At 59.9% G+C, this 56599-nt stretch carries 54 protein-coding genes and 1 riboswitch (1 of these 55 cut by a window edge); of the genes, 25 read left to right on the top strand and 29 right to left on the bottom strand.

The features are described from left to right. The 4 genes in view from BMY98_RS07440 to glyA are tightly spaced (at most 15 nt apart) and all read right to left on the bottom strand, a layout consistent with a single transcriptional unit that may run on beyond the window. Positions 1-86, bottom strand: partial view of a sarcosine oxidase subunit alpha gene (locus BMY98_RS07440; protein WP_074886788.1) — the beginning only. The gene continues 2935 nt to the left of window position 1, outside the view; the window shows 86 of its 3021 coding nt (coding positions 1-86); its start codon is at positions 84-86; the stop codon falls past the left edge of the window. Further along, complete coding sequence (locus tag BMY98_RS07435) at positions 83-397, bottom strand: sarcosine oxidase subunit delta (protein ID WP_074886785.1); 315 nt, start codon at positions 395-397, stop codon at positions 83-85. Before BMY98_RS07435 ends, BMY98_RS07440 begins: the two co-directional genes overlap by 4 nt. 14 nt (positions 398-411) lie before the next feature. Beyond that, complete coding sequence (locus BMY98_RS07430; RefSeq protein WP_065991270.1) at positions 412-1662, bottom strand: sarcosine oxidase subunit beta family protein; 1251 nt, start codon at positions 1660-1662, stop codon at positions 412-414. A 15-nt stretch (positions 1663-1677) separates the two neighbouring features. Then, a complete protein-coding gene (gene glyA, locus BMY98_RS07425; protein WP_074886782.1) occupies positions 1678-2931 on the bottom strand; it encodes a serine hydroxymethyltransferase in 1254 nt (417 codons plus the stop codon). Between the two features lie 237 nt (positions 2932-3168). On the opposite strand from glyA, the gene BMY98_RS07420 reads away from it, so the two are divergent. Next, on the top strand, positions 3169-3999 hold the full coding sequence (locus BMY98_RS07420) for a hypothetical protein (RefSeq protein WP_139214449.1): 831 nt from the start codon (positions 3169-3171) through the stop codon (positions 3997-3999). Between the two features lie 10 nt (positions 4000-4009). On the opposite strand, the gene alaC is transcribed toward BMY98_RS07420, so the two are convergent. Both alaC and BMY98_RS07405 read right to left on the bottom strand, forming a co-directional pair. After that, complete coding sequence (alaC, locus tag BMY98_RS07415) at positions 4010-5224, bottom strand: alanine transaminase (protein WP_074886776.1); 1215 nt, start codon at positions 5222-5224, stop codon at positions 4010-4012. A gap of 369 nt (positions 5225-5593) precedes the next feature. Continuing rightward, a complete protein-coding gene (locus BMY98_RS07405; protein WP_074886773.1) occupies positions 5594-6337 on the bottom strand; it encodes a TraX family protein in 744 nt (247 codons plus the stop codon). A gap of 99 nt (positions 6338-6436) precedes the next feature. On the opposite strand from BMY98_RS07405, the gene BMY98_RS07400 reads away from it, so the two are divergent. Beyond that, complete coding sequence (locus tag BMY98_RS07400) at positions 6437-7477, top strand: threonine aldolase family protein (protein WP_074886770.1); 1041 nt, start codon at positions 6437-6439, stop codon at positions 7475-7477. Between the two features lie 64 nt (positions 7478-7541). Here the strand turns inward: BMY98_RS07400 and BMY98_RS07395 are convergent, their stop codons facing one another. Continuing rightward, positions 7542-7844, bottom strand: coding sequence for a cell division protein ZapA (locus BMY98_RS07395; protein ID WP_074886767.1), 303 nt, complete (start codon positions 7842-7844; stop codon positions 7542-7544). Next, positions 7841-8074, bottom strand: a complete 234-nt coding sequence (locus BMY98_RS07390; RefSeq protein ID WP_074886764.1) for a hypothetical protein — start codon at positions 8072-8074, stop codon at positions 7841-7843. Before BMY98_RS07390 ends, BMY98_RS07395 begins: the two co-directional genes overlap by 4 nt. Positions 8075-8391: 317 nt before the next feature. Here BMY98_RS07390 and BMY98_RS07385 point away from each other — a divergent pair, with 317 nt between their 5' ends. Further along, complete coding sequence (locus BMY98_RS07385; protein ID WP_074886760.1) at positions 8392-10017, top strand: methyl-accepting chemotaxis protein; 1626 nt, start codon at positions 8392-8394, stop codon at positions 10015-10017. Positions 10018-10131: 114 nt separating this feature from the next. Here BMY98_RS07385 and gbcB read toward each other — a convergent pair whose 3' ends face one another. Beyond that, entirely contained in the window at positions 10132-11232 is a 1101-nt protein-coding gene (gene gbcB / locus BMY98_RS07380) for a glycine-betaine demethylase subunit GbcB (RefSeq protein ID WP_065991259.1), read from the bottom strand. A 329-nt stretch (positions 11233-11561) separates the two neighbouring features. Here gbcB and gbcA point away from each other — a divergent pair, with 329 nt between their 5' ends. Further along, positions 11562-12860, top strand: coding sequence for a glycine-betaine demethylase subunit GbcA (gene gbcA, locus BMY98_RS07370; protein WP_074886756.1), 1299 nt, complete (start codon positions 11562-11564; stop codon positions 12858-12860). 1051 nt (positions 12861-13911) lie between these two features. Here gbcA and etfB read toward each other — a convergent pair. The 10 genes from etfB to BMY98_RS07315 form a co-directional block, all read right to left on the bottom strand. Beyond that, positions 13912-14715 carry an electron transfer flavoprotein subunit beta gene (gene etfB, locus BMY98_RS07360; protein ID WP_074886750.1) on the bottom strand — a complete coding sequence of 268 codons (804 nt, stop codon included), beginning with the start codon at positions 14713-14715 and terminating at the stop codon, positions 13912-13914. Further along, entirely contained in the window at positions 14705-15925 is a 1221-nt protein-coding gene (gene etfA / locus BMY98_RS07355) for an electron transfer flavoprotein subunit alpha (protein ID WP_074886747.1), read from the bottom strand. The genes etfB and etfA overlap by 11 nt, the downstream gene beginning before the upstream one ends. Beyond that, the gene (gene dgcB, locus BMY98_RS07350; protein WP_074886745.1) at positions 15925-17886 is read right to left on the bottom strand and encodes a dimethylglycine demethylation protein DgcB; all 1962 of its coding nucleotides are present in this window, start codon (positions 17884-17886) and stop codon (positions 15925-15927) included. Before dgcB ends, etfA begins: the two co-directional genes overlap by 1 nt. A gap of 158 nt (positions 17887-18044) precedes the next feature. Next, positions 18045-20105 carry a dimethylglycine demethylation protein DgcA gene (dgcA, locus tag BMY98_RS07345; RefSeq protein WP_074886742.1) on the bottom strand — a complete coding sequence of 687 codons (2061 nt, stop codon included), beginning with the start codon at positions 20103-20105 and terminating at the stop codon, positions 18045-18047. 15 nt (positions 20106-20120) lie between these two features. Then, positions 20121-20651, bottom strand: coding sequence for a 4-vinyl reductase (locus BMY98_RS07340; RefSeq protein ID WP_065991251.1), 531 nt, complete (start codon positions 20649-20651; stop codon positions 20121-20123). Positions 20652-20739: 88 nt separating this feature from the next. Beyond that, positions 20740-21717 (bottom strand): dipeptidase, encoded by a 978-nt coding sequence (locus BMY98_RS07335; RefSeq protein WP_074886739.1) that lies wholly within the window; start codon positions 21715-21717, stop codon positions 20740-20742. Positions 21718-21927: 210 nt separating this feature from the next. Then, positions 21928-22425, bottom strand: a complete 498-nt coding sequence (locus BMY98_RS07330; protein ID WP_074886735.1) for a hypothetical protein — start codon at positions 22423-22425, stop codon at positions 21928-21930. A 99-nt stretch (positions 22426-22524) separates the two neighbouring features. After that, the gene (locus BMY98_RS07325; protein WP_074886731.1) at positions 22525-22902 is read right to left on the bottom strand and encodes a hypothetical protein; all 378 of its coding nucleotides are present in this window, start codon (positions 22900-22902) and stop codon (positions 22525-22527) included. Continuing rightward, positions 22899-23858 (bottom strand): hypothetical protein, encoded by a 960-nt coding sequence (locus BMY98_RS07320; RefSeq protein ID WP_074886729.1) that lies wholly within the window; start codon positions 23856-23858, stop codon positions 22899-22901. Before BMY98_RS07320 ends, BMY98_RS07325 begins: the two co-directional genes overlap by 4 nt. 9 nt (positions 23859-23867) lie before the next feature. Next, positions 23868-24356 (bottom strand): Hcp family type VI secretion system effector, encoded by a 489-nt coding sequence (locus tag BMY98_RS07315; RefSeq protein WP_074886727.1) that lies wholly within the window; start codon positions 24354-24356, stop codon positions 23868-23870. 329 nt (positions 24357-24685) lie between these two features. Here BMY98_RS07315 and BMY98_RS07310 point away from each other — a divergent pair, with 329 nt between their 5' ends. Further along, positions 24686-25090: a lysozyme inhibitor LprI family protein gene (locus tag BMY98_RS07310; RefSeq protein WP_074886725.1), complete on the top strand. Its 405-nt coding sequence runs from the start codon at positions 24686-24688 to the stop codon at positions 25088-25090. Positions 25091-25137: 47 nt separating this feature from the next. Then, a complete protein-coding gene (locus BMY98_RS07305) occupies positions 25138-25557 on the top strand; it encodes a DUF3010 family protein (protein ID WP_074886722.1) in 420 nt (139 codons plus the stop codon). Positions 25558-25798: 241 nt separating this feature from the next. On the opposite strand, the gene BMY98_RS07300 is transcribed toward BMY98_RS07305, so the two are convergent. Further along, a complete protein-coding gene (locus tag BMY98_RS07300) occupies positions 25799-26755 on the bottom strand; it encodes a GlxA family transcriptional regulator (RefSeq protein WP_074886719.1) in 957 nt (318 codons plus the stop codon). 252 nt (positions 26756-27007) lie between these two features. On the opposite strand from BMY98_RS07300, the gene cdhC reads away from it, so the two are divergent. The 3 genes from cdhC (at position 27008) to BMY98_RS07285 (ending at position 29622) form a co-directional block, all read left to right on the top strand. Continuing rightward, the gene (cdhC, locus tag BMY98_RS07295) at positions 27008-27895 is read left to right on the top strand and encodes a 3-dehydrocarnitine:acetyl-CoA trimethylamine transferase CdhC (RefSeq protein WP_074886717.1); all 888 of its coding nucleotides are present in this window, start codon (positions 27008-27010) and stop codon (positions 27893-27895) included. A 137-nt stretch (positions 27896-28032) separates the two neighbouring features. Further along, positions 28033-28998: an L-carnitine dehydrogenase gene (locus tag BMY98_RS07290; protein WP_074886714.1), complete on the top strand. Its 966-nt coding sequence runs from the start codon at positions 28033-28035 to the stop codon at positions 28996-28998. 135 nt (positions 28999-29133) lie between these two features. Beyond that, complete coding sequence (locus BMY98_RS07285; RefSeq protein ID WP_074886711.1) at positions 29134-29622, top strand: thioesterase family protein; 489 nt, start codon at positions 29134-29136, stop codon at positions 29620-29622. A gap of 75 nt (positions 29623-29697) precedes the next feature. Here the strand turns inward: BMY98_RS07285 and fba are convergent, their stop codons facing one another. The 6 genes from fba to tkt form a co-directional block, all read right to left on the bottom strand. Then, positions 29698-30762 (bottom strand): class II fructose-bisphosphate aldolase, encoded by a 1065-nt coding sequence (fba, locus tag BMY98_RS07280; protein ID WP_065991242.1) that lies wholly within the window; start codon positions 30760-30762, stop codon positions 29698-29700. A gap of 120 nt (positions 30763-30882) precedes the next feature. Further along, positions 30883-31206, bottom strand: a complete 324-nt coding sequence (locus tag BMY98_RS07275; protein WP_065991241.1) for an MliC family protein — start codon at positions 31204-31206, stop codon at positions 30883-30885. Positions 31207-31298: 92 nt separating this feature from the next. Next, a complete protein-coding gene (locus tag BMY98_RS07270; protein ID WP_065991240.1) occupies positions 31299-31526 on the bottom strand; it encodes a putative periplasmic lipoprotein in 228 nt (75 codons plus the stop codon). A 24-nt stretch (positions 31527-31550) separates the two neighbouring features. After that, positions 31551-32714, bottom strand: a complete 1164-nt coding sequence (locus BMY98_RS07265; protein ID WP_074886707.1) for a phosphoglycerate kinase — start codon at positions 32712-32714, stop codon at positions 31551-31553. Positions 32715-32733: 19 nt separating this feature from the next. After that, positions 32734-33780, bottom strand: coding sequence for an erythrose-4-phosphate dehydrogenase (epd, locus tag BMY98_RS07260; RefSeq protein ID WP_074887079.1), 1047 nt, complete (start codon positions 33778-33780; stop codon positions 32734-32736). Between the two features lie 135 nt (positions 33781-33915). Continuing rightward, positions 33916-35913, bottom strand: coding sequence for a transketolase (tkt, locus tag BMY98_RS07255; RefSeq protein ID WP_074886704.1), 1998 nt, complete (start codon positions 35911-35913; stop codon positions 33916-33918). Between the two features lie 258 nt (positions 35914-36171). Between tkt and BMY98_RS07250 the strand changes: the two genes are divergently transcribed. Then, a complete protein-coding gene (locus tag BMY98_RS07250; protein WP_074886701.1) occupies positions 36172-37170 on the top strand; it encodes an ArsR/SmtB family transcription factor in 999 nt (332 codons plus the stop codon). Between the two features lie 17 nt (positions 37171-37187). Beyond that, entirely contained in the window at positions 37188-38378 is a 1191-nt protein-coding gene (gene metK, locus BMY98_RS07245; protein WP_065991235.1) for a methionine adenosyltransferase, read from the top strand. A gap of 100 nt (positions 38379-38478) precedes the next feature. Here the strand turns inward: metK and BMY98_RS07240 are convergent, their stop codons facing one another. After that, a complete protein-coding gene (locus BMY98_RS07240) occupies positions 38479-39099 on the bottom strand; it encodes a LysE family translocator (protein WP_074886698.1) in 621 nt (206 codons plus the stop codon). 190 nt (positions 39100-39289) lie between these two features. Here BMY98_RS07240 and ligB point away from each other — a divergent pair, with 190 nt between their 5' ends. Together ligB and BMY98_RS07230 are read left to right on the top strand one after the other, a co-directional pair. After that, the gene (ligB, locus tag BMY98_RS07235) at positions 39290-40975 is read left to right on the top strand and encodes an NAD-dependent DNA ligase LigB (RefSeq protein ID WP_074886696.1); all 1686 of its coding nucleotides are present in this window, start codon (positions 39290-39292) and stop codon (positions 40973-40975) included. Positions 40976-41032: 57 nt separating this feature from the next. After that, a complete protein-coding gene (locus BMY98_RS07230) occupies positions 41033-41452 on the top strand; it encodes a DUF1090 domain-containing protein (protein ID WP_074886694.1) in 420 nt (139 codons plus the stop codon). A gap of 184 nt (positions 41453-41636) precedes the next feature. On the opposite strand, the gene BMY98_RS07225 is transcribed toward BMY98_RS07230, so the two are convergent. Continuing rightward, positions 41637-42023: an MAPEG family protein gene (locus BMY98_RS07225; RefSeq protein ID WP_074886691.1), complete on the bottom strand. Its 387-nt coding sequence runs from the start codon at positions 42021-42023 to the stop codon at positions 41637-41639. Positions 42024-42389: 366 nt separating this feature from the next. Between BMY98_RS07225 and BMY98_RS07220 the strand changes: the two genes are divergently transcribed. The 7 genes from BMY98_RS07220 to BMY98_RS07190 all read left to right on the top strand — a co-directional run bounded on the left by BMY98_RS07220 (position 42390) and on the right by BMY98_RS07190 (position 49843). Next, positions 42390-43211: a DeoR/GlpR family DNA-binding transcription regulator gene (locus BMY98_RS07220; protein ID WP_074886689.1), complete on the top strand. Its 822-nt coding sequence runs from the start codon at positions 42390-42392 to the stop codon at positions 43209-43211. A gap of 176 nt (positions 43212-43387) precedes the next feature. Continuing rightward, on the top strand, positions 43388-44410 hold the full coding sequence (ltnD, locus tag BMY98_RS07215) for an L-threonate dehydrogenase (protein ID WP_281248159.1): 1023 nt from the start codon (positions 43388-43390) through the stop codon (positions 44408-44410). Positions 44411-44420: 10 nt separating this feature from the next. Further along, complete coding sequence (otnK, locus tag BMY98_RS07210) at positions 44421-45713, top strand: 3-oxo-tetronate kinase (RefSeq protein ID WP_074887077.1); 1293 nt, start codon at positions 44421-44423, stop codon at positions 45711-45713. Further along, the gene (otnC, locus tag BMY98_RS07205; protein ID WP_074886684.1) at positions 45710-46372 is read left to right on the top strand and encodes a 3-oxo-tetronate 4-phosphate decarboxylase; all 663 of its coding nucleotides are present in this window, start codon (positions 45710-45712) and stop codon (positions 46370-46372) included. Before otnK ends, otnC begins: the two co-directional genes overlap by 4 nt. An 84-nt stretch (positions 46373-46456) precedes the next feature. Next, positions 46457-47914, top strand: a complete 1458-nt coding sequence (locus tag BMY98_RS07200; RefSeq protein WP_074886681.1) for a GntT/GntP/DsdX family permease — start codon at positions 46457-46459, stop codon at positions 47912-47914. Between the two features lie 22 nt (positions 47915-47936). Further along, on the top strand, positions 47937-48725 hold the full coding sequence (gene otnI, locus BMY98_RS07195) for a 2-oxo-tetronate isomerase (protein WP_074886678.1): 789 nt from the start codon (positions 47937-47939) through the stop codon (positions 48723-48725). Positions 48726-48781: 56 nt separating this feature from the next. Then, positions 48782-49843 carry an alpha/beta fold hydrolase gene (locus BMY98_RS07190; RefSeq protein WP_074886675.1) on the top strand — a complete coding sequence of 354 codons (1062 nt, stop codon included), beginning with the start codon at positions 48782-48784 and terminating at the stop codon, positions 49841-49843. A 54-nt stretch (positions 49844-49897) separates the two neighbouring features. On the opposite strand, the gene BMY98_RS07185 is transcribed toward BMY98_RS07190, so the two are convergent. Continuing rightward, positions 49898-50302 (bottom strand): acyl-CoA thioesterase, encoded by a 405-nt coding sequence (locus BMY98_RS07185; RefSeq protein WP_032625250.1) that lies wholly within the window; start codon positions 50300-50302, stop codon positions 49898-49900. A 196-nt stretch (positions 50303-50498) separates the two neighbouring features. Next, positions 50499-50606, top strand: a riboswitch (S-adenosyl-L-homocysteine riboswitch). Between the two features lie 21 nt (positions 50607-50627). On the opposite strand from BMY98_RS07185, the gene ahcY reads away from it, so the two are divergent. The 5 genes from ahcY to BMY98_RS07160 all read left to right on the top strand — a co-directional run. Then, positions 50628-52037, top strand: coding sequence for an adenosylhomocysteinase (gene ahcY / locus BMY98_RS07180; protein ID WP_074886672.1), 1410 nt, complete (start codon positions 50628-50630; stop codon positions 52035-52037). 180 nt (positions 52038-52217) lie between these two features. After that, entirely contained in the window at positions 52218-53063 is an 846-nt protein-coding gene (gene metF / locus BMY98_RS07175; RefSeq protein WP_074886669.1) for a methylenetetrahydrofolate reductase [NAD(P)H], read from the top strand. Between the two features lie 156 nt (positions 53064-53219). Next, complete coding sequence (locus tag BMY98_RS07170) at positions 53220-54029, top strand: substrate-binding periplasmic protein (RefSeq protein ID WP_074886666.1); 810 nt, start codon at positions 53220-53222, stop codon at positions 54027-54029. 276 nt (positions 54030-54305) lie between these two features. Further along, complete coding sequence (gene rhlE2, locus BMY98_RS07165; RefSeq protein WP_083398740.1) at positions 54306-56225, top strand: RNA helicase RhlE2; 1920 nt, start codon at positions 54306-54308, stop codon at positions 56223-56225. A gap of 222 nt (positions 56226-56447) precedes the next feature. After that, the coding region (locus BMY98_RS07160) for a transposase (protein ID WP_342742104.1) at positions 56448-56599 on the top strand (152 nt) is incomplete at its 3' end.

Here is a 56599-nt window from a genome sequence, read left to right as displayed (position 1 = left end):
TGATAGGTCTGGCCATTGAAATTGAAATTCAGGACCTTGCTGCGATCGATGCGGCCGCCGTTGGGCAGGCGATTGGACTGGCTCATACCTGATCCCCCTTTCTGATCGCAGGCGCAGGATTGACGAACTGAGGCTGCGTGCCGATCGGATAGGTTTCTAGAATTTCGTAGGTCACGGTGTCACGCGTGGTGTTGAAGTACTGCCGGCAACCCGCCGCGTGAATCCACAACTCGTGGTGCAAACCGCGCGGGTTGTCGCGGAAAAACATGTAGTCGCCCCACTCTTCGTCGGTGCAGGCCGCCGGGTCCAGCGGACGCGGGATATGGGCCTGACCGGAGACATGGAATTCCTCTTCGGAGCGCAGTTCGCCACAGTGAGGACAGAAGATATGCAACATGGGAAAGTCCTCTGCTAGTGGGCTACGGCTGCAGCGCCGTGTTCATCGATCAATGCGCCGTTGTGGAACCGGTCGATTGAGAAGGGTTTGGCCAGCGGGTGCATTTCGCCTTTCGCCAGGCTTGCAGCAAACACGTTGCCCGAGCCCGGCGTCGCCTTGAAGCCACCGGTGCCCCAACCGCAGTTGAAGAACATGTTCGGCACCGGCGTCTTGGAAATGATCGGGCAGGCGTCCGGCGTGGTGTCGACGATGCCGCCCCACTGGCGGTTCATGCGCACCCGCGACAGCACCGGGAACATTTCGACGATTGCTTGAATGGTGTGCTCGATCACCGGGTACGAGCCGCGCTGGCCATAGCCGATCCAGCTGTCGATGCCGGCACCAATCACCAGATCGCCTTTGTCGGACTGGCTGATGTAACCGTGAACGGCATTGGACATGATCACGCTGTCGATGATGGGCTTGATCGGCTCCGATACGAGCGCTTGCAACGGATGAGATTCGACCGGCAGACGGAACCCTGCGAGCTTGGCCATGTGGCCGGAGTTACCGGCAGTCACTACACCGACGCGCTTGGCACCGATAAAGCCCTTGTTGGTTTCGACGCCGATGCACACACCGTTTTCCTTGCGAAAGCCGGTCACTTCGGTCTGTTGGATCAGGTCCACGCCCAACGCATCGGCGGCGCGGGCATAGCCCCAGGCCACGGCGTCGTGACGCGCCACACCGCCGCGACGTTGCACGGTGGCGCCAATGATCGGGTAACGGGTATTTTTCGAGCAGTCGAGGTACGGAATTTCTTCAGCCACTTGCTTGCCGTTGAGCAGCTCGCCGTCGACGCCGTTGAGACGGTTGGCGCTGACGCGGCGCTCGGAGTCACGCATGTCCTGCAGGGTGTGGCACAGGTTGTACACGCCGCGCTGGGAGAACATGACGTTGTAGTTGATGTCCTGGGACAGGCCTTCCCACAGTTTCATCGCGTGTTCGTACAAGTGCGCAGACTCGTCCCACAGGTAATTGGAACGCACGATGGTGGTGTTGCGCGCGGTGTTGCCGCCGCCCAGCCAGCCTTTTTCGACCACGGCCACGTTAGTGATGCCGTGCTCTTTTGCGAGGTAGTAGGCCGTCGCCAGACCGTGTCCGCCGCCGCCCACAATCACGACGTCATAGACCTTTTTCGGGGTCGGCGTGCGCCACATGCGCTGCCAGTTTTCGTGGTGGCTGAGGGAGTGTTTGAAGAGGCCGAAGCCCGAGTAATGCTGCATGGTGCGACTCCTGACTCAGCGGTAAACCGGGAAATCGGCGCACAGCGCGGAGACCTGCCCGGCAACATTGGCCTCGACATCGGCGTCGCCGAGGTTGTCGAGAATGTCGCAGATCCAGCCTGCCAGCGTGGTGCACTGGGTAACTTTGAAACCGCGCGTGGTCACGGCGGGGGTCCCGATGCGCAGGCCCGACGTCACGAACGGCGACTGCGGATCGTTCGGCACGGCGTTCTTGTTGACGGTGATGTGCGAGCGACCGAGGGCCGCATCGGCATCTTTCCCGGTCAGGCCCTGACGAATCAGGCTGACGAGGAACAGATGGTTATCGGTCCCGCCCGACACTACGTCGTAGCCGCGATCGATGAACACTTGCGCCATGGCCTGAGCGTTATCGATCACTTGCTGTTGATAGGCCTTAAAACCGGGTTCCATGGCTTCCTTGAAGCACACGGCCTTGCCGGCAATCACGTGCATCAATGGGCCACCCTGGGCACCCGGAAACACAGCGGAATTGAGCTTCTTTTCGATCTCTTCGTTGGCTTTGGCCAGGATCAAACCGCCACGCGGACCGCGCAGGGTTTTGTGGGTGGTGGTGGTAACCACATCGGCGTACGGGAGCGGGTTCGGGTACAGACCGGCGGCGACCAGACCGGCCACGTGGGCCATGTCGACGAACAGCAGCGCGCCCACTTTGTCGGCGATCTCGCGGAAGCGCGGGAAATCCAGGGTTTTGGAGTAGGCCGAGAAACCGGCAACGATCATCTTCGGCTTGTGCTCGACGGCCAGTCGCTCGACTTCGTCGTAATCGATCAGGCCGGTGGCAACGTCGATGCCGTATTGAACGGCGTTGTACAGCTTGCCCGAGGACGACACTTTGGCGCCGTGGGTCAGGTGACCGCCGTGGGCCAGGCTCATGCCCAGCAACGTGTCGCCGGCTTGCAGTAGCGCCAGATAAACCGCGCTGTTGGCCGACGAACCGGAATGCGGCTGGACGTTGGCGTAGTCGGCGCCAAACAGCAGCTTGGCGCGATCGATCGCCAGTTGCTCAACCTTGTCGACGTGCTCGCAGCCGCCGTAGTAACGCTTGCCGGGATAACCCTCGGCGTATTTGTTGGTCAGGCCGCAGCCCTGGGCCTGCATCACACGCTGGCTGGTGTAGTTCTCCGAGGCGATCAGCTCGATGTGGTCTTCCTGACGCTGCTCCTCGGCATTGATCGCAGCCATCAGTGCATCGTCATAACCCTGGATCTGGTCTTGCTTGCTGAACATCGCGGTTCTCCCAGCGGCGGCGCGGCGCCTGAATGATCGACAGGGCCTAGAGCTGCCCTTTGGCCACGATGGTATGGCTGACGCTGACAGCCCAGATGCCTACGCACGCCACACAAAGGCGCGTTTACGACATGGGATGATGGGGGGCAGGATTTGCTCGATTCTGCGGGCAGCAGACCGTCGGTCCCGAGCGCCCCGCGAATCATCGGCACACCGCAACGCCCCAGACCAGCGGGCATGACCACTGTCAACAATGACAGTATTCAAATAGCAGTGACGGGTTTACTTTTGGGCCAACGGAATACCAGTTACTCAATCAAGGGAATGATCATGGGCACAATCGCAAGGTCGCATACCCTCACTCCTCAGCTATGGAAAACTCTGAGGGCTAAATCCGTCAGGCGGCAGGGGCCCGCTACGGAGCCGCTGCTCTTTCTGACTCAGGGCGTGTTTCATACGGTGGATATTGAAGGCTCGGTCAAGCTGAGGATTATTCGAGAACTGAACACGCTTGAGGCGCTGATTGCCGTATACGCCGAGGATTCGGACGAAATTCTTTCCACCACCGTTTCAGTGGGCGACGCCAGGCTTTATGCGACCTCCCAAGACATCGTTCATCAGGAGGGCGGTTTCTATTCGGTCATCCTCAAGATCATTTCCTATCCGGACGCAGAGGTGGTCGCCGATATCTATCTGTGGGAAATACCACCCATCGCGGCACCGCAGGCCGTCGAGTCCGACTTGGCGCTGTCTCTTCCCAAAGGCTCGACTTTCTATGTAAGTCCCTCTGAAGAAGACATCGTGATGGACAGAACTTTCAGAGTGTCTGAAGACCGCCAAGTGTCGGTCAACATCCGCACGGTTGAAGGGCGTAGCTACTCAAAAACGGTCACGGAACCCGAAGCCATTCGATGTGCCGCGCCCGGTGATTACTATGTAGCGAGCGGTTCCAACGAGCTGTCGGTCGTATATGGCATCACCACTCATCCCGAATTGCCGTCATCACCGATCTTCAAGCATATGCCGCTGCCGGATGTGCCGAGGTCCCGTCATGACCTCGGCAAATGAGTGACGACATTCAGGTTTTTTGCGTAATCAATCCGTCAGCCCGGAACATGCTGCGAATACCCCGCACGGCCTGACGAATCCGGTCCTGGTTCTCGATCAGGGCAAAGCGCACGTGGTCGTCGCCGTATTCACCAAAACCGACACCAGGCGACACGCAGACTTTGGCTTCGGCCAGCAGTTTCTTCGCGAATTCCAGCGAACCCAGGTGCGCGTAAGCCTCGGGAATCTTGGCCCAGACATACATCGAGGCTTTCGGGTTTTCGACCATCCAGCCCAGTTCGTGCAGGCCTTTAACCAGCACGTTACGGCGCTGGCGATACTGTTCGGCGATGTCGAGCACACACTGTTGATCACCTTCCAGCGCTGCGATGGCCGCTACTTGCAACGGCGTGAACGTGCCGTAGTCGTGGTAGCTCTTGATCCGCGCCAGGGCGTTGACCAGCTCTGGGTTGCCGACCATGAAGCCGATCCGCCAGCCTGCCATGTTGTAGCTCTTGGAAAGAGTGAAAAACTCCACCGCGATGTCCTTGGCGCCGGGGACCTGCATGATCGACGGGGCTTTCCAGCCGTCGTACACGATATCGGCGTAGGCCAGGTCGTGAACCACCAGCACGTCGTACTGCTTGGCAAGGGCAACGACGCGCTCGAAGAAATCCAGCTCGACGCATTGAGCGGTCGGGTTGGACGGGAAACCCAGAATCATCATCTTCGGTTTCGGGATCGAGCCGCGAATCGCCTTCTCCAGCTCGGCGAAGAAGTCCACACCCGGCACCAACGGCACGGAGCGCACCTGGGCCCCGGCGATCACGGCGCCATAGATGTGAATCGGGTAACTGGGGTTCGGCACCAGAACGGTGTCGCCCTGATCCAGCGTGGCGAGCATCAGATGCGCCAGCCCTTCCTTGGAGCCGATGGTGACGATGGCTTCGTCTTCGGGATCGATGTCGACGTCGTAGCGTTTTTTGTACCAGCTGGAAATCGCCCGACGCAGACGCGGGATGCCACGCGAAGTCGAGTAGCCGTGAGTGTCTTCACGTTGGGCGACGGTGACCAGTTTCTCGACGATATGCGGCGGCGTTGCGCCATCGGGGTTGCCCATGCTCAGGTCGATAATGTCCTCACCACGACGACGCGCAGCCATTTTCAGCTCGGCGGTGATGTTGAACACGTAAGGGGGGAGTCGATCGATGCGCGCGAAACGGCGCGGCGAACCTTGGTCTGCCATGGAAACCTCTGAAGACGTAAGCGCCCGGAACCGTCCGAGCGACGCTGGCCACTGCGGTGGCCTGAGGCGGAAGATACGGGCGGGGATGGCGGTTTGTCTAGAGCGAATTCGGCTACGAACGACCATTAGTAGGACCGGCTTTAGCCGGGAAGGCGTCGGGGGTCACGCCGCGAAATTGAGGGTGCTCTCTCGGGCCTCTTCCCGGCTGGAGCCGGTCCCACTGAATCCCTGAGTTTCGACAGATGATCGTTCCCGCGCTCCGCGTGGGAATGCCGCCCCAGACGCTCTGCGTCCATCGCTGTGACGCGGAGCGTCAGCGGATGCATTCCCACGCAGAGCGTGGGAACGATCATGTGCGCCACATCGCCGTCATTCGATGATCTGCCGCAGCCCAAACAGCAGCAAAAAATGCACCGGATAAATCAGGTACGCCCAACGCCGCATCGGCCACACACCGAATGCCGGGCGCCCGCGTAGAATCGCTAAACCGAACAGCGGTGCCAGCAGACAGGCCGCCAGCGCGCCGATGGAAATCGGGTCGCCCCACAGCATGCCATCGATGATCTTCGGCCACTCGTTGCTCAGTAAACACACAATCCCCGGCACAATCGCCAGCCATAACGAGGTGCGCAACACGAGCACGAACGCCAGAGGCAGCAAAACCCCATACATTCCGAACATCAACTGCGGCCCAAACATAACTCCGATAGCCAAGGCAGCGATACCCAGCAGCCTCACCGGCCATGACCGACTCAATCCGCCCTGCGCGACCAGCAAACCCAGCGCCAGCGTCGGCAATACATTCAGCGTCGTGACCTCACCCGCCATGTAAATCCGATAGGGCAGCTCAGCGATCACAGAAAACACCGCCAGCCAGGCCAGATATTTCCACTTGATTGATGAATCAACTTCGCGCCGGCCATTGCGCACGAGATTCACCGCGATTGCCAGGCAGAACCACGGGAACGCCAGACGTCCCGGTACGTACAGCCAATTGGCGTGCCAGCCGACATAGCGCAGGTGATCCATCACCATACTCAGCATCGCCAGCCACTTGAGCAGGTCCAGCGCGCGATCGCGCACGGGTGCGGTCATTGATTTCGTGTCGGTCATATTGCTTCGCTGTCTGGCTGAATTTTCTGACGCAAGAATGCATGACCAAACCGATCAACTTTGGTTACAGTCGCAGGCTTCGATTACAGGGAACCGGCCATGTCAGACCAAAGCCAGCAGTTTGCCAGCGACAACTATTCGGGAATCTGCCCGGAAGCGTGGGCGGCCACGGAGCAAGCCAACCACGGGCACCAGCGTGCCTATGGCGACGATCAGTGGACAGCACGCGCGGCCGATCAATTCCGTCAGTTGTTCGAAACAGACTGCGAGGTGTTCTTCGCTTTCAACGGCACGGCGGCCAACTCCCTGGCGCTGTCTTCGCTCTGCCAGAGCTACCACAGCGTCATCTGCTCGGAAACGGCTCACGTCGAAACGGACGAATGCGGCGCACCGGAATTCTTCTCCAACGGCTCCAAACTGCTGACCGCACGCAGCGAGAACGGCAAGCTGACACCCGCTTCCATTCGCGAAGTCGCGCTCAAACGCGCCGATATCCACTATCCAAAACCCCGCGTGGTCACACTGACCCAGGCCACGGAAGTGGGCAGTGTCTATCAGCCGCAAGAGCTCAAAGCGATCAGCGAGACCTGCAAGGAGCTGGGCCTGAACCTTCACATGGACGGCGCCCGCTTTGCCAATGCCTGCGCCTTCCTCGGTTGCTCGCCTGCCGAGCTGACCTGGAAATCAGGGGTCGATGTGCTGTGCTTCGGTGGCACCAAAAACGGCATGGCGGTGGGCGAGGCGATTCTGTTCTTCAACCACAAGCTCGCCGAAGACTTCGACTACCGCTGCAAACAGGCCGGTCAACTGGCCTCGAAGATGCGTTTCCTGTCAGCGCCCTGGGTGGGTTTGCTGGAAAACGACGCCTGGCTCAAGCACGCCCGTCACGCGAATAGCTGCGCGCAGTTGTTGGCGGATCTGGTGAAGGATATTCCCGGCGTTGAGTTGATGTTCCCGGTGCAGGCCAACGGCGTGTTCCTGCAATTGTCGGAAGCGGCCATTGCTGCGCTGACTGCACGAGGCTGGCGCTTCTACACTTTCATCGGCGTCGGCGGCGCGCGCTTCATGTGCTCGTGGGACACCGAAGAAGCGCGAGTGCGCGAGCTGGCAGCGGACATCCGATTGGTGATGGGGAGCTGAAATCAGCCAGCTCATCTGCACGCCGCAGCCCATCAGCAGTCTGCAGATGGACTGAACCGGTGCCTCACCCCTGAGCGATCACCTTCTCGATCACCTCAACCGTCGCGCTGACCTTGTCTTCATAACGGCTCAGCGCTTCGGCATGTTGCTGCTTGAGTTCGATCTGTTTTGAACACAGGTTCAGCGCGGCGAGCACCAGAAGACGATCGCCGATCAATGTCGGGTAACTGCGCTTGGTTTCAAACAATGCCGATTTCAGCATCGACACAGCGTCCATCAAGTTCTGCTCTTGCCCCGCAGGTGCCTTGATCGTGTAGTCGTTGCCAAGGATGGAAATAACCTTGGCGCCGTCCTGGTCCGTGATCATGCGTCAACCGCGCTGACGCTGGTGGCGCGATCGACCAACGCCTGAATACGTGCGGCAGTCGCACCCTGTTTTTCTTCCTGCTCCATCAGACTCAACTGCAGACTGTCGTTGTCATCCCTGACTTGTTTCAACTCTTCGGCGAGTTGTGCGTTCGTGTTCTGCAGCTCCTGATTGTGCTGTACCAGGTCACTGACGAGTTTTTCTAACTGGCTTAGGGATGCTTCCAACATTTTGATATCTCAGGCAAATTTCAAAGGGCGCGTACGATAAGGAAAAGTCACTTTAGCTACCAGTGAAATCAGGGCATTCACGCCACTACACCGACCAACAAGCATCTCTACAACTCTATTCCGCAAACGCATAACGGCCCTGATTGACTACGTTTTTGCGGTCTTGTTCCTGCGGCTCGTCAGATCGCGCCTCTGCGACATAACCGCACAGAGCAGACAATCGGCATCAAGTCCCCATGAAGCGGACCGATAAACCGTGCATCTCTGTCACTTCTCTCTTTCGTCTCGCATGGATCGCGGCCTCTCCTGGAACCGTAATGTCCCTACGTAATTTGAATATAGCGCCCCGCGCCTTTCTCGGGTTTGCCGTCATCGGCCTGCTGATGCTGATTCTGGGCGTCTTCGCGCTGTCGCAGATGAACAAGATCAACAACGCTAACGTCGACTTGGCCACCAACAGCGTGCCGAGCATCAAGGCGCTGGATAAATTGACCGAAGGCAGTATTCGTCTGCGTGTGCTGTCCTATCGCCTGATGCTCAACCGCGACCCCGACACGCTGCAGAAAACCACTGAATTGTTCGCCATGCGCAACAAGCAGATCGACGATGCCCGGGCCGTCTACGTCAAGCTGATTTCCGAGCCGGCGGAGCAATCGGCCTACGACCAGTACGTGCAGTTGCTCAACGACTATCGCCAGCTTGAAAACCGCATGAAGACGCTGAGTCAGGCCAACGACATGGCCGAACTGATCCGTCTGCTCAGCGCCGATCTGCAGACCAACTCGGACCAGATGAACACCGCACTCGCCAAGTTGATCGAGATGAACACCCAACAGGTCAATGAAGCCAGCGCGACGGCTACTCAACAGTATTCGACCGCCTTCACGATGGTCGTCACGCTGCTGATCATTGCCACTGTGTTGACCTTGCTGTTCGCCTGGCTGCTGACCAACAGCATCACCCGTCCTATCGCTTCGGCGCTGCACGCCGCTGAGGACATCGCCGAGGGCGACCTGACGCGCACCATCACGGTGGACGGTACTGACGAAGCGGGCCGCTTGCTGGCCGCGATGTTGAAGATGCAGTCCAAACTGCGCGACACCCTGCAGCGTATTTCCGGTTCAGCCACTCAACTCGCTTCGGCGGCCGAGGAGCTGAACACCGTTACCGACGAGAGCGCGCGTGGCTTGTCCCAACAGAACGACGAAATCGAACAGGCGGCCACTGCGGTCAACCAGATGACCAGCGCCGTGGAAGAAGTCGCACGCAATGCCGTGAGCACCTCGGAAGCGTCGAAAAACGCCACCACGTCTGCCAGCGATGGCCGCGATCTGGTGCAGGAAACCGTCAGCGCCATCGAGCGCATGAGCACCGACGTGCAAAGCACGTCCGCTTTGATCGGCAACCTGGCGGACGAGTCCCGCGACATCGGCAAGGTGCTGGATGTGATCCGCGGTCTGGCGGACCAGACCAACCTGCTGGCCCTCAACGCCGCCATTGAAGCCGCTCGTGCGGGTGAAGCAGGTCGCGGTTTTGCGGTGGTTGCCGACGAAGTCCGCGCCCTCGCCCACCGCACCCAGCAGTCGACCAGCGAAATCGAACGCATGATAGGCAGTATCCAGGGCGGCACCGAGCAGGCGGTGAACTCCATGCGCAGCAGCACCGAACGCGCCGAATCCACCCTGAACATCGCCAAGGGCGCCGGCCTTGCGCTGGACACCATCAACAGCGCCGTTGTGGAAATCAATGAACGCAACCTGGTCATCGCCAGCGCGGCGGAAGAGCAGGCCCAGGTCGCTCGGGAAGTGGACCGCAACCTGGTCAACATCCGCGACCTGTCGACTCAGTCCGCCACCGGCGCAAATCAGACCAGCGCGGCGAGCAACGAGCTGTCGCGTCTGGCCGTGGATCTGAACGGAATGGTTGCGCGCTTCAAGGTGTAAGCAACCCGTCGATCACAGTGTAGGACCGCGCTTGCCCGCGAAAAAAACAACGCAGTCTCTCAGGTAGACCGCGTCATCGCCCATCGCGGGCAAGCGCGCTCCTACACAGATCGATCAATACTCAATCCGCACATCCCCCTTCGGCACGCTGCAGCACGCCAGGATGTAGCCTTCGTCTACGTCGTCGTCGGTGATGCCGCCGTTGTGCTCCATCTCGACCTCCCCGCTCAGCTTCATCACTTTGCACGTGCCGCAGATGCCCATCCCGCATGCCTTGGGAATCATCAGGCCGAGCTTGGCAGCCGCTGCATGGACGGTTTCCCCAGGTGCGACGCGGATGCTCTTGCCGGTGTCAGTGAATTCAACCTGATTCAATTCAGCGACATCCAGATCCGGCGCGTCGGCGGCCTGTTCGGCATGCTCCACGGCATCGGCGCGGGCTTCCGGCGGCGTCGCGCCGAAGGATTCTTCGTGGTACTGAGCCATGTTGAAACCGTTGGCTTCAAGCAACCGCTTGACCGCACTCATGTATGGCGTCGGCCCGCAGCAGAACACTTCCCGCTCCATGAAATCCGGGGCCATCAGCTCGAGCATTTTCTGATTCAGATAACCGCGATAGCCCGCCCACGGTTCACCCAGCCCGTGCTTTTCACAGACGATGTGCAGGGCGAAGTTATTGATTCGCGACGCCATCTGTTCCAGCTCGCGGTGGTAGATGATGTCTTTGGGTGAGCGCGAACTGTGCACGAAGACCATGTCAACGTTGGCGTTGGTGTCGTAATACCAGCGTGCCATGGACATGACCGGCGTGATACCGACGCCGCCACTGAGATAGAGGATTTTCGGGTTCGGGAAATCGATGGCGTTGAACAGACCCACCGGCCCGTGCACGGCCAGTTCCTGACCTTCGTGGAGCGTGTCGTGCAGCCAGTTCGAAACCTTGCCGCCGGGCACACGCTTGATGGTGATCGAAAAGCTGTACGGCACCGAAGGCGAACTGGAGATGGTGTAGGAGCGCATGATCGGCACGCCGTCGATTTCCAGCTCCAGGGTGACGAACTGACCGGGCTTGAAGAAGAACAGAATCGGCTGGTCGGCCATGAAGCAGAACGTGCGCACGTCCCAGGTTTCCTGGATCACTTTGACGACCCGCACCAGATGGCGGCCGTTGGCCCAGGTCTGGGTGTTGACCGGGCTGAGGAAACTCTGGGACATACACACTCTCCACGGCCGACGGTCGGCCTCTCATGGTGGCGATTCTGCGTAACGCGCGAGCCGCCTATTTACCTATCAGCGACATTCACATACTTATGGCGACCAGCCCCGGTCTATAGGGGTCGGGCCGTCGGAAACGGATTCGGCCATGTCGCCCATGGATAAGGTTCAGGTCGCGCCCGGCTCCACACTCGCCCTCAATTCATTACAGATTCTTTATCCATTGGCCTGAGCGACAGAAATCACTGCCGCCTCGCGCGCTTCGCTATACACCCACCGTATCAGCCACATTCGTAGACTGCGCAAAGCGCGGCCTGAGGACTTGAAAGATGGACGTCACCGCAACTCTGAGCTTGGGCGATCCGCTGGAACCTGCGCGCAAGGCGACTGCCGAGATGCTGCACACCCGCGAGCGCACTTACTCGCTGCCGCAGCCTTTCTACAGCGATGAGCGGCTGTTTGAAATCGACATGCAGGAAATCTTTCAGAAAGAGTGGCTGATCGCGGGCATGACCTGCGAAGTGCCGGCGAAGGGTAACTTCCTTACCCTCCAGATCGGCAAGAACCCGATCCTGGTCGTGCGCGGGCCTGACGGCTCGATCAATGCATTCCACAACGTCTGCCGCCACCGCGGTTCTCGCCTGTGCACCAAGGAAAAAGGCAAGGTCGCCAAGCTGGTTTGCCCTTACCACCAGTGGACCTACGAACTCGACGGTCGCCTGCTGTACGCGGGCACCGAGATGGGTGCGGATTTCGACATGAAGGCGTTCGGCCTCAAGCCGGTGCACTGCAAAGTGGCAGGCGGGTACATCTTCATCAGCATGGCGAGCAATCCGCCCGCTATCGACGCGTTCCTGCAGACGCTCAATCACTACATGGAACCGTACGACATGGAGAACACCAAGGTGGCGGTGCAAACCACCCTGGTCGAAAAAGCCAACTGGAAGCTGGTGCTGGAAAACAATCGCGAGTGCTACCACTGCAATGCGTCGCACCCCGAACTGCTAAACACCTTGCTGGAGTGGGACGACGTCACCGACCCGCGCGCCGACCAGGCCTTCAAGGACCACGTCGCAGCCTCCGCGGCCGCCTGGGAAGCCGAAAAAATTCCGTTCGCCCACGCCAGCTTTGGCCTGCGCAACCGCATCGTGCGCATGCCGCTGCTCAAAGGCACCGTCTCGATGACGATGGATGGCAAGCAAGGCAGCAAGAAACTGATGGGGCGCATCCAGAACCCGGACCTGGGCTCGATGCGCATCCTGCACCTGCCCCACTCGTGGAACCACTGCATGGGCGACCACGTCATCGTATTCACCGTATGGCCGGTCAGCGCGCAGGAAACCCTCGTCACCACTAAATGGCTGGTCCACAAGGACGCCGTCGAGGGCGTTGACTACGACGTTGCACGCCTGCGTGAAGTCTGGGACGCCACCAACGACCAGGACCGTCGACTGGCCGAAGAGAACCAGCGCGGCATCAACTCCATCGCTTACCAGCCGGGTCCGTACTCGAAGACCTATGAATTCGGTGTGGTGAATTTCATCGACTGGTACAGCGCAAAATTGCTGGAAAACATGGGCGCAGAGCCTGCTTCGTATTTGAAAGGGGTGGCGGTTAACCACGAGTAGGAAATTACACGTCGGATTTGAACTGACACCTTCGCGGGCAACCGCGTTTCTACAGACATTCGAGCTGTAGAGGCGCGCTTGCCCGCGTTGCGTTTTCGGTGGGTGACGGGAATCGGTGTGAGGCTGGCCGTCTCCGCATGCAATCTAGGCCGCTTTGATAGCTAGCCAAAAAAATAAATGATCATTTTTTGATCATATCGCTCAACCGACCGGATTCAGGGGTTAAACCCCGACCGCGAACATGTTATCCACAGAAGCGCCAACAGCCTATGTGTGTAAGTCTGCCGGCTGCTGTGGAAAAGCATTAAATGGGCTAAAGAACGATGGCAAGGGACCTAGAGCGGCGCTCGATGACCATCATTGGTTAAATTTTGACCGCAACTCTGCAAGCCAGGTACTACAAGGGATTCAGCGGATCACGAACATGTTATCCACACCCCCGCTCACAGAGAATGTGGGTAAGAACACGCTCCACAAACCCCGGCTTGTGGAAAAAACCATTAAGAATCCGTGAGATAGGATGGTCAAGAATTGACCACCCAGCTGTGAGCCATAGTTAACAAGGCCTGTAGCAATGTCCGAACAGTTTATCCACAGGCGGATCAACAGCGATTGTGGGTAATGCAGTTTTACTACAAACCGAATCAGACGCGTCTGACATTCACATCTTTCTCGGAGCGGTAGACTCCCGCCCATCATCGATTCGGAGTGGCTAAAAATGACGTCAAGAGTCCGGTTTTCTGAGCAGGTTGTTCTGCGGGCAAACGCTCAGCTCATACAACAACGCGGTCGGCCTACCAGCCTTCCTCGGGAGCTGCTGGGTATCGTGACCTACAGACCCAGAACGCTCCAGGAGATTAAAAGCGCATTCGCCTCCGCCTACGCAAAAATGCAGCGGACCTGATGACCATGGCGAGAGGAGGCTACAACTACATCTACAAGGAACTGGTCGCGGACGAGAGCGACATTCTGGGTAAGCTGGTTGCCCGATCATTCAACTACAAGTGAAGAAGGCGCCACCTAGGACGCTTTCCTCAATGCTGAAACGCGCTCAGCGCACCACCCCCTCCTCAACCAGCAGTTTCAAAATCGCCGCAGCCCCCTCCTGAGCAGTCACCCCCTTGAGCACCTGCCCACCGCCGCCGCTCGCTTTCGCTGTCGCGGCCTTCATGCGATCAGCGCCGCTCTTGGCTTTGATGACCTTCAAGCGTTTTGGCCGTGGTTTCGCGGGCGTCAGCTCTGCGCCGGTGAACACTTCGTCGATGACCACTTCAATCTCTTCCACATCCAGCAGACCCCGTTGCGCCGGACCGTAAGCGCTTTGACGAGGTTTCGGTGCGGCGTTATCCACAGTCGCCAGGAACGGTAATCTGACCTTGAGGCGGCGGCGTTGACCTCGGGGGAGCGCCTGCAGCACCTGGGCACTGCCATTGCTCATGGACTCAACCTCAGCCAGACCCACCACCAGCGGCCAGCCAAGCTTTTCAGCCAGCAAATAAGGGAGCATGCCGGACCCTTCGCCCGTCTCGGCCTGACTGCCCGTCAGCACCAGCTGCACGCCCGACTCGCGAATGTAATCCGTCAGCCCAGGCAACGCGTCCGCGCCCGTCGGTTGAGCCAGCACGTGCAGCTCGTCCACGCCCATGCCCAGGTAGCCACGTAATGCGGGCTCTTCGGCATCACCGGCATGCAATACGTGCAAGTTATCCCCAGCCAATTGCAAACCCAGCTCCACCGCACGGGCATCCTGCTCGGCGCGACGGGGACGTCCTGACGTCGGGTGCGCCCCGACGGAGACGAGACTGATCACGTGCAGCGCACCTTTATCCACAGAGACACCCATTTCAGGCTGCATCGCGCTTCGCCCCATTCCGGTATGTATCGACCGCTTCAATCAGCGCCTCGAGAATGGCAGCGCTTTCGCCGATCACGGACAGATCGGCCCGCTTGATCATGTCGCAGGTCGGGTCAAGGTTGATGGCCACCACTTTGTCGCAGGCGCCAATGCCCTGTAAATGCTGGATCGCACCGGAAATCCCGACCGCCACGTACACCCGGGCAGTGACCCAGGTGCCGGACGCACCGACCTGACGATCCCGGGTCATGAAGCCATCGTCGACGGCCACACGGGATGCGCCTTCAGTAGCGCCCAGCGCGATAGCCGTGCGGTGAAACAGCGACCAGTCCTTGACCCCGTTACCACCCGAAAATATGAATTCAGCTTCGGACATGGGGATAAGTGCAGGATCGACCGCCACGGCACCAAGGTCCTCGATGCGCGGCAAGCTGCGTGCAACAGCTGTGGATAACTCCACGGGCAGTGCTTCGTGCCGTGTCTCACTCACGGGCTCGGCGCATTCCGCTTGAGCGAGAATCAGGCGTGACACGGGACGCGACAGATCCTCCGCGCCAGCACCTGCACGACCGATGCACCGTTCGCCAGCCACTTGCCAGACGCGTGTCGACGGACGCTCGCCCAGGCTGGCCGCAAAGCGGCGCCCCAACTCGCCCCCACCATTTCGGCTGTCGGGCAGTAGCCAGTGATGCGGGTCGAACTGGTTATCCACAGCCCGCAAACCTTGCACACGTTGCTCGGGTGAATAACCGCTGAACTCGCTGCCTTCCAGAATCAGGAGCCGATCCACGCCGGCGGTGTCGAACGTCGTTTCTTTGTGCTCGCCAAAAATGACCGCCAGTACAGCGCCCTCGTTGCCAGCCAGGCCATGGGCCAAGCCCAGCAGGTCGCGATCATGGCTGCTCAGACGGCCGCCGACCATGTCGGGAACGACAGCGATGTAAAAGGCCGGCGTCGTAATCCGATGCAATGGCAATTGCACGTCCACAGACGCGGAGCGTTTGACCGCGCCGCCTTGTTGCGCCCCGCTTCGATCAATGCGTTTGATCCCGTTGGGACCGATGAAACCGATGCCATGCACGTTTTTACGCAGCACCCCGTTGGGGCCCATCCAGGTGGTTTGCGCCGGTTGCATGGCGGCGTGCAAGGGATGCAGGCGGTTTCGTGCGATCCACTCAGCGCGTGGGTCACGGCGGATAATGTCGCTCATCAATGGGCCTCCGCAGGTTCACGTCGGGCCGCTGCCGGCTTTGCAGGCGCGGTTTCTTCAAGCAGGGCGTCAGCCACCAGTTCGGCGATGTCCTTGATCATCGGCCGTGGCTCGACCACGCCTTCAAGCATCGCGGTGCACTGTGGACAACCCACAGCCACCACCTCGGCTCCGGTCTCGCGGATGTCATCCATGCGCATGTCAGGAATCCGTTGCCTGCCGGGAATATCGGTGATCGGCGCGCCGCCACCGCCGCCGCAGCAACGTGAGCGGAACCCGGAACGGACCATTTCCTTGACTTCGATGCCCAGCGCACGCAGCACATCGCGCGGCGCCTGGTACTCGCCGTTGTAACGGCCGAGGTAGCAGGGATCGTGATAGGTGACGCTGGCACCTTTGTGCCGGCCCAGATTCAACGCGCCGTTGACTATCAGCTCTGCCAGATACGTGCTGTGGTGCTGTACGACGTAGTGGCCCTCGAACGCACCGTATTCGTTTTTCAGCACATGAAAGCTGTGCGGGTCGCAGGTGACGATGCGCTTGAAGTCGTACTGCGCCAGCGTCTGGATATTGCGTTTGGCGAGCATCTGGAACGTCGCTTCATCACCCAGACGGCGGGCAACATCACCGCTGTCACGTTCTTCCAACCCCAGCACGGCGAAGTCGACCTTGGCCGCTTTCAGCACTTTGACGAAGGCGCGCAAGGTGCGTTGATTGCGCATGTCGAACGCGCCATCGCCCACCCAGAACAGCACGTCCACGGTTTTCCTGTGGCTCATGATGTCCAGGTTCAGGTCTGCCGCCCAGTTCATGCGTCCGCCCGGAGCGAAGCCGCCCGGGTTGTCCGTCGCGATGAGATTTTCCAGCACCTCAGCGCCCTTGTTTGGGGTCGCGCCTTTCTCGAGCGTCAGATGCCGGCGCATGTCGACGATTGCGTCCACGTGCTCGATCATCATCGGGCACTCTTCCACGCAGGCCCGGCAAGTCGTGCACGACCACAAGGTGTCGGCGTCGACCAGCCCGTTGACGATGGGTTGATGGGGATTGCCGCCATGCTCGCCGACAGGCTTGCCTTGGCCGTCAAGGGACGGATAGGGACTTCCCGCAAAGTTTGCATCAGTGCCGCCCGCCAGGCCGACGACCATGTCTTGAATCAGCTTCTTCGGGTTCAGCGGTTGGCCGGCGGCGAAGGCAGGACAGGCAGCTTCGCACTTGCCGCACTGCACGCATGCATCGAAACCGAGTAGCTGGTTCCAGGTGAAATCCTTGGGTTTTTCCACGCCCAGCGGTGCGGTTTTGTCTGCCAGATCGAGGGGTTTCAGCCCTGTCGAACGGCCACCGCCGAAGCGCTCCGGGCGGCGGTGAAAGGCCAGGTGCAGCGCGCCGGCGAAGGCGTGTTTCATCGGGCCGCCCCAGGTCATGCCGAGGAACAATTCGCAGACGCCCCACAGCACGCCAATGCCCAGAATGATCGCCAGCAACCAACCGCCGAAGTTCGCCGGCAGCACGCCCGCAACGGGCAACGTGACGATAAAGAACGAGCCCGAGAACGCCAGCAGGCTTTTCGGCAGGCGCATCCACGGGCCTTTCGACAAACGACTCGGCGGATTGCGACGACGCAGGTACATGAAGATCGCGCCGACGAACATCACGGCCGACATCAGCAACAGCGCGTAGCCGAGGACACGGTTGTGCAGGCCAAAACCGTGCACCAGAATCGCAAGCACGATGGACGCAACCGCGCCGCCCGCCGTGGCCACGTGGGTGTTGGCGATGTATTTGTCCCGGGCGACGACGTGGTGCAGATCGACCATGTAGCGCTTGGGCATCGCCAGCAATCCGCCGAGCAGGTCAACCTTGGCGGCACGCCCGTTGCGCCAAAGGCTTACCCGCCGCAGCGCACCAAGGACCGCCAGGCCCAGGGCAGCGAAGAGCAGGATGGGAAGAAGGGTGTTTAGCATGTGGAGCTCCCAAAGACTCAGGGTCTTGCAGGTCGAGATGCCTTACTCGGTTCCGGTAGGAGTGAGCTTGCTCGCGAAGCCGTGACATTCAACATGGATGTCGACAGACCTGCCGCTTTCGCGAGCAAGCTCACTCCTACAGGGTTGTGTGCCGGCCGCTAGAAATCCTTGCAAAGCCTGAGTGCGTCGTAGATCGCCGCATGGGTATTGCGCTGTGCCACGCAATCGCCAATGCGGAACAGCAGATACCCGTCACCCGGCTGACTCAACGACGGCTGCGGCTGAATCGCGAACAGGGCGTCGATGTCGATCTGGCCCTTGTTGCGCGAACCTTCCTTCATCCCGTAATACAGCGCTTCGTCAGGACGAACGCCGTTCTCGACCACCACTTGATCGACCACCCGCTCCTCTTTGGCGCCGGTGTATTCGTTCTCCAGCACCGCGACCAGCTTGTCGCCCTCTCGGTAGACCTTTTCCAGCATCATGTCGCCGGTCATGATCACTTCTTTGGGGTACATGCTGCGGTAGTAGGTCGGGAACGACGTACCACCGATGGCAACGCCGGGCTTGATGTCGTCGGTAACGATCTCGACCTGACAGCCTTTGTCCGCCAGGAAGTCGGCCGTGGACATGCCGGTGAACTCGCAAATGGTGTCGTAGACCAGCACGTTCTTGCCCGGCGCTACTTTGCCGTCGAGGATGTCCCAGCTGCTGACAACCAGGCCTTCAGCGGCGCCCCAATGCTCGTTCTGCTCAATGAACGGATGGCCGCCCACCGCCAGCACCACCACGTCCGGACGCAGGTCCATGATGGTCGCGATGTCTGCCGCCGTGCCCAGACGCAGATCGACTTTCAAACGCGCCAGCTCCAGCTGAAACCAACGCGTGATGCCGGCGATCTGATCGCGCTGCGGTGCTTTCGAGGCCGTTGTGATCTGTCCGCCGATGGCGTCTTTCTTCTCGAACAAGGTCACGTCGTGGCCCCGCTCGGCCGAAACGCGCGCCGCTTCCATCCCCGCAGGCCCGGCCCCGACGATCACCACCTTGCGCTTCACGCCGGTGGTTTTTTCGATGATGTGCGGCACGCCCATGTATTCGCGGGACGTGGCGGCGTTCTGGATGCACAGCACGTCAAGGCCTTGATACTGGCGGTCGATGCAGTAGTTGGCACCCACGCACTGCCGAATCTGGTCGACCTGGCCCATCTTGATCTTGGTGATCAGGTGCGGGTCGGCGATGTGCGCGCGGGTCATGCCGACCATGTCGACGTAACCGCCTTCGAGAATGCGAGTCGCCTGATTCGGATCCTTGATGTTCTGCGCGTGCAGCACAGGCGCCTTGACCACTTCCTTGATGCCGGCCGCCAGGTGCAGAAATGGCTCCGGTGGATAACTCATGTTCGGGATAACGTTGGCGAGGGTGTTGTGGGTGTCGCACCCTGAACCCACAACGCCGAGGAAGTCGATCATGCCGGTCTGGTCGTAGTACTTGGCGATCTCTTTCATGTCCTCGTGACTGAGGCCGTCCGGGTGAAATTCGTCACCGCAGATACGCAGGCCGACGCAGAAGTCCGGGCCGACTTCCTTGCGCACAGCCTTGATCACTTCCAGCCCGAAGCGCATGCGGTTTTCGAAGCTGCCGCCCCACTCGTCAGTCCGCTTGTTGACCCGTGGGCTCCAGAACTGATCGATCATGTGCTGGTGCACGGCCGACAACTCAACGCCGTCCAGACCGCCGGCCTTGGCACGGGCCGCCGCGCTGGCGTAGTTGCCGATCACCCGCCAGATTTCTTCCGGCTCGATGGTCTTGCAGGTTGCGCGGTGAACCGGCTCGCGGATGCCCGAAGGCGACAGCAGCGTCGGCCAATGATCGCCGTCCCAACGCGAACGACGACCCATGTGGGTAATCTGGATCATGATCTTGGCGCCGTGCTTGTGCATGGCGTCAGCGAGGTTCTGGAAGTGCGGAATGATCTTGTCGGTCGCCAGGTTGACGGACTTCCACCAGCCTTGCGGGCTGTCGATCGCCACGCTGGACGAACCGCCGCAAATGGCCAGACCGATGCCGCCCTTGGCTTTCTCCTCGTAGTACTTCACGTAACGGTCGGTGGTCATGCCGCCGTCGGTGGCGTAGACCTCGGCGTGCGCGGTACTCAATACGCGGTTGCGTATGGTCAATTTACCGATCTGAATCGGTTGAAACATCGCTTCGAAAGCCATGACGGAAACCTCGACTTACAACGGCTTGACGACAAACAGGCCGTCGTCGTGGCCTTCTTCCGACCCGCCGTAAACCTGCTCGGCCACGGTGCGGATTTTGCTGCCGCTGGCTTCCAGGACCTGGTCCATGGCGCCAGCAAACCAGCCGGTGAACATGTAATCGACCTTGCGCCCTACTTTGCCGTAGACGTAAACGAAGGCCGAGTGCTCGAGCTTGACGCTGGCGGTGCCTTTTTCCAGATCGATGTCTTGAATCTTGAACAGACCCCAACCGCGCTGGGACAGACGATTCATGTAGTGCTCGAACACCGCGACGCCTTCGATGCCATGGCATTCGGCTTCTTTCTCGCACCAGTGCCAGGCGGACTTGTAGCCGGCCTTGTAGAGGATTTCGGCGTACGCCTCGGCGCCCAGTACTTCTTCGATACCCATGTGGTTGTTGACGAAGAAATGGCGCGGCACGTACAGCATCGGCAGGGCGTCGGAGGTCCAGACACCGGTCTCGCTGTCGACTTCGATTGGCAATTGCGGGGCGATCTTGGCCATGGAAACTTAACTCCGGAAAATTCGTGTGGATGCCCTCTCCGCGACGGGAGAGGGGAAAATTCAGTGATCGGCGAGTGGGGCCGGAGGCCTATTCGCCCCAGACGTCGCCCAGGATGCGAACCCAGTTCTCGCCCATGATCTTGCGCACCACGCGCTCGGAATGGCCGCGTTTGAGCAGGGTTTCGGTGAGGTTCGGGAATTCGCCGACGGTGCGGATGCCCAGCGGGTTGATGATCTTGCCGAAGTTGGTCAGGCGCCTGGCGTAGCCTTTGTCGTGGGTCAGGTATTCGAAAAATTCCTGGCCGTGACCCTGGGTGAAGTCAGTGCCTATGCCGATGGCGTCTTCGCCGACGATGTTCATCACGTATTCGATGGCTTCAGCGTAATCGTCGATGGTCGAGTCGATGCCCTTGGCCAGAAACGGCGCAAACATGGTCACGCCGACAAAGCCGCCGTGATCGGCAATGAATTTCAGCTCGGCGTCGGATTTGTTGCGCGGGTGTTCTTTGAGGCCCGAAGGCAGGCAGTGGGAGTAGGTCACTGGCTTCTTCGATTCGAGGATGACTTCCTCAGAGGTCTTGGAGCCGACATGGGAAAGGTCGCACATGACGCCGACGCGGTTCATCTCCGCGACGATTTCACGACCGAAGCCCGAAAGGCCGCCGTCGCGCTCGTAGCAGCCGGTGCCCACCAGATTCTGGGTGTTGTAGCACATCTGTACGATGCCCACGCCCAGTTGTTTGAAGATCTCGACGTAGCCGATCTGATCCTCGTAAGCATGGGCGTTCTGGAAGCCGAAGAGGATGCCGGTCTTGCCCAGCTCCTTGGCCTTGCGGATGTCGGCCGTGTTGCGCACCTGGATCACCAGGTCGCTGTTTTCACGAATCAATTTCTGGCTGGAAGCGATGCTGTTGACGGTCTGCTGAAACCCTTCCCACACCGAAACTGTGCAGTTGGCCATGGTCAGGCCGCCTTTGCGCATGTCCTCGAACAGCTCACGGTTCCATTTGGCAATGATCAACCCGTCAATGACGATGCTGTCGGCGTGTAATTCGGCTGGGCTCATCAGGCGGTCCCCTGGGGTTCTTTAATGGCCGGAAGGTCTGCCGGCGCTTTGGGGTCAGCATATGCCTGAGGGTCGGAGGAGCCGGGTGCAAAAACGACAGGGGAATTGCCGAAAGCGTCAAGAAACGACAAAGGGCATAGGCATGACGACGCAGCAGGTCCTCCCGATGATGCAGCCATTCAGGCAGGGGGGGGCGCTCTGGGGCGGAATTCAGAAGTCGGGAAGATACGCCCAAACAAAAAAAACGAGGGTGACTAACGTCGTCAATGTGACTAGAGCCACCTGAGCCAACATCATGTATTTGAATTTTTTTGGGAATGTATCGACCTGCTCCAAGTCGATGGCGCCCAGTTTCAGGAACATTTGGGGCCGAAGGAACATCGCGCTTACGATGGCTAATTTTCTGATATCTCCTAGAAACCCGGTCCCGATCTGGAACAAACTAGAGTCCGTGACCGCTAAACAGTTATCCAGTGATTTATTGATCTTGTTTCGCAGATACAACGTTATCAACACCGTATACAACAGAGTGACTACGAAAAGGATACACATCGTCAAAACGATAAAGTCATGATCCGCAGAATGAATGGCGCCACCATGACGATAGTGTCCGCTTCTAATTATCATAATGACCTCCGGGCCGATCGCAAAAAAGCTGTCAGATATCAATATCTTCACGCAACCTGAAAAACGAACCAAAACACCCACATGCCTGCATTCATGATGCCCAGGTGTGCAAATAGCTCTCCCAAGCGTCGGCTGCTATCCCGGTACCAATGGAGATATTCTTCAAAGCATATGAAGTCGTTAGAAATCATAAAAGTAGAGCCAGGCACGAAACACCAACATGGCCGTAAAAAAAATGATATTTAGAAAAAACGGCACCACGATCAATAGTTTCCATTTTTTTGGAAAGTCCACTACCTGCCGAACATCAATGACTCCTCGCTTGAGGAACAGCTTAGGGAAAATTAAGATACACGCCACAGTGCCTACCCTATAGACATCTCCGATAAATCCCAAGCCACCAAAAGTGGCATTGATATCTACAATTATGGAACATCGAGAAAGACGGCTGTCCACCTCGTCCCTTACCCACCAGGTGATGAATAGCAGCACCAATAAGTTCAGGATTCCAGGGATCATTATCGAAGTTGCAACTAGGCCAGGTACGATATCTTTCATTGAGAGACCTCATAGAGTAACTCGCCCGTCATCTCGCCTCCCTTACCTCCTATCTCGCCCCCCAACCAACCCAATATCCCAGCAGTGATGACACCGCAGGCGAGTGCACCCGGACCTGTTGTAAGCCCCAACCCGGTAACGCAAATCACAGTAGCCACTCCCGCGCCGGCCGCAGCGCCCCCCAAATTACCAACCAGCTTACTCCCCTCAACATACTTCGCCTTCGTACACTCATCCTCCCGGCCCGTCGAGCAAGCCGTCTTGATATCAACCGCCGTCGAAGCTGTATCGAGAACTATCCCCACATAAGCTCCTCTTTTTATTAGCTTCGCCGCTTTGGCAACGCCGCTCGTTTTTTCGGCGTAGTGTCTGATCTCGCCAGTGTGCAGGTAGCTTTTAGTTGAGATCCCCAGCATTCGCCGGATTGAGCCTGTGTTCCGCAGTCCTGCTCCCAGACTAAGAAAGCCTTTCAGCAGCTTTTCGAGTTTGTCGAAAAGCTGGCGGCGTTTGGTATAGAACAGATTTCGTTCGATCAGGGTTCCCGAGGCCATGTGTTGCTTATGCAGGGCATCGATGCTGTCGAGCGTGGTCTTGATCTGCTCCAGATGCTTTTCCCAAGCGTCAGCAGCCATTCCGATACCGATTGAGGTATTGCCAAGTAGCCGCGTGATGAGTTCGTGGTTGGCCACGATGAAGTCGTCGCCTCCTGCGTCGTTATCGATGAGGCCCTGATGGGTCATCGTAGCAAGCCTCATGAGTTCGGCTTCTTCAGACGTGCACGCGGAGGTTGAATCATCGGGGACGATGACGATTTCTCCCGCCGCTACGGTGGAATTGCGGATGTGGGCATTAAGCACATCGAATTTATCGGCCGCGCGGCGCCCCAAGGGCAGTTTTGCCTTGATAGAAAAATAGGTCTGCATCTGATCATTGATGAAGCTGTAAGGCCGCGACATAGACGACCCTCACGCGTAAATCGTGTTTTTGATACGGTCCCAGCCACCCGTCACGTTGCCGCCCCCACCACCATCGCTACGACGCTGCTGAACGTAGTTGGTTTTGATACGTCCGTAATCGAGCTGCACCACTTCGCGGGGCACGCCGTCGGTGGCACTGTGGCTGTAGTCAGAAATGATCACTTCCTCGAGCACGATCTCAAAGTACTTGAGCTTTTCGCCGCCAGCGCGGTGCACCGCGATGGTTACTTTTTTGAAATGCTGGCCTGCGCAACTCGCTTGCATCAGTTTGGCGCTTGCCGAATCAAGGAACTTGGAAAAGTTGAATGTGGTGACAGTGGTCCGGCCAGACGAGGCGCCACCCGCCGAGGTTGCGGTCGCCGATGCGCTCTGATGGGTACCGAAGTTATAGCCGAGGATTTCGATCCAGTTCTTGTGCTGGTCGTCGAGGCTCTCACCCGGGATGCCGTCGAATTGGATAAATGCGTCGAGCGCCATGAGTTCTCTCCCTGAGTTGCTTGGTTATTTGAGAGTGCCGGTTAACGGCGCGGATTGGATCCTACCCAAAGAAACTCGCTACAAAAACCCTGATGGAAAATTTCAGACTTTTCCGTAGGACGGTTCTTTTGCTTCGCGAATATTCGAGAAAACTCCCTATCTGACGCATCAGAAGTCCAAGCGTCGCGAGCAAAAACGACTGCAAAATGGTCGAAACCGTCAACAAGCGACGCTGGCTCACGGCGTATGGTCGATGCCCGCATTTGATACCTGTTCTTTGCCTCGCGCTTGGGCGAGAATCCATTCCATCTCTGACTCGGAAAGCCCTAATGAAAACCATGTTTCTGGCTCTGGCTCTATTCGCGACAGGTGCTCATGCTGCAACCAACCCGGCCGTCAACCCTTGTGACGGCGTCGAAGAGGACCAGCAGACCCTCGAGTGCTCGGTGTACAGCCGGGACACGGCGGAGAAGTTGCTGACCGAGAATGTTCAGAACGTGCTTGAGCGTGTGCAGACGCAGTTCGGGGCGAACAAGGCCCAGGCCGAGGAGTTCGCCACCAAACTGAAGACGGCCCAGGAAGCCTGGAAAAAACTGCGTGACGCGGATTGCGCCGTTGAAGTGTTCCCGGCCAAGCCCGGAACCAAAGAATTCAATATCGACCAGAACGATTGCCTGACCCGCGCCAGCGACGAACGATCGGAGTATCTGGATACCGTCGCGCAGTCCGAATGATCCCGAATGCGCTACCCTGACGCCCTTCCCGAGCTCAAGGTATGCACATGAACATCTGCGGCGTAGAAATCAAAGGCAGCGAGGCCATCTTCGCTGTCGCCACTCGTGCGTCCGGCGCGCTCGAACACGTGCCGTTACCGACGAAGAAGATCGCACTCGAAGACGACGATGAAGCCGTCAACGTGAAAGCGTTCGCCCGCCAGATCGAGGCATTCGTGCGCGACAACGGCATTGGTCATATCGCCATCAAAAAACGTAGCAAGAAAGGCGAGTTCGCTGGTGGTCCGACGACGTTCAAGATCGAAACCATCTTTCAGTTGCTGGAAGACTGCGACGTCATCCTGCTGTCGCCCCAGACCATCAACGCTCAGATGAAGAAGCACAACTTTGAACTGCCGACAGCGCTGAACAAGTATCAGCACGAGGCTTACAAAGCGGCGTGTTCGGCGCTGATGAAGACCAAGTAGAAAGGTCTGCACCCGATCGCTGGCTCGGTGGTGTGCCGGGGTTAAGTCCGACTGTAGGACCGGCTTTAGCCGGGAAGGCGTCAGGCGCCACCACATTAAACTGAGGGTGCTCAACCGGGCCTATTCCCGGCTGAAGCCGGTCCTACTGAACGAGCCGGAGCCTGAAGAAGAAGACGAATGTAGCCCGCCGGGTCATTTATACCGAATTATAGTCGCGACTATAATTCACCATAATTGAGCATCAAACAGCCTTCACCTCGCGCGTGCGCCCTCGGTCCTCCCTTGGGCACCCCCCAAATCTCGCCCGGTAACTGCGGGTGAAATACGACGGCGATTCAAACCCGCAGGCAATGCTGACTTCCAGCACGCTCATGTCGCTCTGACGCAGCAGTTGCCTGGCTTTTTCCAGCCGCAGGCCGAGGTAGAAGTTGCTCGGCGTGTCGTTCAGGTGCAGGCGGAAGAGCCGTTCCAACTGACGCCGCGTCACTTGAATCCCTTCGGCCAGTTCCAGTGTGCTCAGCGGCGGCTCGGTGTGCAGCTCCATGACGCCGATGACCTGCACCAATTTCTTGTTATTGATGCCGTAGCGCGTGGCGATCTGCATGCGCTGGTGGTCTTTGCGCTGGCGTATTCGCCCGAGGACGAACTGCTCGGAAACCTTGATCGCCATGTCAGCGCCGTGAGCCTGCCCGATCAGGTCGAGCATCATGTCGATGGAGGCCGTGCCGCCGGCCGACGTAATGCGGCGCCGATCGATCTCGAACAATTCCTGCGTCGCTTGCAGCCGGGGAAAGGTTTCCTTGAAGGCGTCCAGCGCTTCCCAGTGCAGGGTCAGGCGATAACCTTCCAACAGACCGGCTTGGGCCAGGACAAAACTACCGGTGTCGATCGCCCCAAGCACCACGCCTTCCAGGTCCAGCCGGCGCAGCCAGTGTTCCAGCGCCCCGTTGTAAAACTTCAGCGGATCGACGCTGCCCATCACCCACAACGTCGCGCCTTTTTTCAGTGGCTCAAGCGCGGCGTCGGCGTTTACCGACATGCCGTTGCTGGCAATGACAGGGCCGCCATCGACACTCAGGATGTGCCAGCGATACAGCTCGCCACCAAAGCGATTGGCGACGCGCAGCGGCTCCAGCGCCGACACGAAGCCCATCATCGAAAAGCCGGGCATGAGCAGAAAGTAGAAATCCTGGGACATCGTTGGCGCGTTCCTTGGGATCGGAGCGGATGGGCGATTGGGGTGGAGAGGTGAGTTCAGAAATGATCGTGCCTCTTGGGCCCGATCATCAAATACACCTCCTGCCGATGGGCAGCAACAGCACAGGTCGCTGCTGTGCAAGACCGTGTCGCCGCTGTGCGCTTTGACGGGCTCGACGCTGCGTAGCTTTGCACCTCAAACACGGGCTGCAAACGTCCGCTTTTACCGTCTGCCCTGCAAGGAACCTCACCCATGAATCACGACGTCATCATCACCTGCGCACTGACCGGTGCTGGCGACACGACCGGGAAAAGCCACCTGGTCCCGATCACGCCCAAGCAGATTGCCGCTGCCGCCGTCGAGGCCGCCAAGGCTGGTGCGACGGTCGTGCACTGCCATGTACGCGACCCCGAGACCGGCAAGTTCAGCCGTGACGTCGAGCTGTATCGCGAAACCATGGACCGCATCCGTGAAGCCGACATCGACATCATCGTCAACCTGACTGCGGGCATGGGCGGCGATCTGGAAATCGGCCCGGGCGAACGTCCGACCGATTTCGGCCCCGGCACCGATCTGGTCGGTCCGTTGACCCGGCTCGCGCATGTCGAAGCGCTGCTGCCGGAAATCTGCACGCTGGATTGCGGCACCCTCAACTTCGGCGATGGCGACACGATTTATGTGTCCACGCCCGCGCAACTGCGGGCCGGGGCCAAGCGCATCCAGGAGCTGGGGGTGAAAGCCGAGCTGGAGATTTTTGACACCGGCCACCTGTGGTTTGCCAAGCAGATGATGAAAGAAGGCTTGCTGGACAACCCGCTGTTTCAGCTGTGCCTGGGCATTCCCTGGGGCGCGCCGGCGGACACCACCACCATGAAGGCCATGGTCGACAATCTGCCCGCCGATGCGGTGTGGGCCGCGTTTGGTATCGGCCGCATGCAGATGCCGATGGCCGCGCAGGCCGTGTTGCTCGGCGGCAACGTGCGGGTCGGTCTGGAGGACAACATCTGGCTCGACAAAGGCGTGCTCGCCAGCAACGGCGCATTGGTCGAACGCGCCAGCGAGATCCTCAGCCGCCTGGGCGCACGGGTCATGACCCCGGCCGAGGGCCGCGTGAAGATGGGCCTGAAAAAGTGGTTTTGATCCCCACACACATCCTGCCGTGCAGGAGTGAGCTTGCTCGCGATAACGGTGTGTCAGTCACACATCGGGGCAGATAAGTAGCTATCGCGAGCAAGCTCAACCCTACAAGGGCCTCGACACTTTTTCGAGTAATCGATATGACCTTCATCACCACCATCAAAACCTTCGCAGCCTTGGGCAGCGGTGTCATCGGCAGCGGTTGGGTGGCGCGCGCGCTGGCTCATGGCCTGGACGTCGTGGCCTGGGACCCGGCGCCGGGAGCAGAGGCAGCGCTGCGCAAACGCGTCGCCAACGCCTGGCCGGCGCTTGAGCAAAAGGGCCTGACGGCGGGCGGTTCCCAAGAACGTCTGCGCTTCGTCGACACCATCGAGGAGTGCGTTCTCGACGCCGACTTCATCCAGGAAAGCGCTCCGGAGCGCCTTGACCTCAAACTGGACCTGCACAGCAAGATCAGCGCGGCGGCCAAGCCTGACGCGATCATTGGTTCCAGCACCTCCGGCCTGCTGCCGTCGGAGTTTTACGAGAGCGCCACGCATCCGGAACGCTGCGTGGTGGGCCATCCGTTCAACCCGGTTTATCTACTGCCGCTGGTGGAAGTGGTCGGCGGCAAGAACACCGCGCCGGAAGCGGTGCAGGCAGCGATTCAGGTCTACGAATCACTCGGCATGCGCCCGCTCCATGTGCGCAAAGAGGTCCCCGGTTTTATTGCCGATCGTTTGCTGGAAGCGCTGTGGCGTGAAGCCCTGCATCTGGTCAACGACGGCGTGGCGACCACCGGCGAAATCGATGACGCGATCCGTTTCGGCGCCGGCTTGCGCTGGTCGTTCATGGGCACCTTCCTGACTTACACCCTGGCCGGCGGCGATGCAGGCATGCGTCATTTCATGGCGCAATTCGGCCCGGCGCTGCAGTTGCCGTGGACTTATCTACCGGCGCCGGAGCTGACTGACAAGTTGATCGATGACGTGGTCGATGGCACCTCGGATCAGCTCGGTAGCCACAGCATTGCGGCGCTGGAGCGGTATCGCGATGACTGCCTGCTGGCGGTGCTTGAAGCGGTGAAAACCACCAAGGCCAGGCATGGGATGGCGTTTGGGGATTGAGCCAAAATTTTCATCGCCCAAACCGGCCTCATCGCGGGCAAGCGCGCTCCTACAAAGGGTATGCGATCAACTGTAGGAGCGCGCTTGCCCGCGATGAGGCCGTTGATTTCACCGAAATTGTGACCCTGGAATCCTATGCCCGCACTCATTACTTTCAAAACCCCAGTCCTCGCCGATTGGGTTGACTACAACGGCCACCTGCGCGACGCCTTTTATCTGCTGATTTTCAGCTTCGCCACAGACGCCTTCATGGACCGCATCGGCCTTGCCGGTGACGATCGGGATGCCAGCGGCCACTCGCTGTTCACGCTCGAGGCGCACATCAACTTTCTGCACGAGGTAAAGCTCGGTGAGCCGGTGGAAGTGCGTACGCAAATCATCGGACACGATGGCAAGCGGGTGCAGCTTTATCACGGGCTGTACAAAGCAGACGGGGATATCGAGTTGGCAGCGAGCGAGCAGATGCTGCTGCATGTGGATCTGGCGGCCGGGCCGAAATCAGCGCCGTTTAGCGAAGTGTCGCTGCAGGCGTTGCGCCTGCTCTCGGAAGCTCAATTTGATCAGCCGAATCCAAAGTATGTTGGGCGGATCATCGCCCTGCCCGGCCGGCAACATACCGTGTAGAAACGTGGACCACGCCCACAAAAAAGCCCGCATCGCTGCGGGCTTCTTCATTTCAGCAAATCGATCAGAAAACGATCAGTTCACTTTGGCGTTCAGCTCGCCTTTGGCATAACGCTCGAACATCTTCTCCAGGGAGATCGGCTTGATCTTGGAGGCGTTGCCGGCGGTGCCGAATGCTTCGTAACGAGCAATACACACGTCCCGCATGGCCGATACGGTTTTAGCCAGGTACTTGCGCGGATCGAACTCGCTCGGGTTTTTCGCCATGAACTCGCGGATAGCACCCGTCGAGGCCAGACGCAGGTCGGTGTCGATGTTGACCTTGCGCACGCCGTGCTTGATGCCTTCAACGATTTCTTCGACCGGCACGCCGTAAGTTTCTTTAATGTCGCCGCCGTACTGGTTGATGATTTTCAGCCATTCCTGCGGAACGGAAGAAGAACCGTGCATCACCAGGTGGGTGTTCGGGATGCGCTTATGGATCTCTTTGATCCGCTCGATCGCCAGAATGTCGCCGGTAGGCGGCTTGGTGAACTTGTACGCGCCGTGGCTGGTGCCGATGGCGATGGCCAAGGCATCGACCTGGGTTCTTTTAACGAAGTCCGCTGCTTCTTCCGGATCAGTCAGCATCTGGCTGTGGTCCAGCATGCCTTCTGCGCCTACGCCGTCTTCCTCACCAGCCATGCCGGTTTCCAGCGAGCCCAGAACACCCAGCTCACCCTCAACCGAAACACCGCAGGCGTGAGCCATGGCGACAGTTTCCTGGGTGACGCGTACGTTGTAGTCGTAATCCGCAGGGCTTTTGCCGTCTTCGCGCAGCGAACCGTCCATCATCACCGAGCTGAAGCCCAGCTGGATGGAACGTTGGCAGATGGCCGGGCTGGTGCCGTGGTCCTGGTGCATGACCACCGGGATGTGCGGGAATTCTTCGATTGCCGCCAGGATCAGGTGGCGCAGGAACGGTGCGCCCGCGTATTTGCGCGCACCGGCCGAAGCCTGAACGATTACCGGAGAGTCGGTCTTGTCGGCCGCTTCCATAATGGCGCGCATTTGTTCCAGGTTGTTCACGTTGAATGCAGGGACGCCGTAACCGAATTCGGCTGCGTGGTCCAACATCTGGCGCATGCTGATAAGTGCCATTGTCTGTCTCTCTCCCGGTGGGGTCGTTAATCGTGCGTGCCGTATTGGCGGCTATTCAAATTATAGAGGCGGCTTGCTCGAACACCGCCCGGTGTTGCCTCGCTCGAACTGCTCGGCCTTTTACGGCGCTTTGCAGCCACGACCGATCAAATCGTTGGTAGCGTCCCAGTAGACCAGGCCTTCGCTGCCTTTGTTGTCGAACGCCAAGACGCCGTTACTGTAGAGCGCGCCGGAGGCTCCGGGGGACGCTTGCAGACGGAATACCTGCTCGCTCTGATTGAGGCGTACATCCACCTCCTTCTTCGCGGCATCGGCGTACTTCCAGAAAATCTCGGCTTTGCTGTCACAGACCCAGTGGGTCCAGGGGGCTGCCGGTTCCGAAGCCTTCATGCTGGCGCAACCGCTCAGCAGCATCAGTGTCGCAAGGGCTAACAAGCCTTTCATTACTACTCCTGAATTCCCTGCATCGCGTGACGGATGTCGATCATGGCAGGGGCAATGCTGTTCCTGTATTCCGGCACACCGTCAACTAAGAATCAATGACAGGGGACTGGTCCCACGGCAGGCATGAATTCGTATTTTTCCCAGACTTCAGGCCCGCCACGCTTGTAAACGATCGGTACGGTTTCCGCCTGCCAGCCCGCCTGATAGCAGCTGACCTGAAGCAGCCCCGGCGCCGCGCTGGATGCCGTCTCCGCTTCAGGCTTGCTTGCGCAGCCGACCAGCAAACCCGCCATGATCAACAGCGGTAATGGCTTGACCATTTCACTCCCCTTCACCTTGGCCGGTCAGGCCTTGGCGCGTTGTTCCAGAACTTCCACGGCAGGCAGAACCTTGCCCTCGACAAACTCGAGGAACGCACCGCCGCCTGTAGAGATGTAAGAGATCTTGTCGCCTACACCATATTTGTCGATGGCGGCCAAGGTGTCGCCCCCGCCAGCGATGGAAAACGCAGAACTCTCAGCGATCGCGTGAGCCAGCGTCTTGGTGCCTTCGCCGAACTGATCGAACTCAAATACGCCGACCGGGCCGTTCCACAGAATAGTCTTGGAAGATTTCAGCAATTCGGCGAAGTGAGCAGCTGTTTGAGGACCGATGTCGAGGATCATGTCGTCCTCGGCCACATCGGCGATCAGCTTGACGGTGGCTTCGGCATCAGCGGCGAATTGCTTGGCAACCACCACGTCGACCGGCAACGGAACGCTGACCTTGGCGGCGATGGCTTTGGCAGTCTCAAGCAGGTCCGGCTCGTACAACGATTTGCCAACCGGGTGACCCGCCGCTGCCAGGAAGGTATTGGCGATGCCACCGCCGACAATCAGCTGATTGCACTTCTCGCTGAGGCTGTTAAGCACGTCCAGCTTGGTGGAAACCTTGGAGCCGGCAACGATAGCCGCCATTGGCTGGGCCGGATTGCCCAGGGCTTTGCCCAGCGCGTCAAGTTCAGCGGCAAGCAGCGGACCCGCCGCAGCGATTTTGGCGAACTTGGCCACGCCGTGGGTCGAGCCTTCTGCACGGTGGGCGGTGCCGAAGGCGTCCATCACGAACACGTCACACAGAGCGGCGTACTTTTGCGCCAGCTCGTCAGCGTTCTTCTTTTCGCCCTTGTTGAAGCGCACGTTCTCGAACAGCACGATGTCGCCGGCCTTTACGTCGACACCGTCCAGGTATTCCGCGACCAGCGGCACTTCACGCCCGAGGGCCTTGCTCAGGTAGTCGGCGACCGGCTTGAGGCTGTTTTCGGCGGAAAACTCGCCCTCGGTAGGGCGACCCAGGTGCGAGCAGACCATGACGGCTGCGCCTTTTTCCAGCGCCAGCTTGATGGTTGGCAGCGACGCGAGAATGCGTGCATCGCTGGTCACCACGCCGTCTTTGACCGGAACGTTGAGGTCTTCGCGGATCAGTACACGCTTACCTTGCAGATCGAGGTCGGTCATCTTCAACACGGTCATGAGGCATTCCCTGTTTTTACTATTGTTTATGGATGGTGTGCAGGTAGTGATCGGCGACATCCAGCATGCGGTTGGCAAAGCCCCACTCGTTGTCGAACCAGGCCAGGATGTTCACCAGCCGAGGGCCCGAGACCCGCGTCTGGCTGGCATCGATGATGGCCGAGTGCGGGTCGTGGTTGAAATCGCAACTGGCATGCGGCAATTCCGTATACGCCAGCAGTCCCTTCAGCGGGCCACGGGTAGCGGCCTCGCGCAGGATACGGTTGACCTCGACGGCATCGGTATCACGGGCGACCTGCAGCGTGATATCCAGGCACGAGACATTCACCGTCGGCACACGAACTGCTTTGGCCTGAATTCGGCCGGCAAGTTCCGGAAGCAGCCGCTCGATGCCCCGCGCCAGACCAGTGGACACCGGGATAATCGACTGAAAGGCCGAGCGCGTGCGGCGCAAGTCTTCATGATGATAGGCGTCGATCACCGGTTGATCGTTCATCGCCGAGTGAATCGTGGTGATGGTCACGTATTCGAGGCCCAGCTCGCGATTCAGCAGGTCGAGCAACGGCACGCTGCAATTGGTGGTGCACGACGCGGCAGACACCAGCCGCTCATCGCCCGTCAGGGTTTCCTGATTGATGCCGTAGACGATGGTGGCGTCCACGTCGGCTTCGCTGGACATGGGCTGGGAGAACAGCACTCGCGGCGCGCGGGCCGAAAGAAAGCGCTCGCCATCGGCACGTGTGTTGTAGACGCCGGAGCATTCGAGCACCAGATCCACGTCGAGGGCCCCCCAGTCGATGCCTTCCGGCGTTGCACTGCGAAACACTTTGATGACGTGATCGTTGATGTGCAGAAAATCGCCTTCGACCCGCACTTCGCCGGGAAACCGGCCATGTGTGGAGTCGAAGCGCGTGAGGTATTCGAGACTGGCCATGTCGGCCAGATCGTTGATTGCCACTACGTCAAAGCCAGCCTTCGCACCTCGCTCGCACAGCGCGCGCAGCACGCAGCGGCCAATACGACCGTAACCATTGAGGGCGACTTTATAAGGGCGTGGCTGAGGCATGGGGTTCTCGCAGGCATTCATCCGAACCTGTAGCAGCGCGCTTGCCCGCGATTGCGACCTGTCAGCCCCTACTTCAGGCAACTGACAGAATGCATTCGCGGGCAAGCGCGCTCCTACACGGCAAAGCGGTGCTTCTTAGTCTTCCAGCAGCTCTTCAGCCGTGGAAAGAACGTTCTCCAGCGTGAAGCCGAACTCTTCGAACAGCAGGTTGGCAGGTGCCGACTCGCCGAAGGTAGTCATGCCGATCACGCGACCTTCCAGGCCCACATATTTGTACCAGTAGTCGGCGTGAGCGGCTTCGATGGCGATGCGCGCGCTGACTTCCAGCGGCAGAACCGACTGCTTGTACTCGGCGCTCTGGGTTTCGAAAACGCTGGTGCACGGCATCGAAACCACACGCACCTTCTTGCCGTCTGCGGTCAGCTTGTCATAGGCCTGAACAGCCAGGCCGACTTCGGAACCGGTGGCAATCAGGATCAGATCAGGCTCGCCACTGCAGTCGCGCAGCACGTAACCACCGCGGTTGATGTTTTCCAGCTGCTCGGCATCACGCGCCTGATGTTGCAGGTTCTGACGGGAGAAGATCAGCGCCGACGGGCCGTCATCACGCTCGATGGCGTGTTTCCAGGCGATGGCAGATTCAACGGCATCAGCCGGGCGCCAGCAGTCCAGGTTCGGCGTGGTACGCAGGCTGGTCAGTTGCTCGATCGGCTGGTGCGTAGGGCCGTCTTCGCCCAGGCCGATGGAGTCATGGGTGAATACATAGATGATGCGCTTCTTCATCAGCGAAGACATGCGCACGGCGTTGCGGGCGTATTCCATGAAGATCAGGAAGGTCGCGCCGTATGGCACGAAACCGCCGTGCAGGGCGATGCCGTTCATGATTGCGCCCATACCGAACTCACGAACACCGTAGTGCAGGTAGTTGCCGGTGGCATCTTCGCCGGTGATGCTGCGGCAGCCTTTCCAGATGGTCAGGTTGGAACCTGCCAGGTCAGCGGAACCGCCGAGGAATTCAGGCAGCAGCGGACCGAAGGCGCTCAAGGCATTCTGGCTGGCCTTGCGGCTGGCGATGGTTTCGCCCTTGGCGTTGACTTCAGCCACGTATGCAGCGGATTTCTCGGCGAAGTCAGCAGGCAATTCACCGCTCATGCGGCGGATCAGCTCGTTGGCTTCGGTCGGGAAGGCAGCGGAGTAGGCAGCGAAACGCTGATCCCATTCGGCTTCGACAGCCAGGCCTTTTTCCTTGCCGTTCCACTCGCTGTAGATGTCGGCCGGGATTTCGAACGGGCCGTGGGTCCACTTCAGCGCGGCGCGGGTCAGGGCGATTTCGTCAGTGCCCAGCGGAGCGCCGTGGCAGTCTTCCTTGCCCTGCTTGTTCGGCGAACCGAAACCGATGGTGGTCTTGCAGCAGATCAGCGTTGGCATGTCGCTCTTGTGAGCGGTGTCGATGGCGGTCTTGATCTCGTCGGCGTCATGGCCGTCGACGTTGCGGATGACCAGCCAGCCGTAGGATTCGAAGCGCTTCGGGGTATCGTCGGTGAACCAGCCTTCAACTTCGCCGTCGATGGAAATCCCGTTGTCGTCGTAGAACGCGACCAGCTTGTTCAGGCGCAGGGTACCGGCCAGAGAAGCGACTTCGTGGGAGATGCCTTCCATCATGCAGCCATCACCCATGAACACGTAGGTGTGGTGGTCGACAATGTTGTGGCCTGGACGGTTGAACTGGGCGGCGAGGGTCTTCTCGGCAACCGCGAACCCGACGGCGTTGGCGAAACCCTGACCCAATGGGCCGGTGGTGGTTTCAACGCCCGGGGTGTAGCCGTATTCCGGGTGGCCCGGGGTGCGGCTGTGCAGCTGACGGAAGTTTTTCAGGTCTTCGATGGACAGGTCGTAACCGGTCAGGTGCAGCAGCGAATAGATCAGCATCGAGCCGTGGCCGTTGGACAGGATGAACCGGTCGCGGTCGGCAAACATCGGATTGGCTGGGTTGTGCTTCAGATAATCGCGCCAAAGGACTTCAGCGATATCCGCCATGCCCATCGGGGCACCCGGGTGGCCGCTATTGGCCTTTTGCACGGCATCCATGCTGAGGGCACGAATGGCATTGGCTCGCTCACGACGGCTTGGCATCGCTGATCTCCTGGGGCAGATAAAAGTGGGACCGGAAAAAGGCGGCCATTTTCCCTCAGGCACCCTCCGGGGGCAATGACAGATCACACACCATCGGTGTTTTCCTCTGCCGCTGACGTGTTTTCGTACGCCGCACCCAACGCCCGACGGCAAACGGCAGAATCACGGCGCCGGGGTGCCGCCACTGATCGACCAATATCAAAACTTTTTGATATTGCCCTTGCGACAGCCCCGGTCGATAACTAGACTGCCTGCCTTATGAATCTTCGCGTGCCTGCCATTAGCCATGATGAATGCGACGAGCTGGCTGCCCTGTGCAAAGCCGGCGGCGATCCGCTGCGGCTGAATGTCTTGCGCGCGCTGTCGAACGATTCCTTCGGCGTGCTGGAGCTGGCGCAGATTTTCGCCATTGGCCAGTCCGGCATGAGCCATCACCTCAAGGTGCTGGCCCAAGCCGATCTGGTGGCGACGCGGCGTGAAGGCAACGCGATCTTTTACCGGCGCGCCCTGCCCCACACCGAACACACCGGCGGCAAGCTGCACGCGGCGATGCTTGAAGAAGCCGACAACCTGCGCCTGCCCGCGGATGTACAGACCCGAATCGGTCTGGTGCATCGCCAGCGGGCTAACGCCAGTCAGGACTTCTTCGCACGCACGGCCGAGAAATTTCGGGCCCAGCAGGACCTGATCGCAGGACTGCCGCAATACCGCGACAGCCTGCTGTCGTTGCTGGACAAACTGAGCTTTCCCGCCGATGCCACGGCGATAGAAGTCGGGCCCGGTGATGGCGGTTTTCTGCCGGACTTGGCGCGGCGTTTCCGACATGTGACGGGGCTGGACAACAGCCCGGAAATGCTCGATCTGGCGCGCAAGATCTGCACGCAAAAGTCGCTGGTTAACGTCGAGCTGAAACTGGCCGATGCACTGACCAACGCTAATATCTCCGGCAACTGCGTGGTGTTGAATATGGTGTTGCACCATTTCGCCGCGCCCGCCGAAGCGCTCAAACAATTGGCCAACCTGTTGCAACCGGGCGGTAGCCTGCTGGTGACAGAGTTGTGCAGTCATGACCAGAGCTGGGCCAAGGAGGCCTGTGGCGATCTCTGGTTAGGCTTCGAACAGGAAGATCTGGCCCGTTGGGCCATCGCTGCGGGGCTGGTCCCCGGGGAAAGCCTGTACATAGGCTTACGTAATGGTTTCCAGATCCAGGTCCGCCATTTTCAGCGACCGGCTGGCAACACTCACCATCGGTACTAATCAGGAAAACCGTCGAGATGAGCGAATACTCCCTTTTCACCTCCGAGTCCGTGTCTGAAGGACATCCGGACAAAATCGCCGACCAGATCTCCGATGCGGTGCTGGACGCCATCATTGCCCAGGACAAGCAGGCTCGCGTTGCCGTGGAAACCCTGGTCAAGACCGGTGTGGCCATTGTGGCCGGCGAAGTCACCACCACCGCGTGGGTCGACCTGGAGCAGATCGTTCGTGACGTGATCTGCGAGATCGGCTACACCAGCTCCAACGTCGGTTTTGACGGTGCGACCTGCAGCGTGATGAACATCATCGGCAAGCAGTCCCCCGACATCAACCAGGGTGTCGACCGCGCAAAACCTGAAGATCAGGGCGCCGGCGACCAGGGCCTGATGTTCGGCTACGCCAGCAACGAAACCGCCGAGCTGATGCCCGCGCCGATCGCGTTCTCGCACCAGTTGGTGCACCGCCAGGCCGAAGCCCGTAAATCCGGCCTGCTGCCGTGGTTGCGCCCGGACGCGAAATCCCAGGTCACGTGCCGCTATGAAAACGGCATCGTGGTGGGCATCGACGCCGTTGTTCTGTCGACCCAGCACAACCCGGAAGTGTCCTACAAAGACCTGCGCGAAGGCGTGATGGAGCTGATCGTCAAGCACGTGCTGCCGGCCGAACTGCTGCACAAAGACACCCAGTTCCACATCAACCCGACGGGCCAGTTCATCATCGGCGGCCCGGTGGGCGACTGCGGTCTGACCGGTCGCAAGATCATCGTGGACAGCTATGGCGGCATGGCCCGTCACGGCGGCGGCGCGTTCTCCGGTAAAGACCCATCCAAGGTTGACCGTTCGGCTGCGTACGCTGGTCGTTACGTTGCCAAGAACATCGTCGCTGCCGGCCTGGCCGAGCGCTGCGAGATTCAGGTTTCCTACGCGATTGGCGTTGCACAGCCTACGTCGATCTCGCTGAACACCTTCGGCACCGGCAAGATCAGCGACGACAAGATCGTCCAGCTGGTCCGCGAGCACTTCGACCTGCGTCCATACGCGATCACCACCATGCTCGACCTGCTGCACCCGATGTACCAGGAAACCGCAGCCTACGGCCACTTCGGCCGCACGCCGCAAACCAAGACCGTGGGCGACGATACGTTCACCACGTTCACTTGGGAAAAAACCGACCGCGCCGACGCCTTGCGCGCCGCTGCCGGTTTGTAATACCTACTGGGTGCATTGCGCCTAGCGGCACCCGGTAAAAGGAAAGCCCCTGGCGATGGAAGTCGTCAGGGGCTTTTTTGCATTCGGGCTGAAGGAACAATCAGCCCCGCCGCGCTATCAGCAAAAACGACGCCGCGCTTGCCAACAATCCCGCGCACAACCGGTTGAACAGCCGCTTGCCACTTGGCTTGGCAAACAGCCGACGCGCATGCACGCCCATCCAGCAATAGAGCGCTATGGCGATACACTCCAGCACCAGAAACATCGCGCCCAGTTGTGCGAATTGGGTGCTCACTACGCTAGATCGATCAACGAACTGCGGCAGAAATGCGGTGAACAGCAGAATGGCTTTGGGGTTACCGATGGCGACCAGAAATTCCTGGCGCGCCAGCCTCTTCACTCCGGCCTGCGCGCCGGCTTCGATATCGTGCGCCTCGCACGGCGCTCGCCACAGTTGTAACGCCAGATAGAACAGATACGCCGCCCCCACAATCTTGATCGTATGAAACAGCCATTCGGATGTATGCAGCACCGCTGTAAGCCCAACCGCTGCCAGAGCAATCATGATCGCGAACGCGAGCAACCGACCAATGCCGCCCGAACAGGCACTGATAAATCCGTAGCGCGACGCATTGCTGATCGACAGCAGATTGTTAGGGCCGGGCGCCATGTTCAGGGCGAAACAGGCAGGGATGAAAACAGCGAGGGTCGACAGGTCCATGGCAGTGTCTCTTCCAGTTGCCGGGATGAAACATCATTTTGCATTCCTTGCGCTGCGGCTCAAGGTACAGCTGGGCCGGGAATCAGGGGCTGGCTGTATAGGTGCGGGACAAACCCGGTAACCAAGGCGCGATGAAACACCCCTGCGGAAAACCTAGCCTTGCGGTCCCTCTCCCGGCAAGGACGCTCCGATGTTGACCCTCTTCCGCGCGATGACCTGCGCCTTGATCGCCCTGATTCCTACTGCAGCCAATGCCACCACCTGCCCCGACTGGCCACCGGCCCAAGCCCGCAGCGAAATCCTTTCGCTGCAAAATCAGATCACCCAGTGGGACGACAGTTATCACCGCCAAGGCGTCTCTCTGGTCGCCGATGAGCTCTACGACCAATCCGTTCAGCGACTCGCCGACCTGCGCGGCTGTTTCGCCGCCACGTCGGCGTCGCCCTCCAATCCGCTGAAAACCGCGCGCGGTCCTGTCGCGCATCCCATCCCCCACACCGGCCTGACGAAACTGCCGGGCGAGGCCGCCGTTCAGGCGTGGCTTAAAGACCGACGCGATCTGTGGATTCAGCCAAAAGTGGATGGCGTGGCGGTCACGCTGGTGTATGTCGACGGCAAACTGGTGAGCGCCATCAGCCGGGGCGATGGGGTCTTCGGTCAGGACTGGACCGGGCATGCTCATCAGATCGAGGCGATTCCTCGGCATCTCGCGTGGGAAAAGACTGTGATCCTTCAAGGCGAGCTGTATTGGAAGCTGACAGATCACGTTCAGGCCGACGCCGGCAGTCTGAACGCTCGAAGCAAAGTCGCCGGGTTGCTGGCGCGTCACGCCATCAGCGAAGAGGAAGGTGCGCAAGTTGGCGTGTTCGTCTGGGACTGGCCGGAAGGTCCGTCGGACATGACCGAGCGATTGGCAGGGCTCAGAGCTATGGGTTTCGAGGACAGCGCGCGCTTCAGTGAGCCGTTGGAGGGTTTCACTCAGGCAAAGAACTGGCGAGAGCACTGGTACCGTTCGCCGCTGCCGTTTGCCACCGATGGCGTGGTTATGCGGCAGGGTGAGCGTCCGTCAGCCGAGCGCTGGCAGGCGAAAGCGCCTTACTGGATCGCGGCCTGGAAGTACCCGTTTGCGCAGGCGTTGGCGGAGGTGCGCAAGGTTCATTTCAACGTCGGGCGCAGCGGCAAGATCACGCCCGTGCTGGATATCGAACCGGTGCGACTGGATGACCGGATGATCACCCGTATCAGCGTGGGTTCACTGAAGCGCTGGCAGGAGATGGACATTCTGCCTGGGGATCAGGTGGCAATCAGCCTGGCCGGGCTGACGATTCCGCGTCTGGATGAAGTGGTATCGCGCAGCGTGGAGCGCGCACCGCTGGCTGTGCCGCGAGCGGAGGATTTTCATTCCCTGAGTTGCTGGCAGCCGGTCGAAGGCTGCGAAAGCCAGTTCCGCGAACGGCTGAAATGGCTGAGCGGGAAGAAGGGATTGGCGCTCAGCGGCGTAGGACCGGGCACGTGGGACAAGTTGATTCAGGCAGGGCAAGTGAGCGGTTTGTTGGACTGGATGACCCTCGACGGTGCACAGCTTGCTAACATTCCCGGTCTGGGCGAACGCAGCAGCGCTAAACTGCTGGCAAGTTTCCGGGCCGCACGTGAAAAACCGTTTGTTGCCTGGCTCAAGGCCATCGGCTTGCCGCCGGCTGCGGGCGTTGATCTGGGCGAGTCCTGGACGGCCCTGGCCTCCCGAAGCGTCGAGCAATGGCAGGCCGAACCCGGCATTGGCTCGGGACGTGCGAAACAGTTACATGCATTTTTTCAAGAACCGCAGGTGCAGGCGCTAAGCAGGCAGTTGCGGGAGCAAGGTATCAACGGTTTTTAGTTTTTAGGGCCGCATGATTGTGTCGAGCGTGCGGCTATTTGTGTTCAAGGAGTATTCATGAAATTCCTTTCATCCCTTTTTGCATTCACCGCGTGCGGATTTCTGGCCGCGCCCGTGTTTGCAGCCGAGCAGGCGCCGGAACCGTCCGGATGCGCCGCGAAGCGCCAGGACATCGCCACTCGGATTGAGGACGCCAAGGCGGCGGGCAATACCGATCAACAGGCCGGGCTGCAAAAAGCCCTGAGCGAGTTGAACGCCAACTGCACCGACGTCGACGTGGTCAAGCAGCAGGAACAGAAAGTGCTGGATGCCAAGCGCGAGGTCAGCCGACGCCAGGCGGACTTGAACAAGGCCATGAGCAAGGGCGATCCGGAGAAAATCGACAAGCGCAAAGACAAGCTCGCCGAGTCCCGCAAAGAACTGCAGGACGAGCAGGAAAAGCTGGAGAAGGTTCAGCCCGACGAGGATGACGAATAAGGTCGTCTGCGGGCATCAGTCCTTAGTCTGTAGGAGTGACCGGGGTGGCGCTCCACCTTGCTCGCGAAGCGGTGTTGAATCCGCGGGAATTCGGCGCGTGTACTGGCCTCTCCGTGAGCAAGCTCACTCCCACACGGTCTTTTTCTCGGCAAGATCTCAGGGTGTCAGAGCGACCGTTGAGCGATCAAACTGAAACGCCAAACAGCGCAATCACCAGCCCCATCCCGACGATCCAGGCCAGCGAACGCAACGCCGCGAGATCCGCCAGATAAAAGATGATGTAGAGCAGGCGACTGGTCACGAACAGCACGGCGAGTACGTCGATCGTGACCAACTGCGCGACACCGGCGACGTGGGCGATGATTACGCCAGCGGCAAACCCGGGAATCGCTTCAAAACTATTGAGCTGCGCGTTGTGGGCGCGCCGCGGGAGACCTTCGAGGCGGTCGAGAAAGTCCCGTGGATCATGATTGTGCCGTGCACTGAATTTGCCGCTGCTGAACTTGGCAATGCCAGCGCACCCTATCGGCAACAGAATCACGATCAACACGCACCAAAAAGCAACGGTCATAACCACATCCTTTTTTTAGAATTTGAGCTTCGTCAGAAGCATCCCGAGTAATACCTATCTACAGGCTAAGAGCCACGGCCCGCCGAAAGGTTCTTACAGGTAACGCACGGCGGACGGGGCCACAACCACCCGCGCACCCAATGGCGCATTGCGCAACCGGAGTAGGACCGGCTTTAGCCGGGAAGGCATTACCCGTCACGCCGCAAATCTGATGGCGTTCACGCCGGCCCCTTCCCGGCTGAAGCCGGTCCTACAAAGAACAACCTGCGCGCAGGTTGCTCGTCGTTACTGCCACGAGCAGCCCGATTGGCTAAGATGCCAGCCACCCAGCCGACCTCGGCTGTATCTCGTAGCCCAGGAGCCTGCATGTCCAGCGAAGAAGACGCCACCCTCAGTGGCGCAGCGCCGATGATTCCCGATCAGCGTCGGGAGTTGATGCTGCGTCAGTTGCGCAAGCATCAGGTGCTCAGCGTGCATCAGCTCATGGAAATGTTCGACTGCTCGCACATGACCGTTCGCCGCGACATTGCGCTGCTTGAGCAAAGCGGCCGAGCCTACTCGGTGACTGGCGGGGTGCGCATCGCCAGTCAGGTTCACAGCGAGCCGAGCCACCAGTCCAAGGCAGTGGTCGAGCTGCCGCACAAACAGGCGATGGCGAAACTGGCCGCCAGCCTGCTGCACCCCGAGATGACCGTGTACCTGGACGCCGGCACCAGCACGCTGGAAATCGTCCCGCACATTGTTGCGCTGGCGGGGATGACAGTGGTCACCAACGATTTCGGCGTGGTCAATGCACTCGCCGATGCGACCCATGTCGACGTGATTCATACCGGCGGTTTGCTGGACCACCCCAACCGCTCCTGTGTTGGCGGGCTTGCCGCGGCGACGTTGCGGCAGCTGGCAACCGACGTGGCGTTCATGTCGACCAGCTCATGGGATCTGCAGCGAGGCACGACCACGCCCTCTGCGCTGAAAGTTGAGGTCAAGCAGGCGGCCATGCAGTCGGCCTCGCGCACGGTATTGCTGACCACCAGCACGAAATACGGCACGTTCGGCATGTACAAGGTCGCCGGTCTGGAGCAGTTCGACACGATCATCAGCGACGACCGCCTCGCCCATGGCGCTGCGGACAGCATTCGCGGACTGGGCGTTGAATTGATGTTGGCGGCGGTGGATCAGCCACGCTAATTCAGCGAGTGCCACAAACACTGTAGGAGCGCGCTTGCCCGCGATGACGGACTGTCCGAGACATATCTGTTTCAGACAAACCGCAATCGCGGGCAAGCGCGCTCCTACATTTGATGCGTACTAAGCCTCGGCCCCGACTGAGGTTTTTTTTCGCCTGCTCGCTACAATGTTAATTTTTGTTAACTCAAAAAAGCACTTCACATTATCCGATCACAGGTTCACTATCTTTAACAGATCAGAACAAACACCGTTCGAGTGCTGATGAACTTCGGCGCTCACCCGAGGAGAGATTCATGAATAACAAGAATGTCGGCGTCATTGGTCTGGGTGCTATGGGCCTGGGCATTGCGCGCTCCCTGCTGCGCAGCGGCTTCAACGTTCATGCCTGTGACGTGCGCGCGGCCGTCACCGAGCAATTCGCCAGCGAAGGCGGCGTTGCCTGTGAATCTCCTGCAACCATGGCCGCCGCATGCGACGTGATCATCACCGTCGTGGTCAATGCCGAGCAGACCGAAACCGTATTGTTTGGCGACAACGGCGCAGTCGCCGCTCTGCGCCCAGGCAGCCTGATCATCGGTTGCGCTACGGTCGCACCGACCTTCGCCATCGAACTGGGTCAGCGCCTCACCGAAAAAGGCCTGCTCTACCTCGACGCGCCAATCTCCGGCGGCGCTGCCAAGGCAGCTGCTGGCGAGATGACAATGATGACTTCCGGCCCGGCTGATTCCTATGCCAAGGCCGACGCGATCCTCAACGGCATGGCGGGCAAGGTGTATCGCCTGGGCGACGTCCACGGCCTGGGTTCGAAAGTCAAAATCATCAATCAACTGCTGGCCGGTGTACACATCGCCGCCAGCGCCGAAGCCATGGCCCTGGGCCTGCGTGAAGGCGTAGACGCGGACGCACTGTACGAAGTGATCACCAACAGCGCCGGCAACTCGTGGATGTTCGAGAACCGCGTGCCGCACATCCTCAAAGCGGACTACACCCCGCTGTCGGCCGTGGACATCTTCGTCAAAGACCTGGGCCTGGTGCTGGATACAGCCCGCGCCAGCAAATTCCCGCTGCCGTTGTCGTCCACCGCCCACCAGATGTTCATGCAGGCCTCCACCGCTGGCTTTGGCCGTGAAGATGATTCTGCCGTGATCAAGATTTTCCCGGGCATCGAACTGCCGACCGCCAAGCCTGAAAACAACTGAGATGACGCTGATGAGCACCACGACTCCGCGCCCTCTGTTGGGCTGCATCGCCGATGACTTCACTGGCGCCACCGACCTGGCCAACATGCTGGTGCGGGGCGGCATGCGCACCGTGCAAAGCATTGGCATCCCGAGCGCCGAGAGCCTGTCCGAACTGGACGCCGACGCCATCGTCATCGCCCTGAAATCCCGCACCACGCCCGCTGCAGAAGCGGTGGAAGAATCACTGGGCGCGCTGCAGTGGCTGCGTGATCAGGGCTGTGAGCAGATCTTCTTCAAGTACTGCTCGACATTCGACTCCACCGCCAAAGGCAACATTGGCCAGGTCAGCGAAGCGCTGCTCAAGGCGCTTAACAGCGACTTCACCCTGGCCTGCCCGGCGTTCCCGGAGAACGGTCGCACAATCTTCCGCGGCCACTTGTTCGTGCAGGACCAACTGCTCAGCGAATGCGGCATGCAAAACCACCCGCTGACGCCGATGACCGATGCCAATCTGGTGCGCGTGCTGCAATCCCAGACCACACAGAAAGTCGGCCTGCTGCGTTACGACAGCATCGCCAGAGGCGTCGATGGCGTGCGTGCGCGCATCGAAGAGCTGCGTGCAGAGGGCGTGGTCATGGCAATTGCCGACGCGCTGTCTGACGCTGATTTGTACACGCTGGGCGAAGCCTGCGCCGACCTGCCGCTGCTCACCGGCGGCTCGGGTCTGGCGCTGGGTTTGCCGGGCAATTTCCGCAAAGCGGGCAAGTTGCGTGACATCGACGCGGCGAAGCTTGAGCACGTCGACGGCGGCGAAGTGGTGCTGGCGGGCAGCGCGTCGGTGGCCACCAATGGTCAGGTCGCGGCATGGCTAGAGGCCAATCGGCCTGCGCTGCGCATCGATCCATTGGCGTTGGCTGACGGCAAACCGGTTGTTGCGGATGCGCTGGCGTTCGCCCGGGATGCCGGGCAAACCGTGCTGATCTACGCGACCAGCAGCCCGGAAGAAGTCAGAGCCGTGCAGCAAAAACTCGGCGTCGAACGCGCCGGCGCGCTGGTCGAGGACGCCCTGGGGCAGATTGCTCGCGGCCTGCTTGACGCGGGCGTGAAACGCTTCGTGGTCGCCGGCGGCGAAACCTCAGGCGCCGTGGTTCAGGCCTTGGGCGTGAGCTTGCTGAAGATCGGCGCGCAGATCGACCCGGGTGTTCCAGCGACCATCAGCAGCGGCGCGAAGCCTCTGGCCCTGGCGCTGAAGTCAGGGAATTTCGGCGGCCGTCACTTTTTCGACAAAGCCCTCAAGCAGTTGGCAGGGAGTGCCCAATGAGTAACGTAACCAGCAGTTCAGTGAGCGCCGAAAACAAGCAGCGTGAAGAAATCTGCGCCATTGGCCGTCTGCTTTTCGGACGCGGCTATACCGTCGGCAGCGCGGGCAACATCAGCGCCCGCCTCGACGATGGCTGGCTGATCACGCCAACCGACGCATGCCTGGGGCGTCTCGATCCCGAGGCCATCGCCAAGGTCAATCTGGCCGGCGAATGGGTCTCCGGGGACAAGCCGTCGAAGACTTTGGCCCTGCATCGTCAGGTCTACGACCGCAATCCCGGCGTCGGCGGCGTGGTGCACACCCACTCGACGCATCTGGTTGCGCTGACCCTGGCCGGCGTCTGGAAACCGGACGACATTCTCCCGCCCATCACGCCGTATCAGGTGATGAAGGTCGGGCACATTCCCTTGATTGCCTACGAGCGCCCCGGCTCGCCGAACGTCGCTGAACAAGTAGCGAAACTGGCGAACAGCGTGCGCGGCGTGATGCTCGAACGACTTGGCCCGGTGATCTGGGAAAGCTCGGTCGCCAAGGCTTCGTATGCGCTGGAAGAGCTGGAGGAGACCGCACGCCTCTGGCTGATGAGCAACCCCAAACCTGAACCGCTGGACGCAGCGGCTCTGGAAGAACTGCGCCAGACGTTTGGCGTGAACTGGTAACCCCAACGGCGTTTAGATCGAAAACCGGCCTTCCGGTTTTCGGCAGACCGGCTTCGCCGGAAAACAATAACAACGGGACACAACATGACTCCTCTATTCCTCATGATCGTCGCCGGAGCCGGCATTGCGCTGTTGCTGCTTCTGGTCCTGAAATACAAATTTCAACCGTTCGTGGCGCTGATGCTGGTCAGCATTATCGTGGCGCTGGTGGCCGGGGTTAAACCGGGCGATCTGGTAGCGACCATCGAAGGCGGCATGGGCAAAACCCTCGGCCACATCGCGATCATCATTGCCCTTGGCGCGATGATCGGCCGCATCATCGAACTGTCCGGCGGCGCCGAGGCGCTGGCCAAGACCCTGATCAACCGCTTCGGCAACCGGCGCACGCCGCTGGCCCTGACCGTGGCGGGTTTCATGGTCGGTATTCCGGTGTTCTTCGAAGTCGGCGTGATCATCCTCATGCCGCTGGCCTATGGCGTCGCCCGCGCTGCTCGTAAGCCATTGCTGGTTTATGCGCTGCCGATGTGCGCTGCATTGCTGTCGGTGCACGCCTTCCTGCCACCGCATCCGGGCGCTGTTGCAGCCGCCGGTCAGTTGGGTGCGGACCTGGGTCGCGTGTTGATGTTCGGGCTGCCGATGGTGGGCATTCTGTGCCTGATCGGTTACCTGATTGCGGGGCGCATGACCCGCAAGGTCTACCCGATGACCGACGATATCCGCAGCGAAGTGTATGGCTCCCACGTCACCAACGAAGACCTGGTGGCCTGGGCCAACAACGATTACTCGCGGGTGTCTGAAGCGACCCATACCAAAGAGATGGGGCTGGAAGAAAACGCCAGCAGCCTGGCGGCACGTCTGCCAAAAGCGCCAGCGCCGGGTGCAGGAATCATCATCGCGCTGATTCTGCTGCCGATCATTCTGATCTTGCTGGGCACACTGGCGACCACGATGTTGCCGGCCGACTCAATGCTGCGCAGCGTGCTGACCGTTCTCGGCGCGCCGCTGGTAGCCTTGCTGATCGACACACTGCTGTGCGCCTGGCTGCTGGGTTCGCGCCGTGGCTGGAGTCGCAGTCAGGTGTCCGATGTCGTGGGCTCGGCATTGCCCGGCGTAGCGATGGTGATCCTGATTGCAGGGGCTGGCGGCGTGTTCGGCAAGGTGCTGGTCGATACCGGTATTGGCGCGGTCGTCTCCGAAGCGCTGCGCAACACCGGCCTGCCGGTTCTCGCACTGGGCTTTCTGCTGACACTGCTGTTGCGTGCCGTCCAGGGCTCGACCACAGTGGCGCTGGTGACCACGGCCGGCATTCTCAGCCCGCTGATCGCGACGCTGAACCTGAGCGCCAACCACATGGCCCTGCTCTGCCTGGCCATGGGTGGTGGCGGTCTGGCGATGTCGCACATCAACGATGCCGGTTACTGGATGTTCACCAAACTGGCAGGCCTGAACGTTGCCGACGGCCTGCGCACCTGGACCTTCCTGGTGACCATTCTGGGCACCCTCGGTTTCTTGATGACGCTGCTGCTCTGGCCTTTCGTCTAACGGCTTCAATTGGGAGATAACCATGCCTCGCTTCGCTGCCAACCTCAGCATGCTCTACCCGCAACATGATTTTCTCGAACGCTTCAGCGCAGCGGCCGCCGATGGTTTCGGCGCCGTCGAGTATCTGTTCCCGTACGACTACAGCACTCAGGAACTCAAGCAGCGCCTGAGCGACAACGGGCTGGTCCAAGCGCTGTTCAATGCTCCGCCCGGAGACTGGGTGGCGGGCGAGCGCGGCATTGCTTCGTTGCCTGGGCGCGAAGAAGAGTTCCGCACCGGGATCGCTCGCGCGCTGGAGTACGCAGACGTGCTGGGCAACGACCGGATTCACGTTATGGCAGGCTTGCTGCCCAGTGAAGAATTGCGTGAACGCCATCAGGCGGTATACCTGGAAAACCTCGCCTACGCGGCTGAACAAGCCGCCAAGGCGGGCATCACGGTGCTGATTGAGCCGATCAATACCCGTGACATGCCCGGGTTCTTTCTGAATCGTCAGGATCAGGCGCAAGCCATCTGCAAGGAAGTCGGCGCGGCCAACCTCAAGGTGCAGTTTGACTTCTATCATTGCCAGATCGTTGAAGGCGATGTGATCTCCACACTGCGTCGTGATTTCGCTGGCGTTGGTCATATTCAGATTGCTGGCGTGCCGGATCGTCACGAACCGAATCTGGGCGAGCTGAACTACAACTGGCTGTTCGAAGAAATCGATCGCCTGGGTTACACCGGCTGGATCGGCTGCGAATACCGGCCTAAAGGCGATACCAGCGAAGGCCTGCAGTGGCTGCGCGATTGGCAGAGCCTCAAGCGCTGATTTCAATTGGCCTCAGCAACACCTAAGCCTCATAAAAATAAAAAGAGGAACTGACCATGCGAGGTTTCAAAAGTGGCCTGTGCGCTGCGCTGCTGATCGTAGCGCAGACGGGAATGGCCTTTGCGGCAAGCGTTCCAGCGGCAGTGGAAGGGGTGTGGACGGCACCAAACTTCACGTTTCACACCGGCGAAAAACTGGACAACCTGCGGATGAGCTACATCACCGTCGGCGATCCGAAGAACCCGGCGGTGCTCTATCTGCACGGCACCAATCGCCCCGCCACTGACATGATAGGCAAGGAGTTTGGGGGCGAGCTGTTTGGCCCGGGCCGACCGCTGGATGCCGGCAAGTACTACATCATCGCCCCCGATGGCATCGGCGTCGGCAAGTCGAGCAAGCCGTCTGACGGTTTACGCATGAAGTTTCCTGCCTACAACTACGACGACATGGTCCAGGCGCAGTATCGCCTGCTGACCGAAGGGATGGGCATCAAGCATTTGCGGCTGGTCATGGGCAATTCCATGGGCGGCATGCAGACCTGGATGTGGGGCCAGAAATGGCCGGACATGATGGATGCTCTGGTACCGATGGCCTCGCAACCCACAGCGATGTCGGCGCGCAACTGGATCATGCGCCGCATGTTGATCGAATCCATCAAGCAGGACCCGGCCTGGAATGAGGGGAATTACACCAGCCAGCCGCCCTCCCTTCGTCTGGCCAATGTGATGTTTGGCTTCGGCACCAGCGGCGGCACCCTGGCTTATCAGGCCTTGGCGCCTACACGAGCTCAGGCAGACAAGCTGGTTGATGAACGGCTGGCAGCGCCTTTGCCGGGGGACGCCAACGACTTCATCTACCAATGGCAGTCATCGGCGGACTACGACACCGCGCCCAAGCTCTCGGCAATCAAAGCGCCCGTGCTGGTAATCAACAGTGCAGACGACGAGCGTAATCCACCTGAGACCGGGACCCTGCAGAAATCCCTCGCCCAGCTGAAAAACGCACGTCTTGTATTGATTCCTGCCAGTGCTGAAACCCGCGGGCACGGTACGACCAATATGGCCCGTTTCTATGCCGAGCCGCTGGGTGAGTTCATGAGGGCAACCGCCCGGCCTTGATGGTGCTGAGACGCTTGCCTGCAACCCCATGCAAGGATGCAGGCCATTGCGGTATCAGCCGTCGATCGCCTCTTCTTTGAACTGATCCTTCACGTAGGTGATTTCGGTCTTGCCGTGTGGCGCCGGCAAGCCGTCTTCGCCCAGATTCACGAAGACCATTTTCTCGACCGTGAGAATGCTCTTGCGGGTGATCTTGTTGCGCACCTGGCACGTAAGGGTGATGGAAGTCCGGCCGAATTCGGTGGCCGTGATGCCCAGCTCAATGATGTCGCCCTGACGCGAGGCGCTGACGAAGTTGATCTCGGAAATGTACTTGGTCACAACGCGCTGATTGCCCAACTGCACAATGGCGTAAATGGCCGCCTCTTCGTCGATCCAGCGCAGCAGGCTGCCACCGAACAACGTGCCGTTTGGGTTGAGGTCTTCGGGTTTTACCCATTTGCGTGTGTGAAAGTTCATGGGGGCTCCGGGGTGTTTGGGAGGCGGTGGTGGATGTGCCCCAGCTTCAAGCTTCAAGCCTGAAGCTGCAAGTTAAAAGCAGGTCCGCTGTTGTTTACCGCTTGCCGCTTGCAGCTTGCCACTTGCAGCTCAAAGAAAGATAATCGCAACCGCTTCAAAAAACGGTCATCACACCTTGTTACCGTTTTCCCGCCACCTGTCCGAGGGGCGCTGCAGCAGGTCAGACCTGTCAGGCTCGGAGAGGGCGTTGTTTGATCAGGCTTCGGCCGGTCAAGCTTTAAACGCACAACGGCGCCCATTCGCACCCTACGAATGGAGACTCTTTATGAGTGCTGTACTGACGCCCAACGATTTCAACGACTACAAAGTTGCCGACATGTCCCTGGCTGCCTGGGGCCGTCGCGAGACCATCATCGCCGAATCCGAAATGCCAGCCCTGATGGGCCTGCGTCGCAAGTACGCCGGCGAACAACCGCTCAAGGGCGCGAAGATTCTCGGCTGCATCCACATGACCATTCAGACTGCCGTGCTGATCGAAACCCTGGTTGCCCTGGGTGCGGAAGTACGCTGGTCCTCCTGCAACATCTTCTCGACTCAGGATCAGGCCGCTGCCGCTATCGCTGCTGCCGGCATTCCTGTTTTCGCCTGGAAAGGCGAAACCGAAGCCGAGTACGAGTGGTGCCTGGAGCAGACCATCCTCAAGGACGGTCAGCCATGGGACGCCAACATGATCCTCGACGACGGCGGCGACCTGACCGAGCTGCTGCACAAGAAATACCCGGCCATCCTGGACCGCGTCCACGGCGTGACCGAAGAAACCACTACGGGCGTTCACCGTCTGCTGGACATGCTGGCCAAGGGCGAACTGAAGATCCCAGCGATCAACGTCAACGACTCGGTCACCAAAAGCAAGAACGACAACAAGTACGGCTGCCGTCACAGCCTGAACGACGCCATCAAGCGCGGCACCGACCACCTGTTGTCCGGCAAGCAAGCGCTGGTCATCGGCTACGGTGACGTGGGCAAGGGTTCGGCTCAGTCGCTGCGTCAGGAAGGCATGATCGTCAAGGTCACCGAAGTCGACCCGATCTGCGCCATGCAAGCGTGCATGGACGGTTTCGAACTGGTTTCGCCCTTCATCGAAGGCGAGAACGACGGCACCGAAGCGAGCATCGACAAAGCACTGCTGGGCAAGATCGACCTGATCGTTACCACCACCGGTAACGTCAACGTCTGCGACGCCAACATGCTCAAGGCGCTGAAGAAACGCGCAGTGGTCTGCAACATCGGTCACTTCGACAACGAAATCGACACGGCTTTCATGCGCAAGAACTGGGCATGGGAAGAAGTGAAGCCGCAAGTGCACAAGATCCACCGCACCGGCGCTGGCCAGTTCGACCCGCAGAACGACGACTACCTGATCCTGCTGGCCGAAGGCCGTCTGGTGAACCTGGGCAACGCCACCGGTCACCCGAGCCGCATCATGGACGGCTCGTTCGCCAACCAGGTGCTGGCGCAGATCTTCCTGTTCAACCAGAAGTACGCTGACCTGAGCCCTGCTCAGAAAGCCGAGCGTCTGACCGTTGAAGTGTTGCCGAAGAAGCTGGACGAAGAAGTGGCTCTGGAAATGGTACGTGGCTTCGGCGGCGTCGTGACCAAGCTGACCAAGACCCAGGCCGACTACATCGGCGTGACCGTCGAAGGTCCGTTCAAGCCGCACGCTTATCGCTACTAAGCAGTAAGCGGCAAGCTTCAAGCGGCAAGTAAAGGCATCACCGTTGTAATGACTTGCCGCGTCAGGCTTTAAATCGTCCAAGCATTTAGCAGCACCAGGTGACAAGCCTTGGCTGCAGGATACGGCGCACCGCCACTCTTGCAGCTTATGGCTTGTAGCTTGCCGCTGGAGACTCGCTCCATGAGCCAAGACCGTAGCTACAGTTTCGAATTCTTCCCGACGAAGACCGACGCTGGTCATGAAAAACTGCTTGCCACGGCGCGTACGCTGGCCAGCTACAACCCCAGTTTCTTCTCCTGCACTTACGGTGCCGGGGGTTCCACGCGCGACCGCACGATCAACACCGTGCTGCAGCTGGAAAAAGAAGTGCACATCCCTGCCGCACCGCACCTGTCGTGTGTCGGTGACAGCAAGGCCGACCTGCGTAGCTTGCTGACGCAGTACCGGCAAGCCGGCATCAAACGCATCGTCGCCCTGCGCGGTGACCTGCCCTCCGGCATGGGCATGGCCAGCGGTGAGCTGCGTTATGCCAACGACCTGGTGAGCTTCATTCGTGAAGAAACCGGCGATCATTTCCACATCGAAGTCGCTGCCTACCCCGAGATGCACCCCCAGGCGCGCAACTTCGAAGACGATCTGAAGAACTTCGTGCGCAAGGCCAACGCCGGCGCCAACAGTGCGATCACCCAGTACTTCTTCAACGCCGACAGCTACTTCCACTTCGTCGAGCGCGTGCAGAAGATGGGCGTCGATATCCCGATCGTGCCAGGCATCATGCCGATCACCAATTACAGCAAACTGGCGCGCTTCTCAGACGCGTGCGGTGCGGAGATCCCACGCTGGGTTCGCAAGCAGCTGGAAGCGTACGGCGACGACACGGCAAGCATTCAGGCATTCGGCGAGCAGGTCATCACTGAAATGTGCGAGCGACTGCTGCACGGCGGCGCGCCCGGTCTGCATTTCTACACGCTGAATCAGGCCGAACCGAGCCTGGCGGTCTGGAACAATCTGAAGCTCTCTGCGTAACCGGCGTTTCAATTCAAACGGATTGAAATGCGGAACAGCTTCAACGGCAGGCTTCGTCACCCCGAGGCCTGCCAGCCCCGCCATTGAGCCCTGCCTTCAGCTTTTGTTGAGAATCATTGCTTCTATTTAGTTAGCTTGCGTCGTAATCTCGCGCGCATGTCGCCCATCTTCCCCCTATCCGTTGCTGCTCTCCTCGCCTGCCTGAGCTTCAGCGCGCTGGGCGAAAAGCTGCGGATCGTCACCGAACCCTGGTCACCCTACGTCATCGTGGACGGCAACCACGCCTCCGGCCTGGATTACGACACCACGTCGATTGTCTTCGAGCGCCTGGGCATCGACGTCGAATGGCAGTTTCTACCCTGGAAGCGTTGCCTGATGATGCTCAGTGAAGGCGAAGCCGACGGCGTTCTCGACATCTTCAAGGACGAGGCGCGCGCTGATCTGTTGTATCCGAATGAACCGTTGTCGAGCGTCGACTGGGTGCTGTTTCAGGCCAATGCCAGGCCCCATGCATTCAACAGCATGGAGGACTTGCACGGGCTGACCGTCGGCGTCTCTCCCGGTTATCGATACAGCCCGGCGTTCGACAACTCGACGTCGTTCATCCGGGAGCCCGCGCCGAGCCATGAAGCCAACTTCGGCAAACTGATTCGCGACCGCATCGATCTGATGGTGACCGATCGCCTGCTGGGGCGGCAGATGATCAAGCGGCTCAAGCTGGAAGGCCAGGTCAGTCAGCTGCCGGTCGTGCTCAATCATCGGGGCCAGTACCTGGCGCTGCGCCCCAATGCCGGCATGGACCTGCTGGTCCAGCGCTTCAGTGCAGAACTGAAGCGATTCAAGCGTGAACCCGCGTACGCAGAACTGGTGGAGCGGTACACCGGGGAAATGTCGACGGCACGCCCTGAAGAACCGGGTGAAAGTGTCGATAAAACCGTTGAGCAGCAGGAAAGCGGCGCGTTGTGATTGCTCTGTTATACTCCGGCGTCCCCGCCAGGCTTGCGCCCGGGTGCACGGTCTCACAGAAGACTTCTCGAACACGTCAGCAGCGCACTTTTAGCGCCCCTGCCCGAGTTGAACTTACAGACCTCCACAGGACCGGACGCCATTGCACCTTCCAAGGACTGTGCGATGACCGCAGCAGGGTCGAGCGCATTCACGTTAGTGCAGAACCTTTAGTCTGCGCCTGGAAGATCATCCCTATTTGGGCCTCTATGGCCCCAACTCAAGACAGGATTACTCATGTCCTTTGCTTCCCTCGGTCTCTCCGAGGCTTTAGTCAGCGCCATCGAGGCTGCTGGCTACACCCAGCCTACCCCAGTGCAACAGCGGGCCATTCCCGCCGTGTTGCAAGGCCGCGATCTGATGGTCGCCGCCCAGACAGGTACTGGTAAAACCGGTGGTTTCGCCCTCCCGATCCTGGAGCGGTTGTTTCCCAACGGTCATCCGGACAAATCCCAGCGTCACGGCCCGCGCCAACCGCGCGTTCTGGTCCTGACCCCGACTCGTGAACTGGCTGCTCAAGTCCACGACAGCTTCAAGATCTACGCCAAAAACCTCAAGTTCGTCAGTACCTGCATCTTCGGCGGTGTCGGCATGAACCCGCAGGTTCAGGCCATGGCGCGCGGCGTTGACGTACTGGTCGCCTGCCCGGGTCGTTTGCTCGATCTCGCCGGTCAGGGCAGCGTTGATCTGTCCCACGTTGAAATCCTCGTGCTGGACGAAGCCGACCGCATGCTCGACATGGGCTTCGTTCACGACGTGAAGAAAGTCCTCGCGCGTCTGCCGTCCAAGCGTCAGAACCTGCTGTTCTCGGCAACGTTCTCCCAGGACATCACCGCGCTGGCCGGCAAACTGCTGCACAACCCGGAACGCATCGAAGTCACGCCGCCGAACACCACGGTCGAGCGCATCGAACAACGCGTGTTCCGCCTGCCGGCCAACCACAAACGTTCGCTTCTGGCGCACTTGATCACTCAAGGCGCGTGGGAACAGGTGCTGGTGTTTACCCGCACCAAGCACGGCGCCAACCGCCTGGCCGAGTACCTGGACAAACACGGCCTCAGCGCTGTGGCGATCCACGGCAACAAGAGCCAGAACGCGCGTACCAAAGCGCTGGCCGACTTCAAGGCCGGCACCGTTCGCATCATGGTTGCGACCGACATCGCTGCCCGTGGTCTGGACATCGACCAGCTGCCCCACGTGGTCAACTTCGAACTGCCTAACGTCGACGAAGACTACGTGCACCGCATCGGTCGTACCGGTCGCGCAGGCCGTAGCGGCGAAGCAATCTCGCTGGTTGCGCCGGACGAAGAGAAGCTGCTGAAGAGCATTGAGCGCATGACCAAACAGAAGATTGCCGACGGCGATCTGATGGGCTTCGACATCACGGCCGTTGAAGCCGAGAAGCCGGAAGTTCGCGAGCGTCCGGACGTGCGTAATCCGCGCAATTCCCGTGGCCCGCGTGGCGACGGTCCGAACGGCGGCGGCGGTGGTGGCGGTCGCAAGGACAAAGGCAAAGACAAGGGCAAGGAAAAGCCGGCATCGGCAGCGGCCGCACCCTCGGGCGAGCGCCCGGCACGTCCGGCGCGCCCTCAAAAGCCGCGTCAGGGCACCGCGTCGAGCGAGTCCCGCCAGTCACAACCAGCGGCTGCGGGCGCGAATCGCGCTCCCGACGAGTTCCTGGATGATGAAGTGGACAATTTCGGTAACCGCGCCGACTACGTCAGTCCTTATCCGAACAAGACCCAGAGCCGCGGTCGTCGTCCGGGCGCTCCTGCCACAGGCGCCGCGCCCGCATCTCGCGGCCAGGCGCCGGGCCGTAGCGGTCCGCGCAGTGGTTCAGGCAGTGGTTCGGCAACGGGCGCCAGCACAGACGCCGCCGGCGCACCGGCCAAACGCAGCGGTCCTCGCAACGGCTCCGGCCGTGACGGTCAGGCTCGTCGCGAAGACCAGCCTCGTGCTCGTCGTCCGGCACGCGAAGACCAGCCAGCGCGTCAGGAGCCAGCGGTTCGCGGGCCTCGCGACGGTCAGCCAGCACCGAAGATCATGCACAAAGAGTCCAAGGGCGATCGTTTCCCTTCGGCTGAGCAACTTGATCAGTTGCCAAGCCGCCCACGCGGTGAAAAACCAGCCCTGCTGACCCGCAACCGCGAAGGTTAAGCAGCGCCGGTTGTTCAGTAGCAAATAAAACGCCCCGACTGGTTCGGGGCGTTTTTGTTTCTGCCGGCTTATGAGTCCTGTAGGAGTGAGCTTGCTCGCGATATGCGGTGGGGCGGACACAAAGCGTTTCCTGGTAGACAGCAATCGCGAGCAAGCTGAACTGGCTTAATGATTTTGGACATCTCAATCGGGCGCTAAGATAGCGCCCAAATCCGAGGTGTTATGGGCATGCGTACTTCTTACTCGAACGAATTCAAACTCAAAGCAGCGGCCATGGTGCTGGACGAGGGACAATCGGTCCCTGAAGTCTGCGACAACCTCAGCATTGGCCGAACCGCGCTGCGTCGCTGGGTCGAACAGGTGCGTGCGGAGCG

This window comes from Pseudomonas graminis, from assembly GCF_900111735.1.
Lineage (GTDB): Bacteria > Pseudomonadota > Gammaproteobacteria > Pseudomonadales > Pseudomonadaceae > Aquipseudomonas > Aquipseudomonas graminis.
This window is presented reverse-complemented; position numbering and strand designations above follow the sequence as displayed.

Excerpts from the sequence above, each read along its gene's own strand:
- BMY98_RS07435 (WP_074886785.1), bottom strand. The coding sequence starts at position 397 with ATGTTGCATATCTTCTGTCCTCACTGTGGCGAACTGCGCTCCGAAGAG.
- BMY98_RS07430 (WP_065991270.1), bottom strand. The coding sequence starts at position 1,662 with ATGCAGCATTACTCGGGCTTCGGCCTCTTCAAACACTCCCTCAGCCAC.
- glyA (WP_074886782.1), bottom strand. The coding sequence starts at position 2,931 with ATGTTCAGCAAGCAAGACCAGATCCAGGGTTATGACGATGCACTGATG.
- BMY98_RS07420 (WP_139214449.1), top strand. The coding sequence starts at position 3,169 with ATGACCACTGTCAACAATGACAGTATTCAAATAGCAGTGACGGGTTTA.
- alaC (WP_074886776.1), bottom strand. The coding sequence starts at position 5,224 with ATGGCAGACCAAGGTTCGCCGCGCCGTTTCGCGCGCATCGATCGACTC.
- BMY98_RS07405 (WP_074886773.1), bottom strand. The coding sequence starts at position 6,337 with ATGACCGACACGAAATCAATGACCGCACCCGTGCGCGATCGCGCGCTG.
- BMY98_RS07400 (WP_074886770.1), top strand. The coding sequence starts at position 6,437 with ATGTCAGACCAAAGCCAGCAGTTTGCCAGCGACAACTATTCGGGAATC.
- BMY98_RS07395 (WP_074886767.1), bottom strand. The coding sequence starts at position 7,844 with ATGATCACGGACCAGGACGGCGCCAAGGTTATTTCCATCCTTGGCAAC.
- BMY98_RS07390 (WP_074886764.1), bottom strand. The coding sequence starts at position 8,074 with ATGTTGGAAGCATCCCTAAGCCAGTTAGAAAAACTCGTCAGTGACCTG.
- BMY98_RS07385 (WP_074886760.1), top strand. The coding sequence starts at position 8,392 with ATGTCCCTACGTAATTTGAATATAGCGCCCCGCGCCTTTCTCGGGTTT.
- gbcB (WP_065991259.1), bottom strand. The coding sequence starts at position 11,232 with ATGTCCCAGAGTTTCCTCAGCCCGGTCAACACCCAGACCTGGGCCAAC.
- gbcA (WP_074886756.1), top strand. The coding sequence starts at position 11,562 with ATGGACGTCACCGCAACTCTGAGCTTGGGCGATCCGCTGGAACCTGCG.
- etfB (WP_074886750.1), bottom strand. The coding sequence starts at position 14,715 with ATGCAGCCTGAAATGGGTGTCTCTGTGGATAAAGGTGCGCTGCACGTG.
- etfA (WP_074886747.1), bottom strand. The coding sequence starts at position 15,925 with ATGAGCGACATTATCCGCCGTGACCCACGCGCTGAGTGGATCGCACGA.
- dgcB (WP_074886745.1), bottom strand. The coding sequence starts at position 17,886 with ATGCTAAACACCCTTCTTCCCATCCTGCTCTTCGCTGCCCTGGGCCTG.
- dgcA (WP_074886742.1), bottom strand. The coding sequence starts at position 20,105 with ATGGCTTTCGAAGCGATGTTTCAACCGATTCAGATCGGTAAATTGACC.
- BMY98_RS07340 (WP_065991251.1), bottom strand. The coding sequence starts at position 20,651 with ATGGCCAAGATCGCCCCGCAATTGCCAATCGAAGTCGACAGCGAGACC.
- BMY98_RS07335 (WP_074886739.1), bottom strand. The coding sequence starts at position 21,717 with ATGAGCCCAGCCGAATTACACGCCGACAGCATCGTCATTGACGGGTTG.
- BMY98_RS07325 (WP_074886731.1), bottom strand. The coding sequence starts at position 22,902 with ATGAAAGATATCGTACCTGGCCTAGTTGCAACTTCGATAATGATCCCT.
- BMY98_RS07320 (WP_074886729.1), bottom strand. The coding sequence starts at position 23,858 with ATGTCGCGGCCTTACAGCTTCATCAATGATCAGATGCAGACCTATTTT.
- BMY98_RS07315 (WP_074886727.1), bottom strand. The coding sequence starts at position 24,356 with ATGGCGCTCGACGCATTTATCCAATTCGACGGCATCCCGGGTGAGAGC.
- BMY98_RS07310 (WP_074886725.1), top strand. The coding sequence starts at position 24,686 with ATGAAAACCATGTTTCTGGCTCTGGCTCTATTCGCGACAGGTGCTCAT.
- BMY98_RS07305 (WP_074886722.1), top strand. The coding sequence starts at position 25,138 with ATGAACATCTGCGGCGTAGAAATCAAAGGCAGCGAGGCCATCTTCGCT.
- BMY98_RS07300 (WP_074886719.1), bottom strand. The coding sequence starts at position 26,755 with ATGTCCCAGGATTTCTACTTTCTGCTCATGCCCGGCTTTTCGATGATG.
- cdhC (WP_074886717.1), top strand. The coding sequence starts at position 27,008 with ATGAATCACGACGTCATCATCACCTGCGCACTGACCGGTGCTGGCGAC.
- BMY98_RS07290 (WP_074886714.1), top strand. The coding sequence starts at position 28,033 with ATGACCTTCATCACCACCATCAAAACCTTCGCAGCCTTGGGCAGCGGT.
- BMY98_RS07285 (WP_074886711.1), top strand. The coding sequence starts at position 29,134 with ATGCCCGCACTCATTACTTTCAAAACCCCAGTCCTCGCCGATTGGGTT.
- fba (WP_065991242.1), bottom strand. The coding sequence starts at position 30,762 with ATGGCACTTATCAGCATGCGCCAGATGTTGGACCACGCAGCCGAATTC.
- BMY98_RS07275 (WP_065991241.1), bottom strand. The coding sequence starts at position 31,206 with ATGAAAGGCTTGTTAGCCCTTGCGACACTGATGCTGCTGAGCGGTTGC.
- BMY98_RS07270 (WP_065991240.1), bottom strand. The coding sequence starts at position 31,526 with ATGGTCAAGCCATTACCGCTGTTGATCATGGCGGGTTTGCTGGTCGGC.
- BMY98_RS07265 (WP_074886707.1), bottom strand. The coding sequence starts at position 32,714 with ATGACCGTGTTGAAGATGACCGACCTCGATCTGCAAGGTAAGCGTGTA.
- epd (WP_074887079.1), bottom strand. The coding sequence starts at position 33,780 with ATGCCTCAGCCACGCCCTTATAAAGTCGCCCTCAATGGTTACGGTCGT.
- tkt (WP_074886704.1), bottom strand. The coding sequence starts at position 35,913 with ATGCCAAGCCGTCGTGAGCGAGCCAATGCCATTCGTGCCCTCAGCATG.
- BMY98_RS07250 (WP_074886701.1), top strand. The coding sequence starts at position 36,172 with ATGAATCTTCGCGTGCCTGCCATTAGCCATGATGAATGCGACGAGCTG.
- metK (WP_065991235.1), top strand. The coding sequence starts at position 37,188 with ATGAGCGAATACTCCCTTTTCACCTCCGAGTCCGTGTCTGAAGGACAT.
- BMY98_RS07240 (WP_074886698.1), bottom strand. The coding sequence starts at position 39,099 with ATGGACCTGTCGACCCTCGCTGTTTTCATCCCTGCCTGTTTCGCCCTG.
- ligB (WP_074886696.1), top strand. The coding sequence starts at position 39,290 with ATGTTGACCCTCTTCCGCGCGATGACCTGCGCCTTGATCGCCCTGATT.
- BMY98_RS07230 (WP_074886694.1), top strand. The coding sequence starts at position 41,033 with ATGAAATTCCTTTCATCCCTTTTTGCATTCACCGCGTGCGGATTTCTG.
- BMY98_RS07225 (WP_074886691.1), bottom strand. The coding sequence starts at position 42,023 with ATGACCGTTGCTTTTTGGTGCGTGTTGATCGTGATTCTGTTGCCGATA.
- BMY98_RS07220 (WP_074886689.1), top strand. The coding sequence starts at position 42,390 with ATGTCCAGCGAAGAAGACGCCACCCTCAGTGGCGCAGCGCCGATGATT.
- otnK (WP_074887077.1), top strand. The coding sequence starts at position 44,421 with ATGAGCACCACGACTCCGCGCCCTCTGTTGGGCTGCATCGCCGATGAC.
- otnC (WP_074886684.1), top strand. The coding sequence starts at position 45,710 with ATGAGTAACGTAACCAGCAGTTCAGTGAGCGCCGAAAACAAGCAGCGT.
- BMY98_RS07200 (WP_074886681.1), top strand. The coding sequence starts at position 46,457 with ATGACTCCTCTATTCCTCATGATCGTCGCCGGAGCCGGCATTGCGCTG.
- otnI (WP_074886678.1), top strand. The coding sequence starts at position 47,937 with ATGCCTCGCTTCGCTGCCAACCTCAGCATGCTCTACCCGCAACATGAT.
- BMY98_RS07190 (WP_074886675.1), top strand. The coding sequence starts at position 48,782 with ATGCGAGGTTTCAAAAGTGGCCTGTGCGCTGCGCTGCTGATCGTAGCG.
- BMY98_RS07185 (WP_032625250.1), bottom strand. The coding sequence starts at position 50,302 with ATGAACTTTCACACACGCAAATGGGTAAAACCCGAAGACCTCAACCCA.
- ahcY (WP_074886672.1), top strand. The coding sequence starts at position 50,628 with ATGAGTGCTGTACTGACGCCCAACGATTTCAACGACTACAAAGTTGCC.
- metF (WP_074886669.1), top strand. The coding sequence starts at position 52,218 with ATGAGCCAAGACCGTAGCTACAGTTTCGAATTCTTCCCGACGAAGACC.
- BMY98_RS07170 (WP_074886666.1), top strand. The coding sequence starts at position 53,220 with ATGTCGCCCATCTTCCCCCTATCCGTTGCTGCTCTCCTCGCCTGCCTG.
- rhlE2 (WP_083398740.1), top strand. The coding sequence starts at position 54,306 with ATGTCCTTTGCTTCCCTCGGTCTCTCCGAGGCTTTAGTCAGCGCCATC.